57 protein-coding genes and 1 tRNA gene (2 of these 58 running past the window's edge) are annotated in these 56,145 nt (G+C 67.0%); 32 read left to right on the top strand and 26 right to left on the bottom strand.

Annotated elements, in window-relative coordinates; translation table 11 throughout:
- From HBE64_RS02505 to HBE64_RS02485, 5 genes are all read left to right on the top strand, one after another.
- Positions 1-133, top strand: partial view of a ferredoxin gene (locus tag HBE64_RS02505; protein ID WP_167097472.1) — the 3' portion only. Its footprint begins 74 nt before the window's first position; only the last 133 of its 207 coding nucleotides appear in the window; the start codon falls outside the window, past its left edge; its stop codon occupies positions 131-133.
- 2 nt (positions 134-135) lie between these two features.
- The gene (locus HBE64_RS02500; protein WP_167097470.1) at positions 136-690 is read left to right on the top strand and encodes a nuclear transport factor 2 family protein; all 555 of its coding nucleotides are present in this window, start codon (positions 136-138) and stop codon (positions 688-690) included.
- Positions 691-859: 169 nt separating this feature from the next.
- The gene (locus tag HBE64_RS02495; protein ID WP_167097468.1) at positions 860-1,990 is read left to right on the top strand and encodes an NDMA-dependent alcohol dehydrogenase; all 1,131 of its coding nucleotides are present in this window, start codon (positions 860-862) and stop codon (positions 1,988-1,990) included.
- 11 nt (positions 1,991-2,001) lie between these two features.
- Positions 2,002-2,430 (top strand): nuclear transport factor 2 family protein, encoded by a 429-nt coding sequence (locus HBE64_RS02490; protein ID WP_167097466.1) that lies wholly within the window; start codon positions 2,002-2,004, stop codon positions 2,428-2,430.
- Between the two features lie 82 nt (positions 2,431-2,512).
- A complete protein-coding gene (locus HBE64_RS02485) occupies positions 2,513-3,382 on the top strand; it encodes an SDR family NAD(P)-dependent oxidoreductase (RefSeq protein ID WP_167097464.1) in 870 nt (289 codons plus the stop codon).
- 1 nt (position 3,383) lies between these two features.
- On the opposite strand, the gene HBE64_RS02480 is transcribed toward HBE64_RS02485, so the two are convergent.
- A complete protein-coding gene (locus HBE64_RS02480) occupies positions 3,384-5,369 on the bottom strand; it encodes a glycosyltransferase family 39 protein (protein ID WP_167097462.1) in 1,986 nt (661 codons plus the stop codon).
- A complete protein-coding gene (locus HBE64_RS02475; protein ID WP_167097460.1) occupies positions 5,366-6,595 on the bottom strand; it encodes a glycosyltransferase in 1,230 nt (409 codons plus the stop codon). The genes HBE64_RS02480 and HBE64_RS02475 overlap by 4 nt, the downstream gene beginning before the upstream one ends.
- 117 nt (positions 6,596-6,712) lie before the next feature.
- On the opposite strand from HBE64_RS02475, the gene HBE64_RS02470 reads away from it, so the two are divergent.
- The gene (locus HBE64_RS02470; protein WP_167097458.1) at positions 6,713-7,117 is read left to right on the top strand and encodes an HIT family protein; all 405 of its coding nucleotides are present in this window, start codon (positions 6,713-6,715) and stop codon (positions 7,115-7,117) included.
- Between the two features lie 10 nt (positions 7,118-7,127).
- Here HBE64_RS02470 and HBE64_RS02465 read toward each other — a convergent pair whose 3' ends face one another.
- Positions 7,128-8,561 (bottom strand): cell wall metabolism sensor histidine kinase WalK, encoded by a 1,434-nt coding sequence (locus tag HBE64_RS02465; RefSeq protein ID WP_167097456.1) that lies wholly within the window; start codon positions 8,559-8,561, stop codon positions 7,128-7,130.
- Between the two features lie 38 nt (positions 8,562-8,599).
- Complete coding sequence (locus HBE64_RS02460; RefSeq protein ID WP_167097454.1) at positions 8,600-9,319, bottom strand: response regulator transcription factor; 720 nt, start codon at positions 9,317-9,319, stop codon at positions 8,600-8,602.
- 127 nt (positions 9,320-9,446) lie between these two features.
- On the opposite strand from HBE64_RS02460, the gene HBE64_RS02455 reads away from it, so the two are divergent.
- Together HBE64_RS02455 and HBE64_RS02450 are read left to right on the top strand one after the other, a co-directional pair.
- Positions 9,447-10,190, top strand: coding sequence for a hypothetical protein (locus tag HBE64_RS02455; RefSeq protein ID WP_167097452.1), 744 nt, complete (start codon positions 9,447-9,449; stop codon positions 10,188-10,190).
- A gap of 45 nt (positions 10,191-10,235) precedes the next feature.
- Positions 10,236-10,307: transfer RNA gene (locus tag HBE64_RS02450), tRNA-Thr, on the top strand.
- On the opposite strand, the gene HBE64_RS02445 is transcribed toward HBE64_RS02450, so the two are convergent.
- From HBE64_RS02445 to HBE64_RS02425, 5 genes are read right to left on the bottom strand one after another with little or no spacing between them, the layout of a single operon-like run.
- Complete coding sequence (locus HBE64_RS02445; protein WP_243841472.1) at positions 10,307-11,110, bottom strand: SDR family NAD(P)-dependent oxidoreductase; 804 nt, start codon at positions 11,108-11,110, stop codon at positions 10,307-10,309. The two genes, HBE64_RS02450 and HBE64_RS02445, sit on opposite strands and share 1 nt — an antisense overlap.
- A gap of 35 nt (positions 11,111-11,145) precedes the next feature.
- The gene (locus HBE64_RS02440) at positions 11,146-11,760 is read right to left on the bottom strand and encodes a nuclear transport factor 2 family protein (RefSeq protein ID WP_167097448.1); all 615 of its coding nucleotides are present in this window, start codon (positions 11,758-11,760) and stop codon (positions 11,146-11,148) included.
- A gap of 44 nt (positions 11,761-11,804) precedes the next feature.
- The gene (locus tag HBE64_RS02435; RefSeq protein WP_167097446.1) at positions 11,805-13,163 is read right to left on the bottom strand and encodes a hypothetical protein; all 1,359 of its coding nucleotides are present in this window, start codon (positions 13,161-13,163) and stop codon (positions 11,805-11,807) included.
- Positions 13,153-14,295 carry a sulfotransferase gene (locus HBE64_RS02430; RefSeq protein WP_167097444.1) on the bottom strand — a complete coding sequence of 381 codons (1,143 nt, stop codon included), beginning with the start codon at positions 14,293-14,295 and terminating at the stop codon, positions 13,153-13,155. The genes HBE64_RS02435 and HBE64_RS02430 overlap by 11 nt, the downstream gene beginning before the upstream one ends.
- 8 nt (positions 14,296-14,303) lie before the next feature.
- Positions 14,304-15,188, bottom strand: a complete 885-nt coding sequence (locus tag HBE64_RS02425) for a TIGR03619 family F420-dependent LLM class oxidoreductase (RefSeq protein ID WP_167097442.1) — start codon at positions 15,186-15,188, stop codon at positions 14,304-14,306.
- A 519-nt stretch (positions 15,189-15,707) separates the two neighbouring features.
- On the opposite strand from HBE64_RS02425, the gene HBE64_RS02420 reads away from it, so the two are divergent.
- The gene (locus HBE64_RS02420) at positions 15,708-17,495 is read left to right on the top strand and encodes an Ig-like domain-containing protein (protein WP_167097440.1); all 1,788 of its coding nucleotides are present in this window, start codon (positions 15,708-15,710) and stop codon (positions 17,493-17,495) included.
- Positions 17,495-18,283: an enoyl-CoA hydratase/isomerase family protein gene (locus HBE64_RS02415; protein ID WP_167097438.1), complete on the top strand. Its 789-nt coding sequence runs from the start codon at positions 17,495-17,497 to the stop codon at positions 18,281-18,283. The genes HBE64_RS02420 and HBE64_RS02415 overlap by 1 nt, the downstream gene beginning before the upstream one ends.
- A gap of 4 nt (positions 18,284-18,287) precedes the next feature.
- On the opposite strand, the gene HBE64_RS02410 is transcribed toward HBE64_RS02415, so the two are convergent.
- Together HBE64_RS02410 and HBE64_RS02405 are read right to left on the bottom strand one after the other, a co-directional pair.
- Positions 18,288-19,589, bottom strand: a complete 1,302-nt coding sequence (locus tag HBE64_RS02410) for an ammonium transporter (protein ID WP_167097436.1) — start codon at positions 19,587-19,589, stop codon at positions 18,288-18,290.
- Between the two features lie 94 nt (positions 19,590-19,683).
- The gene (locus HBE64_RS02405) at positions 19,684-20,184 is read right to left on the bottom strand and encodes a DUF427 domain-containing protein (RefSeq protein ID WP_167097434.1); all 501 of its coding nucleotides are present in this window, start codon (positions 20,182-20,184) and stop codon (positions 19,684-19,686) included.
- A gap of 26 nt (positions 20,185-20,210) precedes the next feature.
- Between HBE64_RS02405 and HBE64_RS02400 the strand changes: the two genes are divergently transcribed.
- Positions 20,211-20,627 carry a YkvA family protein gene (locus HBE64_RS02400; protein WP_243841471.1) on the top strand — a complete coding sequence of 139 codons (417 nt, stop codon included), beginning with the start codon at positions 20,211-20,213 and terminating at the stop codon, positions 20,625-20,627.
- A gap of 96 nt (positions 20,628-20,723) precedes the next feature.
- Positions 20,724-23,042: a xanthine dehydrogenase family protein molybdopterin-binding subunit gene (locus HBE64_RS02395; RefSeq protein WP_167097432.1), complete on the top strand. Its 2,319-nt coding sequence runs from the start codon at positions 20,724-20,726 to the stop codon at positions 23,040-23,042.
- Here HBE64_RS02395 and HBE64_RS02390 read toward each other — a convergent pair.
- The 3 genes from HBE64_RS02390 to HBE64_RS02380 are packed head-to-tail and all read right to left on the bottom strand — an operon-like array spanning position 23,039 to position 24,752.
- Positions 23,039-23,521 carry a (2Fe-2S)-binding protein gene (locus tag HBE64_RS02390; protein ID WP_167097430.1) on the bottom strand — a complete coding sequence of 161 codons (483 nt, stop codon included), beginning with the start codon at positions 23,519-23,521 and terminating at the stop codon, positions 23,039-23,041. The genes HBE64_RS02395 and HBE64_RS02390 overlap by 4 nt on opposite strands.
- Complete coding sequence (locus HBE64_RS02385; RefSeq protein ID WP_167097428.1) at positions 23,514-24,389, bottom strand: xanthine dehydrogenase family protein subunit M; 876 nt, start codon at positions 24,387-24,389, stop codon at positions 23,514-23,516. Before HBE64_RS02385 ends, HBE64_RS02390 begins: the two co-directional genes overlap by 8 nt.
- Before the next feature lie 57 nt (positions 24,390-24,446).
- The gene (locus tag HBE64_RS02380) at positions 24,447-24,752 is read right to left on the bottom strand and encodes a hypothetical protein (protein ID WP_167097426.1); all 306 of its coding nucleotides are present in this window, start codon (positions 24,750-24,752) and stop codon (positions 24,447-24,449) included.
- Between the two features lie 139 nt (positions 24,753-24,891).
- On the opposite strand from HBE64_RS02380, the gene HBE64_RS02375 reads away from it, so the two are divergent.
- On the top strand, positions 24,892-26,466 hold the full coding sequence (locus HBE64_RS02375) for an LCP family protein (RefSeq protein WP_167097424.1): 1,575 nt from the start codon (positions 24,892-24,894) through the stop codon (positions 26,464-26,466).
- Here HBE64_RS02375 and HBE64_RS02370 read toward each other — a convergent pair.
- Entirely contained in the window at positions 26,459-27,295 is an 837-nt protein-coding gene (locus HBE64_RS02370) for an SDR family oxidoreductase (RefSeq protein WP_208300550.1), read from the bottom strand. The genes HBE64_RS02375 and HBE64_RS02370 overlap by 8 nt on opposite strands.
- A 535-nt stretch (positions 27,296-27,830) precedes the next feature.
- Here HBE64_RS02370 and HBE64_RS02365 point away from each other — a divergent pair.
- The 5 genes from HBE64_RS02365 to HBE64_RS02345 are packed head-to-tail and all read left to right on the top strand — an operon-like array spanning position 27,831 to position 30,798.
- On the top strand, positions 27,831-28,187 hold the full coding sequence (locus tag HBE64_RS02365; RefSeq protein ID WP_167097420.1) for an intersectin-EH binding protein Ibp1: 357 nt from the start codon (positions 27,831-27,833) through the stop codon (positions 28,185-28,187).
- Between the two features lie 52 nt (positions 28,188-28,239).
- Complete coding sequence (locus HBE64_RS02360; protein WP_167097418.1) at positions 28,240-28,626, top strand: intersectin-EH binding protein Ibp1; 387 nt, start codon at positions 28,240-28,242, stop codon at positions 28,624-28,626.
- A gap of 25 nt (positions 28,627-28,651) precedes the next feature.
- Positions 28,652-29,128, top strand: coding sequence for a hypothetical protein (locus HBE64_RS02355; RefSeq protein WP_167097416.1), 477 nt, complete (start codon positions 28,652-28,654; stop codon positions 29,126-29,128).
- A gap of 32 nt (positions 29,129-29,160) precedes the next feature.
- Positions 29,161-29,325, top strand: a complete 165-nt coding sequence (locus HBE64_RS02350; protein WP_167097414.1) for a hypothetical protein — start codon at positions 29,161-29,163, stop codon at positions 29,323-29,325.
- 3 nt (positions 29,326-29,328) lie between these two features.
- Positions 29,329-30,798 carry a trehalose-6-phosphate synthase gene (locus HBE64_RS02345; protein WP_167097412.1) on the top strand — a complete coding sequence of 490 codons (1,470 nt, stop codon included), beginning with the start codon at positions 29,329-29,331 and terminating at the stop codon, positions 30,796-30,798.
- An 18-nt stretch (positions 30,799-30,816) separates the two neighbouring features.
- Here the strand turns inward: HBE64_RS02345 and HBE64_RS02340 are convergent, their stop codons facing one another.
- Both HBE64_RS02340 and HBE64_RS02335 read right to left on the bottom strand, forming a co-directional pair.
- Positions 30,817-31,731, bottom strand: coding sequence for a 3-oxoacyl-ACP reductase (locus tag HBE64_RS02340; RefSeq protein ID WP_167097410.1), 915 nt, complete (start codon positions 31,729-31,731; stop codon positions 30,817-30,819).
- A gap of 24 nt (positions 31,732-31,755) precedes the next feature.
- Positions 31,756-31,947, bottom strand: a complete 192-nt coding sequence (locus HBE64_RS02335; protein WP_059016686.1) for a ferredoxin — start codon at positions 31,945-31,947, stop codon at positions 31,756-31,758.
- A 175-nt stretch (positions 31,948-32,122) separates the two neighbouring features.
- Here HBE64_RS02335 and HBE64_RS02330 point away from each other — a divergent pair, with 175 nt between their 5' ends.
- From HBE64_RS02330 to HBE64_RS02315, 4 genes are read left to right on the top strand one after another with little or no spacing between them, the layout of a single operon-like run.
- Complete coding sequence (locus tag HBE64_RS02330; RefSeq protein WP_167097408.1) at positions 32,123-33,310, top strand: acyl-CoA dehydrogenase; 1,188 nt, start codon at positions 32,123-32,125, stop codon at positions 33,308-33,310.
- A 19-nt stretch (positions 33,311-33,329) separates the two neighbouring features.
- A complete protein-coding gene (locus HBE64_RS02325; protein WP_167097406.1) occupies positions 33,330-34,427 on the top strand; it encodes an acyl-CoA dehydrogenase family protein in 1,098 nt (365 codons plus the stop codon).
- 8 nt (positions 34,428-34,435) lie between these two features.
- Complete coding sequence (fadD17, locus tag HBE64_RS02320; RefSeq protein ID WP_167097404.1) at positions 34,436-35,959, top strand: long-chain-fatty-acid--CoA ligase FadD17; 1,524 nt, start codon at positions 34,436-34,438, stop codon at positions 35,957-35,959.
- Between the two features lie 43 nt (positions 35,960-36,002).
- On the top strand, positions 36,003-36,635 hold the full coding sequence (locus HBE64_RS02315) for a cutinase family protein (RefSeq protein ID WP_167108522.1): 633 nt from the start codon (positions 36,003-36,005) through the stop codon (positions 36,633-36,635).
- Positions 36,636-36,639: 4 nt separating this feature from the next.
- Here HBE64_RS02315 and HBE64_RS02310 read toward each other — a convergent pair whose 3' ends face one another.
- Genes HBE64_RS02310 through HBE64_RS02300 form a run of 3 tightly spaced genes read right to left on the bottom strand, consistent with a single transcriptional unit; the run spans position 36,640 to position 41,001 of the window.
- A complete protein-coding gene (locus HBE64_RS02310) occupies positions 36,640-38,196 on the bottom strand; it encodes an acetolactate synthase large subunit (RefSeq protein WP_167108519.1) in 1,557 nt (518 codons plus the stop codon).
- A 40-nt stretch (positions 38,197-38,236) separates the two neighbouring features.
- A complete protein-coding gene (locus HBE64_RS02305) occupies positions 38,237-39,358 on the bottom strand; it encodes a nitronate monooxygenase family protein (protein WP_167097402.1) in 1,122 nt (373 codons plus the stop codon).
- A complete protein-coding gene (locus tag HBE64_RS02300; RefSeq protein WP_167097400.1) occupies positions 39,358-41,001 on the bottom strand; it encodes an acyl-CoA synthetase in 1,644 nt (547 codons plus the stop codon). Before HBE64_RS02300 ends, HBE64_RS02305 begins: the two co-directional genes overlap by 1 nt.
- 68 nt (positions 41,002-41,069) lie before the next feature.
- On the opposite strand from HBE64_RS02300, the gene HBE64_RS02295 reads away from it, so the two are divergent.
- Positions 41,070-41,870: a crotonase/enoyl-CoA hydratase family protein gene (locus HBE64_RS02295; RefSeq protein WP_167097398.1), complete on the top strand. Its 801-nt coding sequence runs from the start codon at positions 41,070-41,072 to the stop codon at positions 41,868-41,870.
- Between the two features lie 71 nt (positions 41,871-41,941).
- On the opposite strand, the gene HBE64_RS02290 is transcribed toward HBE64_RS02295, so the two are convergent.
- A complete protein-coding gene (locus HBE64_RS02290) occupies positions 41,942-43,153 on the bottom strand; it encodes a cytochrome P450 (RefSeq protein ID WP_167097396.1) in 1,212 nt (403 codons plus the stop codon).
- Between the two features lie 44 nt (positions 43,154-43,197).
- Between HBE64_RS02290 and HBE64_RS02285 the strand changes: the two genes are divergently transcribed.
- Positions 43,198-43,917, top strand: coding sequence for an acetoacetate decarboxylase family protein (locus tag HBE64_RS02285; RefSeq protein WP_167097394.1), 720 nt, complete (start codon positions 43,198-43,200; stop codon positions 43,915-43,917).
- A 58-nt stretch (positions 43,918-43,975) separates the two neighbouring features.
- On the opposite strand, the gene HBE64_RS02280 is transcribed toward HBE64_RS02285, so the two are convergent.
- Positions 43,976-45,007, bottom strand: coding sequence for an LLM class F420-dependent oxidoreductase (locus tag HBE64_RS02280; RefSeq protein ID WP_167097392.1), 1,032 nt, complete (start codon positions 45,005-45,007; stop codon positions 43,976-43,978).
- A 67-nt stretch (positions 45,008-45,074) separates the two neighbouring features.
- Here HBE64_RS02280 and HBE64_RS02275 point away from each other — a divergent pair, with 67 nt between their 5' ends.
- Genes HBE64_RS02275 through HBE64_RS02255 form a run of 5 tightly spaced genes read left to right on the top strand, consistent with a single transcriptional unit; the run spans position 45,075 to position 49,623 of the window.
- Positions 45,075-46,055 carry a Zn-ribbon domain-containing OB-fold protein gene (locus tag HBE64_RS02275; protein WP_167097390.1) on the top strand — a complete coding sequence of 327 codons (981 nt, stop codon included), beginning with the start codon at positions 45,075-45,077 and terminating at the stop codon, positions 46,053-46,055.
- Between the two features lie 16 nt (positions 46,056-46,071).
- Entirely contained in the window at positions 46,072-47,157 is a 1,086-nt protein-coding gene (locus tag HBE64_RS02270) for a thiolase domain-containing protein (protein WP_167097388.1), read from the top strand.
- On the top strand, positions 47,157-48,338 hold the full coding sequence (locus tag HBE64_RS02265; RefSeq protein WP_167097386.1) for a thiolase domain-containing protein: 1,182 nt from the start codon (positions 47,157-47,159) through the stop codon (positions 48,336-48,338). The genes HBE64_RS02270 and HBE64_RS02265 overlap by 1 nt, the downstream gene beginning before the upstream one ends.
- Before the next feature lie 5 nt (positions 48,339-48,343).
- Positions 48,344-49,225 carry a TIGR03619 family F420-dependent LLM class oxidoreductase gene (locus tag HBE64_RS02260; protein ID WP_167097384.1) on the top strand — a complete coding sequence of 294 codons (882 nt, stop codon included), beginning with the start codon at positions 48,344-48,346 and terminating at the stop codon, positions 49,223-49,225.
- Between the two features lie 44 nt (positions 49,226-49,269).
- A complete protein-coding gene (locus HBE64_RS02255) occupies positions 49,270-49,623 on the top strand; it encodes a nuclear transport factor 2 family protein (RefSeq protein ID WP_167108517.1) in 354 nt (117 codons plus the stop codon).
- A gap of 81 nt (positions 49,624-49,704) precedes the next feature.
- Here HBE64_RS02255 and HBE64_RS02250 read toward each other — a convergent pair whose 3' ends face one another.
- Positions 49,705-50,229: a gamma carbonic anhydrase family protein gene (locus tag HBE64_RS02250; protein WP_167097382.1), complete on the bottom strand. Its 525-nt coding sequence runs from the start codon at positions 50,227-50,229 to the stop codon at positions 49,705-49,707.
- A 116-nt stretch (positions 50,230-50,345) separates the two neighbouring features.
- On the opposite strand from HBE64_RS02250, the gene HBE64_RS02245 reads away from it, so the two are divergent.
- Positions 50,346-51,485, top strand: coding sequence for a Rieske 2Fe-2S domain-containing protein (locus tag HBE64_RS02245; protein ID WP_243841470.1), 1,140 nt, complete (start codon positions 50,346-50,348; stop codon positions 51,483-51,485).
- On the top strand, positions 51,482-51,946 hold the full coding sequence (locus HBE64_RS02240) for a hypothetical protein (protein ID WP_167097380.1): 465 nt from the start codon (positions 51,482-51,484) through the stop codon (positions 51,944-51,946). Before HBE64_RS02245 ends, HBE64_RS02240 begins: the two co-directional genes overlap by 4 nt.
- Positions 51,947-52,022: 76 nt before the next feature.
- On the opposite strand, the gene HBE64_RS02235 is transcribed toward HBE64_RS02240, so the two are convergent.
- From HBE64_RS02235 to HBE64_RS02225, 3 genes are all read right to left on the bottom strand, one after another.
- A complete protein-coding gene (locus HBE64_RS02235; RefSeq protein ID WP_167097378.1) occupies positions 52,023-53,159 on the bottom strand; it encodes a sulfotransferase in 1,137 nt (378 codons plus the stop codon).
- A gap of 67 nt (positions 53,160-53,226) precedes the next feature.
- Positions 53,227-54,009, bottom strand: a complete 783-nt coding sequence (locus tag HBE64_RS02230; RefSeq protein ID WP_167097376.1) for an SDR family oxidoreductase — start codon at positions 54,007-54,009, stop codon at positions 53,227-53,229.
- Positions 54,010-54,012: 3 nt separating this feature from the next.
- A complete protein-coding gene (locus tag HBE64_RS02225) occupies positions 54,013-55,140 on the bottom strand; it encodes a hypothetical protein (RefSeq protein WP_167097374.1) in 1,128 nt (375 codons plus the stop codon).
- A 126-nt stretch (positions 55,141-55,266) separates the two neighbouring features.
- On the opposite strand from HBE64_RS02225, the gene HBE64_RS02220 reads away from it, so the two are divergent.
- Positions 55,267-56,145, top strand: the 5' portion of a protein-coding gene (locus tag HBE64_RS02220; RefSeq protein ID WP_167097372.1) for an IclR family transcriptional regulator. The gene runs 33 nt beyond the window's last position; only the first 879 of its 912 coding nucleotides appear in the window; the start codon lies at positions 55,267-55,269; its stop codon lies off the right edge, out of view.

Raw genomic sequence — 56,145 nt, 5'->3', positions numbered from 1 at the left:
CTACTTCCGGGTGCCCAAGCGCGGACCGGTCGAGATCCTCGACAACGAACCCCCCGACGAGGCACGCGCGCAGATCGAGCTTGCCGTCGAAATGTGTCCCACCCGAGCACTATCCATTCGAGAAAAGGACTGACAATGCCGTCGTTGCCCCGTGAGGTGCTGGAAGATTTCGTCGAGCGCTGGCTGGAGGCCAACCGGGTCGCCGAGGAGAAGGGCGACTGGACCGGGCTGGCGGACTTCTACACCGCCGACGCCACCTACGGCTGGAATATCGGCCCGAAGGAAGACGTGATGTGCGTCGGCATCGACGAGATCCGCGACATCGCACTGGGTCTGGAGATGTTCGGCCTGGACGGCTGGAGCTACCCGTACCAGAAGGTGATCATCGACGACAAGATCGGCGAGGTCGTCGGCTTCTGGAAGCAGGTCGCCACCGATGCCGACGGCAACTCCTCGGAGATCTACGGCATCGGCGGAAGCTGGTTCCGGCTCGTCGACCAGGACGGGGTTGCCAAGATCGAATGGCAGCGCGACTTCTTCGACTTCGGCCACGTGCAGAAGCTGTATTTGAAGCTGATGCAGGACGGCAAGCTGTCCAAGGGAATGTCTGAGCGAATCGAGCGCAGCCTGGCCGGCGAGAAGCTACCGGGCTACTACCCGATCGGCGAAGCTCCCGTCCCGATCTGGTAATTTTCTCGACACCTGTCAAGTATCCCGCCCCGCGGTACACCGCGGGCGTGACACAGGTCATAATGGACCGCAGAACAGGAACACGTTCTAACTTGTCCTTGATTGACCATCCGGCCACGCCGGCATCCTCGGAACTCACCGGGGATGGGTTTGCGAGTGGAGGTTCGCAGTGAAGACAAAAGGTGCACTCATCCGTGAGTTCAACCAGCCATGGGCGATCGAGGAAATCGAGATCGGGGACCCGGCTAAAGGCGAGGTCAAGATCCAGATGGAAGCCTCGGGCATGTGCCACTCCGACCACCACCTGGTGACCGGCGGCATCCCGATGTTCGGCTTCCCGGTGCTGGGCGGCCATGAGGGCGCCGGCGTCGTCGTCGAGGTCGGCGAGGGTGTCGAGGACGTCGCCGTGGGCGACCACGTGGTGCTGTCCTTCATCCCGTCCTGCGGTAAATGCCCGTCGTGTCAGGCCGGGCTGCGCAACCTCTGCGATCTGGGTGCGGGTCTGCTGGCCGGCACGGCCATCTCCGACGGCACCCACCGCATCCACACCGCCGACGGCTTGCCGGTCTTCCCGATGACGCTGCTGGGCACTTTCTCGCCCTACATGGTGGTGCACGAATCCTCGGTGGTGAAGATCGATCCGTCGATCCCCTTCGAGGTGGCCTGCCTGGTGGGCTGCGGTGTCACCACGGGCTACGGCTCGGCCACCCACACCGCGCAGATCAAGCCGGGCGAAGACGTCGCGGTCGTCGGCGTCGGCGGCGTCGGCATGTCGGCGCTGCAGGGCGCGGTCATCAGCGGTGCCCGCCACATCTTCGTCATCGACCCGGTGGAATGGAAGCGCGATCAGGCGCTGAAGTTCGGCGCCACCCACGTCTACCCCGACATCGAGTCGGCCATGGGCGGGATCGCCGAGGTCACCCAGGGCTTCATGGCCAAGAAGGTGATCGTCACCGTCGGCGAGGTGCACGGTGCCGACGTCGACAACTACATGAACATCACCGCCAAGTCCGGCACCTGCGTGATGACGGCCATCGGCAGCATGCTCGACACCAACGTCACTCTGAACCTGGCGATGCTGACCCTGATGCAGAAGAACCTGCAGGGCACAATCTTCGGGGGCGGCAACCCGCACTACGACATCCCGCAGATCCTGTCGATGTACAAGGCGGGCCGGATCAACCTCGATGACATGGTCACTCGCCAGTACCGCCTCGAGCAGATCAACGAGGGCTACCAGGACATGTTGGAGGGCCGCAACATCCGCGGCGTCATCCGCTACACCGACGAAGATCGCTGATCTGAGTCGTCATGTCGCAGAAGACAACTGACATCCCCCCGGCCCTGGCGGCATCTCAGGCCTCGTGGCGTGCGGTCATGTCGCACGACCGCGAGGGCTGGCTGGGCCTGATGGCCGACGACGTCGTGATCGAGGACCCGATCGGCCAGGCCATCACCAACCCCGACGGCCTGGGCGTTCGCGGCAAGGAGGCCGTCGCGGCGTTCTACGACACCAATATCGCGATCAACAACCTGCGGGTCACCTGCGAGGAAACCTTCCCGTCGAGTTCACCGCTGGAGGTGGCGCACATCCTGGTGCTGCGCAGCCAGTTCGAAGGCGGGCTGACCAGCACCGTACGCGGGGTGTTCACCTACCGCGTCAACGACGAAGGTCTGATCGTCAATATGCGCGGCTACTGGAACATGGACGGAATGCAGTTCGGTCAGGCGGTTCAGTGAGGCTGACCGGAGTTGGCGCGCCAGCGCCGGCGGAGGTCAGGGGAAGCTGGGACCGCCTCATTCACCCAGGCCCCCACTGACGGTGAGTGACGGGCCGCTAGCCGGCCTCGGCGTCGTCGTCGCCGGTGGGTCACGCGGGATCGGCGCCGCCGTCTCGGCCAAGCTCGCCGAGTACGGCGCCGGTGTCGTGGTCAACGGCCGCGACGCCGACGCCGTCGCCGCCACGGTGGTAGCCATCACCGAAGCCGGCGGCCGGGCCGTCGCCCATGCCGGATCGGCTGCCGACGGCTGCGTTGCAGAGCAGCTGATCGCGTTGTGCGAGAACGAGTTCGGTGCAATCGATGCTCTGGTCAACTGCGCGGGGACGGCGGAACCGCCTGGTTCGTCGATCCTCGACGTGACACCCGAGCAGTTCCGCGACCTCATCGACGTCCACCTGGGCACCGTGTTCGCCACATGCCGGGCCGCCGCCCCGAAGATGGCGGCACGTGGTCGCGGATCCATCGTCAACACCAGTTCGTTCGCTTTCCTCGGCGACTACGGCGGCACCGGCTACCCGGCGGGCAAGGGCGCGGTGAACGCGCTGACCATGGCGCTCGCCGCGGAGTTGGCCGAGCACGGGGTGCGCGCCAACGTGGTGTGCCCGGGGGCCAAGACCCGGCTGTCCACCGGAACCGAGTACGAGGAGCAGATCGCCACCCTCCGCAGACGCGGCATGCTCGACGAGGTCAGTGCACAGGGGGCGCTGGACGCCGCACCGCCGGAGTATGTGGCACCGACCTACGCCTATCTGTGCAGCCATCTGGCCGCCGCGGTGACCGGCCAGATCTTCATCGCCGCAGGCGGTTTCGTCGGCCGCTTCGACCGCCCCGCACCGAGCCTGCTGGGCTACCGCGACCATCACGACTCGCCGCCATGGTCGCTCGACGAGATCGCCGCGATGCTCACCTGACCTATCGGGTCAGGTCGTAGACCTCCACCCGCCCCACCCGCATCGGGGTGAAGTTACGCTGAACCCATTGCTGGATCAAGGCATTGGTGTCGAGATGACCCCACTTGTCCTCATGGATCGCATTGGTGACGATGAAGTAGTGGATCCGTTTGGACAGCGCCAAGCGGAGGAACTGATCCGGCGCCGGGGCCGGATCAGTGCCGTTGAATCCACCGATCGGCATCACCGGGTGTCCGGTCGCCAGCTGATAGCCTGCGGCACAGGTGGATCCGATGGTTGCCGCCACCCAGGTGTAGGCGTCGGCGTGGGCGTCGAGTAGTCCGACGAGCTGAGGATCGGGTTCACCAGAGTCCAGCAGCGAGCAACCCACCAGATGGGCGGCGTGCCCCGGAACCCCGGCGGGCAACAGAAAGCCGGGCCCCTCGGCGGCGGTGATCTGAGCGCGCGGGACGACCGCGACCCCCTTGGTCATAGCGGTCGCGAAGTGCGGTGCCGGCCCCGCGATCGGCAGAGCTCCCGAATTACCATGGGACACAGTGGTGAGGCTGTACGCGGCCGGCCCACCGAGCAGGACCATCGCGGCCAGCACAGGCATCACGTACCCCATCAGGCGCCGACTGCTCCAGGGCGCACCGGCTACCAGCCAGCAGCCGAGCACCACCCCACCGGCGACGACCACCCACCGCAGCCACGGCTGGAAGGTGACAGAGCCGGTGAGCGTCAGGTTTGCGGTGAGCACGCTCAGTGCCACAGCCACCGCCAATGTCACTCTGGCCCAGATGTTGTGGCGGTGCTGCCAGCACACCGACGTTCCGATGCCGACGATCGCCGCGATCGACGGGGCCAGCGCGACGGTGTAGTAGGGATGGAAGATTCCGGCCATGAAACTGAACACCGTCGCGGTGGTCACCAGCCACAGCGTCCAAACCACGACCTCGGCGCGGGCAAGGTCGTGCCGCGGCGCGCGGGCCCGCCAGATCAGCATCGCCACGGCGAGAACCAGCGCGGTGGGCAGCAACCAGCCGATACCGCCGATCTGGGCGGGCTCGAAGAGCCGGCCCACACCCGGTTGCCCCCACGGATGGGCCGCGGTGCGCCCGCCGGGGTGTATCGACGAGCTCACGCCGAGGGCCCCGACACTGCCGGGCTCGTCGCCGTTGAGACGGCCGAAGCCGTTGTAGCCCAACGTCAGCTCGAGGATCGAGTTGTGCTGCGTGCCGCCGATCCACGGCCGGTCACCAACCGGCCACAGCTCCACCAGCAGCACCCACCACCCCGCCGCCATGACGGCTGCCCCCAGCGCGGCAAGCAGGTGTGACCCCCGGATCGCCAGGGACCGCGGCCCGGCCCACAGGTAGCCGATGGCTAACGCCGGCAACACCAACGCGACTTCGAGTTGTTTGGTGAGGTAGCCCAGACCCACGCATCCGCCGCACAGCAGCAGCCAGCGCAGCCGGCCGTCTTCGATCGCCCGCAGCATCGCCCAGACGGCGGCGAGCATCAGCACGACGAGCAAGGCGTCGGGGTTGTTGTAGCGGAAGATCGAGACGGCCACCGGCGTCAGCGCCAGCACCAGACCGGCGGTCAGCGCTGCCGTCTCGCCGAAGCGGCGCCGGACCGTATCCCACAGCAGCGCCACCGATGCGACACCCATCAGAGCCTGCGGCAACAGGATGCTCCACGAGTTGAGCCCGAACACGCGGACCGCCAGCGAGGGCAGCCACAGCGACAGTGGCGGCTTGTCGACGGTGATCGAGTTCGCGGCGTCCGACGACCCGAACAGGAAGGCCTTCCAGGACACCGAACCTGCTTGCGCTGCAGCCGAATAGAACGCGTTTGCCCACCCGGAGCGGTCCAGCCCCCACCCGTAGAGCACCGCGGTGCCCGCCAGCAACACCACCAGCGCCCACCGCTGCCACGGAACGCGAGCCGGCTCGGCGGCTTCGGCGGTGTCGGCCAGGAGCGCCGGTTCGGCGGTGACGGTCATCGGGGTCGGCCGAACACCTGACGTAGCGCCAGGAACCGCGCGACGGTCGCAATCAGGTTGGCGACCACGAGCACCGACAGCTCGACGACTTTGTCCACGGTCGGGTCGAAGCGGTGCAGCAGGTACAGCGATCCGCTGGTGATCGCCAGCCCGAATCCGAACACCAGCAGCCCGTGCAGGTGGTGCCGGGCGGCACCGGCCCGGCCCCGGATACCGAAGGTGAAGGCCCGGTTGGCGGCGGTGTTGACCAGGGCTGTCAACAGCAGCGCCGTGAGGTTGGCGGCTTGGGCCTTGAGCTCTTCGTGCAGCGAAAGATACAGCAGCGCATAGGCGATGGTGCTGGCGATGCCGATCAGCCCGAACCGCAGGAGCTGGCCGACCATGCCTCGGGGCACCCCGGGCACCAGAGGTTCGCGGCCCAGCGCGTGCTGCAGTTCGCGCAACGGCAGCGCACCGGTGGCCAGGGCACGCCCGACCCGCCAGCAGCCGCGAAGGTCTGCGATAGCCGTGCCCACGATGTCCACCCGGGAGTCCGCGTCGTCCACCCAGTCGACGGGCACCTCGTGGATTCGCAGCCCGGCGCGCTCGGCGATCACCAGCAGTTCGGTGTCGAAGAACCAGCCGGTGTCGACCACCAGCGGCAGCAGCTGGCGCGCGACGTCGGCGCGCATGGCCTTGAAACCGCATTGGGCATCGGAGAACCGGGCGCCCAATGCCCCACGGAGCAGCAAGTTGTATCCGCGGGAGATGAACTCGCGTTTGGTGCCGCGCACCACCCGAGCCGAGGCCGCCAGCCGCGAGCCGATCGCGATGTCGGAGTGGCCGGAGACCAGCGGGGCCACCAACGGCATCAGTGCCGAGAGATCCGTCGACAGGTCGACGTCCATGTACGCCACCACATCGGCAGGCGACGATAGCCACGCTGTCGCCAGCGCACCACCGCGGCCCTTGGCATCCAGGTGCAGCACGGCGACATCGGCAAGCTCGGCGGCCAATCCGTTTGCCACCGCCAGGGTGGTGTCGGTGCTTGCGTTGTCCGCAATGACAATTCGCGCCCGGTAGGGCACATGTGCGCTCAGGTAGTCGTGCAGCCGGTGCACGCAGGCCGGCAGATCGTGTTCCTCGTTGTAGACGGGAACGACGATGTCGAGCACGTAGTGGACAGCGTCACCGCCTGCGGAGCGGGTTTGAGCAGTCGTCAACTCGCCCGGCAGGGTGTCGGCCATATCGACGATGCTGTCGCCCCTAGCTGCCACCAGACTGGGCCGCGTCTGACAGCTTGCTGTGAGCCAGCCGTGCGCTCCCCGGCAGACACCTCGGAGCCCTCTCCTATGCTGGGCGGCATGGCGTCAGTCTTCACCATGATCATCAACCGCGAGCTGCCCGGACGTTTCGTCTACGAGGACGACGACGTCGTCGCCTTCCTGACGATCGAACCGATGACCCACGGGCACACCCTGGTGGTGCCGCGCGCCGAGGTCGACCAGTGGCAGGACCTCGAGCCAGCCGTCCTCAACTCGGTGATGGCGGTTTCGCAGAAGATCGGCAAGGCTGTGTGCGCGGCCTTCGGGGCGCAGCGGGCCGGGCTGATCATCGCCGGCCTCGAGGTTCCGCACCTGCACGTGCACGTGTTTCCCGCCCACGACCTGGCCGACTTCGGGTTCGCCCACGTCGACCGCAACCCGTCGCCGGAATCGTTGGATGATGCGCAGGCCAGGATCAAAGCGGCGCTTGCCGAACTGGGCTGACGCGGGCGTCTCAGCCAATCGCGACGGGCACGTCGGCGATGCGCGGCAGGCTCACCCGGAAACAACACCCCTGGCCGGGGGCGGTGCTCACGGTGACCCGCCCGCCATGGGCGTACACCAGCGAGTCGACGATCGACAGACCCAGCCCGGTGCCACCACTGGCCCGGGCCCGCGACGAGTCGGTGCGGTAGAACCGCTCGAACACCCGCTGAGCGTCCTCGTGTGTCATGCCGGGTCCCTCGTCGGCGACCTCGATCACTGCGTCGTCGTCGGCGGTGCCGACCCGCACGGTGATCCGCGCCGACTCCGGAGTGTGCTGCAGGGCATTGGCCATCAGGTTGCCCAGCACCTGGCGCAGCCGGGCCTCGTCGCCGAGCACCTCGGGTATGCCGGGGCCGTCGAAGACCTCCATCGTGATGGTGCGCTTCGGTGCGATCGACTGCGCGTCGTGCACAGCGTCGCTGGCCAGCGCCAGCAGATCGACGCGGCGGCGCTCCAGGGGACGCTGGGCGTCCAGGCGTGCCAGCAGCAGCAGGTCGTCGACGAGCAGACCCATCCGGCGGGATTCGCTTTCGATCCGCGACATCAGCATCTCGACGTCCTTGGCCGCACCCTGGCGATACAGCTCGGCGAATCCGCGAATGGTGGTCAGCGGTGTGCGTAGTTCGTGGCTGGCGTCGGTGATGAACCGTCGCATCCGCTCCTCGGACATGCGGGCATGGTCGGCGGAGGCCACCGAGGACGCCATCGCGCTCTGGATCTGAGCTAGCATGCCGTTGAGCGCCAACGACAGCCGTCCGACTTCGGTTCGCGGATCCCGTTCGGGCACACGGCGATCCAGCTCTCCGGCGGCGATCGCGGCGGCGGTGCGCTCGACTTCCACCAGCGGGCGCAGACTGCGGTGCACCACCCAATAGCCCACCACGCCGAGGACCACCAGCACCGCCGTACCGATGGCGACCTGCGACCAGGCCAGCGAGCGCACGGTGGATTGGACGTCGGACAGGTCGATCGCGACGGTGGTCAGCTCGCCGCTGGGTCCGCGAACCGACACCGCCCGCCACTGCACCGGCGACCCTTCCAGCGAGCCGATGGTCACCGGGACGGCCCCGACGTTGTTGTCGTCGGGCAGTGCGGGTTCGGCGTCACGGTCGTTGACGGCCATCCACACGTTGCCGTCGGTGTCGACGCCGCGGACGTAGAAGTTCGACGGCGGGCGGGCCGGGTTTGGTCCTTCGTCGGGGGGCGGCATGTTGCGGCGCGGGGCCTGCGCCCAGCCGCGGGAGGCGTCGATCAGCGTCTGGTCGGCGCGGTCGATGAGGTCGTGGCGCAACGTGGAGGTGACCGCGACGCCGGAGGCCAACAATCCGAGGCCGACCAACAGCAGCATCGCCGCGACCAGGCTGACCCTCAGGGGAAGTGCTCGGCGATAGGCGGACGACATCGTTGTATTGTCGGCGCGCGGTAGCGCGCTGCGCCGGATTATCGCGGCTCCCGCAGCACATATCCCACGCCGCGAAGCGTGTGCAGCAGCCGCTTGTCGCCGGTGTCGATCTTGCGGCGCAGATACGACACGTAGGACTCGACGACGTTGACGTCGCCACCGAAGTCGTAGCGCCAGACGTGGTCGAGGATCTTCGGCTTACTCAGCACGGTGCCGGCGTTGATGACGAAGTAGCGCAGCAGGGTGAACTCGGTCGGCGACAGCGAGACAGGCTCGCCGGCCTTCCACACCTCGTGGGTGTCTTCGTCGAGTTCGATGTCGGCGAACACCAGCCGCGAGTTGCGTGGCTCCTCCACGCCCTTGCCCGCCCGGCGCAGGATGACCCGCAACCGGGCGACGACCTCTTCGAGGCTGAACGGCTTGGTGACGTAGTCGTCGCCGCCGAGGGTGAGCCCGGCGATCTTGTCCTGCAGGCTGTCGCGGGCGGTCAGGAACAGCGCGGGTGCGTCGATACCGTCGGCCCGCAGCCGCCGCAGCACGCCGAAGCCGTCCATGCCCGGCATCATCACATCGAGGATCACCGCGTCGGGGCGGACCTCCCGCGCGCGGTCCAGGGCGGCGGGCCCGTTGGAGGCGGTGTGTACCTCGAAGCCCTGAAACTTCAGGCTCACCGAGAGCAGTTCGACGATGTTCGTCTCGTCGTCGACTACGAGGACTCGTGCCTCGGGCTTGGTTTCAGGTACTGAGGGAGCGGCCATGCTGTCAATCTCCTCCTACAGTGGTGCAGTCATGCTGCCAGGCGACTGTGAGCTTCCTGTGAGTCGCATTGCTGATACTTCCGCGATACCGCCGGTAACGCCATCCGAGCGCCCATACACTTGCCGGATGGACCTGGCGAAAACGCTGGTGGGGCTGGCCACCACCCCGGTTCGGGTCGGCCTGGCCGCCGCGGAGGCCGGGCTCGACGTCGCACGGGCGGGCCTCGACCTGACCAGACGCACCCTGGGTGAGGCCGGCGTACCGGCCTCACCGAACTCGGTGGCCCAGATGTTCGGGCTCGAGGACGCGGTGGCCCGCGCCAACAAGATCGCGCAGCTGCTCGACGACGACGCTCCCCTGGGCCGCGCTCTGGCACCCGACGGTCCACTGGACCGGCTGATGCGTCCCGGCGGCCTGATCGACCGGATCACCGCCGAGGACGGCGTCCTGGACCGGCTGACTGCCGAAGGCGGCGGCCTCGAGCGGGCGCTGGCACCCGGCGGACTGGTGGATCAGCTTCTCGACGAGGACGGACTGTTCGAGCGGGTGCTGGGCGAGGAAGGTCTGGCCGACCGGCTGCTGGCCGAGGACGGGCTCATCGACAAGCTGACCGCCCGCAACGGGCCGTTGGAGCAGCTGGCTGACGTCGCTGACACCCTCAACCGGTTGACCCCCGGGCTGGAGGCGCTGACCCCCACCATCGAGACGCTGCGCGAGGCGGTGACCACGCTGAGCCTGGTGGTCAACCCGCTGAGCAACATCGCCGACCGGATCCCGATCCCGGGTCGCCGGCGTTATGCCGCGCCCCGGACGATTTCGTCAGAACGCGTCCGCAGCGACAGCTTGGTCCACGACGACGACGAGTCGTGAACCGATAGTCTGTTAGTCGGCGCGGGGCCCTGCGGGACCCGCAACGCCTCCTTAGCTCAGTGGTAGAGCAACGCTCTTGTAAAGCGTAGGTCGTCAGTTCAATCCTGACAGGGGGCTCAGACCTCCAGCAGTTCCGTGCCGTCGAGGGTGCGGACCGCGCGGCCGAGCTGCTCCAGCAGGGGCAGCGACTTGTAGACACCGCCGTTGAGCCCGTCGCGATGACTCGTACACAGTGCCAGCGCAGCCTCGGCCATCGCCTCGACGGGTTCGAGCACACCGTCGGCGGCGACCGCGTCCTGCGCGATCGTCGCCTTGACCCCTTCAGTGAGCACGGCCTTGAGTGGAGCCAGCGCATTCACCACGATCGAGTCGGCGTAGTACTCCGACGCGAGCCCCTCGCTGAGCCGGTTCAGTGCCGCCTTCGACGGCCCGTACGCAGTGCCCTGCAGGTGGTAGATGGGGTCGGGCGGCGGTGTGGCCGGGATGTCGCCCGACAGCGAGGTGATGTTGAGAATGGCGCCCCCGCCGCGCTGCTGCATGGCCGGAATCACCCGCTGGCACAGGTCGACTGGCGCGAAGAAGTTGATCGTCATGATCAGCCGCAGCCGCTTCTCCGAGATAGTGGTGAACGGCGCGAACAACGCCGTGGCCGCGTTGTTGACCAGCACGTCCACCGGCCCCAGTTCGGCGACGACGCGTTCGTGCATCGCGGCGCGTGACTCCGGCGAGGTGAGGTCCACATGGACGGCCGCAGCCCGGCCGCCGGCCGCCTCGATCTGGGCGACGGTCTGCCGAAGCGTGCCCCCGACATCGCCCTGCGCGGGCTCGTCCAGGCTGCGGGCGGCGACGGCGACAGTGGCGCCCTCGGCGGCGAGCCGCCTGGCGATGGCGGCCCCGATACCCCGGCTCGCACCGGTCACCAGGGCCACCTGCCCCGAAAGTGGTTGGGCCGGCACTACTTATCCAGTGGTTTCTGGGTGATGTAGCGACCTGCGGCGACTGGCGGCGGCCACAGCGTCGACGGCAGATCCGCGTAGTTGTAGCGGCCGGGCATGTCCATCATGGGGATACCGATGCGGTCCAGGAACTGCTTGGGCGCCTTACCTGACTTGGCGACCTGGATGAAGGTGTGAGCGGTCGACCCGAGATCGAACCAGTCACGCTGCCACTCGATGCGGATCTTGCCATCGGTCTTGTCGCGGGCCACACCGAACCAACTGCCGCCGATCCCGCGGATCTCGTACTCCTGTCCGTTCTCGTCGGGCACCCCGGACATCTGCCGCCAGAAGCCGACGATCATGGCGTTCTCCTCGTCCATGACGGTCGCCATGTAGTCGTAGTGCCATCCGTCGAGGCCCGACATCTCGGTCCCGAGCGCCCACTTGCGGATCTCATCGCGGCCGATGGCCATGAAGTGTTCGTCGGGGGTGAACATCCAGCCGTAGGTGGCGTCTTCGAGGTAGAGGTCGGCCATGCCGCCCCAGTCACCGGCACGTTCGGCTTCCCGATTGGCTTCCAGCCACTGGGCCCAGAACCCCTTGATCTCGTCGCGGGTGAATGTCTCGCTCATGACACTTCCTTTCATCTGCTGAAACTGTTGCTTTACAGTCACTTTCAGTACTGGCGGTAGCGACGCTGCACATGTTCGGCACGAATGCGGATCTGTTGGCGGCGGTCATCGGGTGACACCCGCGGCGTCGATGCGGGTAGGTGCTCGTCGAGTTCAGCGAACGACAGCTTGCGCACCGTCACGACCGGAAGCCGTTCCGTGGGAGCAGGATACGTCCAGCGCATGGTCATGAACCCGACCGGCAGCCCGGTGGTGTCCAGCCAGTTGGGCACACCGGGATCGCGGTGCGCGACGACGTAGCGGTAGTGACCGTCGTCGTCGCGGCGGGCTTGTGTTCCGTTGAGACTGCTGACGTGGTTGGCGTAGTCGTGCGACTCGCCCCAGACGTTGGCCAGATGAAATCCCATGTAGGCCGGCGGTTCGAACACCTCGGTGTCGACGAGCAGGACCTCGTCCGGTCCCAGCTCGTACATGCCGCCGGAGTAGACGTTGGTGCTCTGGCCGCCGCCGGTGGCCAGCGACGCCCCGGCCGGTGCGTTGAAGTCGTTGCGCGGCATGAACGTCCGGCCGTCACCATTGCGATCGCCGTGTGCCTCCAGCACCACGTCGTAGAACTTGTTCCAGAATCTGGTCTGGTTGTCGACGATCTCACCGACGCGGCGCATCGCCTTCGCGGCCGCGGTTGGGTCGAGCGCAGGTGGGTGCGCACCGATCTTGTCCAGGCGCGCGATCGACAACTCGGGGGCCTCTTCGCGCTCCCAGTCGTGATACAACGCTCGAACCGTCACGAACTCGGCATGGAAAGTCGCAACGCTGCGCTTGGACACCCGCTGGGTGGAGATGAAGTTTCCGCTGAAGTCCGCTGGCCGCTCGGGGGCCAGTATGATCTCGAACCGGCCGTCCTCGCCGATCGCCAGCTCCGGGGAGTCCAGCTTGCCGGTGTTGCCCCGAACGCCAGGTTGCAGCTCGGCGAGGTCGCCGCTGTCACCGGCGTAGCCGGTGTGGGCTTCGACGATGAGGTATTGCGGCGCAATGGGACCCGACGGCGCGCACGGACCACCACCCCAGTGCCGGCTGTCGGCCACCCGGCCGGTGATCCGGTAGGTGAAGCGGCCATCGATCGGGGCGGAGAGGTACATCGCGTCGGCGTTGTCGATGGTGGCCTTGTCCAGCACCTGGATGCTGCGGCGAAAGTAGGGGAACTCGGGATCGCCGAAGAATGCCCGTTCGATGGCCGAGTGGACGAAGCCGAGCAGGTAACGGTAGCCCTCGGCGAGGTCACGCGGCCCGGACTGCGGCGGGGCGTGCAACTCCGGTGACTCCAGGGCATCGCGGGCGTGGCCCAGCCGGTCGATCATGTCGTCCCATGCCGCACGCAACTCACCGCTGTGGTCAGCCGACACGGTCTTCCTCCCAACCGAAACGATCGAACAACGGGGCCAGATGGGTCCGGATGGCGTCGGCTTCGAGCCCGAACTCCTCCAGACTGTAGGTGTGGCCCGACCGGTATTCGCGGCCCTTCTCCTTCGCCAGCGCACTGGCCTGTTCGGGCACCATGTCGAGTCCGATCTCGTCGTAGACGCGCCGCATCACCCCGGCTGGATCGGTCACCAGATCGCTGTAGTTCACGATCACGCTCGGCACCTCCGGGTGAGCGTCCAGGACGTCCAGCGGATGCTGATAGTAGTGATACGACGATTCGACGAAGGACGCGAACGACGAGCGCATCTCGGCCTCCGGGCGCTTGCGCGCCGACCAGGCGAACTGCATGAGTTTGAGGAAGCTGGGAATCGTCTCATAGGGATTGCGAACCGGGACAACGAGTCTGGCGTTCGGAAAAGTGTCGATGAGGCTCTGCACCCTGCCGCAGTGGATGGGCGCCTTCGACAGATGCATGACATCGGGGCCGTTGAGCGCCAGTTGGCGGCGCACACACTCTCGATAGAACTGCATGACCCGCCGCCGCTTGCGGTCGGGCCAGCGGTCGTCGACGTAGTAGAAGTCCAGATGCTGGGCTTGTGGATACTGCAACACCCAGAACCCCGAGGCGCACGACGTCGTCAGCAGGAACTCGTCCTCCTCCGCAGCGAACAGTCCGGACTCGTGAACGGTGTTGCTCTTGGCGAACAGCCGCGCATCGATGACGTCGATGCGCTTGCGCAGGAGTCCGCCGAGGCGCCGATCCCACCGCAGGATGGCCCGCAGCACCTTCTTCTCGATGAGCGAGGGGAAGAACATCTCCCACAGCAGCACATAGGAGAAGCGGGGGTCGTTGGCCATCATGCGGTGCAGATAGGTCGTGCCGCTTCGTGCGTGACCGACGACGAAGACCGGCCTGTGAATTTCGTTGCGGCGCAGTGCCGGAAAGACGATCGGGTCGAGCGCGAACGTCACGGTGTGCAGCACTGCCAGCGCCGGTACAACGAGGCACAGCGTGCGGTACTGCTTGCGGCGGCGGCGCGCCTCGGGTTCCTGGCGGACCAGCAGGATCAGCGTCCACCAGGTGTGCCAGTCGAAATAGAAGACGTTGTTCATGGTGGCCCTCAGGAGTGGACCTTGCTGAGGACCTCGTCGGCGAATCGCCGCAACCGGACCAGCTTGTCCTCCAGCGGTTGACGGTCCTCGCCTCTGATGTAGGGGTTGCGGAAGCCGACGATCACGTCGGTGACTCCCATGTCCGCCAATCGTTTACACCCATCGACCGTGCGGGCGTCGCGGCTGGCTGCGTGAATCTCGAAGGGCTGGTGCGTCTGCCCCGCCTCGGCCCGGTAAGCCCGGAGCTTGCCGAGCATCGCCGCCAGGGCGTCGTTGGGTCCCCCGGCGTGCATCCAACCGTCGGCCTTGGTGGCAGCCCGTTTCAGCGCGGCGTCGGAATGACCGCCGATCAGCAAAGGGATCGGCGCAGTCGGCACCGGGCAGACCTTCATCGACGGAACGTCGTAGAACCGGCCGTGGTGGGAGAAGAACGCCCCGGTCTCCAGCCCGCGGAAGATGTCGATCGCCTCGTCGAGCCGAGCGCCTTTGTGGGCCGGGTCGACACCGGCCATCAGGTAGTCATCGGGGTAGGGGCTGCTGCCGATGCCGATGCCCAGGCCCAGTCGGTTCCCGGTCAGTGCGGCAACCGAGAACGCCTCCTTGGCGGCGAGTACCGGTGAGCGCACCGGGAACTTCACCACGAAGGTGTTGAACCGGATACGTGTGGTGAGCGCGCCCAGATAGCCCGCGAGCACGAAAGGTTCGATGAACTCCTTGCCCTCCAGAAAGCTGCGGTCGCCGTCGGCGGTGTACGGGTAGACCGCATCAGAGTGCTCCGGGTAGCCGATCGAGTCCGGGATCGCGAAGCCGTCATAGCCCGCCGCCTCGGCGGCCACTGCAAGTCGGGGCAGGTATTCCGTGCGGGTCATCGAATCCGAGAAGGTGAAGCGCATCAATTCCCCGCTTGCGAATGTCGGGGCAGGAAGACCGCCCGAGCAGTCGCCGTACCGATGCCCCTCCCGGCCCCGGTGACGATCATGACTTTGCCAGTGAGGCGGTCGGTCATATCAGGTCACCGCCCTGGCGATCCGTCGGCGAGCGCCTGCTTCGATCGCCGCCACAACACTGTTCCGGACACTTGTTCAGATTAGCGGTGGCCCGGCGTCTGGGCAAGAGCCCGTCCCTGGCCTACCGTTAGCACCAGTTCAGCTCACTTATCGTGGCCGGCACGGTTGGGATCGCGGCGCAGCGGACAGGCCGACTGACGCTCAAAACCACACACCTGTCCGGTCGGCACGCATCGCGGCGCCGACCCGTTCGGATATCGCGGTCGGCCGGTGGACAAACAACGTGCGCGCGCTCCGTCAGCTACCGTTATCGCCGTCTCGGGTCGGTTTGCTGGCTCGGCACCCTAAAATCGACGCCACCGCAGATATCCGTCTGCGCGGAGTCGGGGGAGGCGGGAAAAAGCAATGTCGACACCCCGAATCAGCACGCGATTCAGCGCAGCTGCGTTCGTCGTCGGTGTGTCCTTGGCCGGCCCCCAGGCACTGGGTATCGCCTGGGCAGACGGCTCCGACCAGAGTGCCAGCTCCACCGCGGACGCCCCGGCGAAGTCGGGTACCGCGTCGACCGGACGCTCAGCCCGATCGGCCCACACCGGTCCCGCGAACTCCCCGAGCGCGGCGGCGGCGACCGCGGCGGCCGGCTCCGGCAGCACCCAGTCGGCGCGCACCACCTCGACCACCGTCAGCACCCGCACCGTGCTCGGCGACCTGCCCGCCACCGGCCATACCCGGCGGGCCCCGGCCGGCGTCACGGCCGTCACCGACCCCACGGCAGACCTGCAGTCCGTGGTGGCCCGCCTGACGACCGCACCGGACAGTTCCACGGGCGTCGTCACGATCTCCTCGACCTCCTCGACTCCGTCGGCCGCGGTTGTCGCCACATCTCCGAACGACATCAGCGCCCTACGGGTGCCGACCGGCGATGCGTCGGCATCGTCGATCACCGACGTCTTCACGAAGCTGCTGAACTCGGTGAGCTCCTTCTTCGAAGGCATCGGGCTGCTGGTGCGCCGCACCTTCTTCAACCAGGCACCCACCGTCGCGCCCGTGCAGACCACCGGCCAAACCGGCGGAACAATCACCGGCAGCCTCAATGCGGTCGATCCTGAGGGCGATCCGATCGTCTACAGCGTCACCCAGAATCCCCACTACGGCAGCGTGGCAGTCGATTCCGCAGGCAACTACACCTACACACCCGGGAGCGGGTTCGACGGAGTCGACGCGTTCACCATCGCAGCCACCGACACCGGTCTTCACATCAACCTGCTGGACCCGCTGCGTTCGCCGAACACCGGCGCTCTGGTCTCAGTGACGCAGAACGACACCGCGATTCGGGTGGGCTTCAACTTCATCTTCGGTTCGGGCGCGCAGTACTGGTCCAGCGCCGCCCGCGCAGCACTGCAGTCGACGGCGATCTACCTGTCGTCCTATATCAAGGCCCCCCAGGCGGTGACCATCACCTACGACGTCACCGGCGAGTATTCGTTCTTCACCTCGACGCTGGCCTCGGCGGGAAGCGACCTCATCTCCACCGATCCCGGCTTCTACAACACCGTTGTGCAGAAGAAGATACAGACCGGCGTGGACTCCAACGGGGCAGCCGCGGACGGCCAGATCACCTGGAACTTCAACTACTCCTGGGCTTTTGGCGATTCAGTGGCGTCCGGCCAGTACGACTTCCAGTCCACTGCGTTGCACGAGCTGGTGCACACCCTGGGATTCCTGTCCGTCATCGACAGCTCCGGAAACAACACCGGCAACAACTGGACCACCTTCGACGGCTTCGTGGTGACCTCCACCGGCGCGCATCCGATCGACGGCAGCTACACATGGCTTACGAGTTACGACACCAATTTGACCGGCGGCAGCCAGGGCCTCTACTTCGGCGGCGCGAACGCGATGGCCGCCAACAACGGCCACCCGGTGCCCCTGTACACCCCCAACCCATGGGAGTCCGGTAGCTCGATGTCGCATCTGGACGACACGAAGTTCACCGGCTCGAACGCCAAACTGATGAATGCCTCGACCTCCACGGGCCTCGGCGTGCGGACGTTGAGCGCCATCGAGATCGGGATTCTCAAGGACCTCGGCTACGACATGTCCGATCCGCCCCAGAACCTGGCACTGTTCGTGATCGGTTTCGTGTTCATCCGGCGCCGCAAGCGCGCCGGCGGCTCTGTCTCGCAGCACTGATGAGCGACGCCTCGCTGGCCTACCAACGCCGGGACGCGGTCGCCATCGTGTCCATCGACGCGGCCCCGCACAACCCGATGACGCTGGCGTTCATGGACGCATTCGAGGAACTCGTCGCCGACATCGCAGCCGACCAGGGGGTGCGTGCCGTTGTCCTGACTGCCGCCGGTGAGCAGAACTTCTCGGTGGGCATGAACCTCAAGGAGCTCGTCGCCAACCTCGGTGATCCCGCACGGGTCGACATGATCCTCGACCAGCGCCTGCGCGTGCTGGCCACCGTGGAGAACATGGACAAGCCCTGGATCGCAACGCTTTTCGGTAACTGTCTCGGCGGCGGTCTGGAACTCCCCCTGGCCTGCCACTTCCGGTTCGCGGCCCAGGAGGGTGCTCGTATCGGCCTGCCCGAGTTGCACCTCGGTTCGGTGCCGGCATGGGGTGGGAGCGCACGGCTGGCTCGGCGCATCGGCCGCAACCGCGCTGTCGACCTCATCCTGCGGGCCAAGACTCTGACCGGCCCCCAGGCGCTGGAGATCGGCCTCGTCAACGAGGTGTGGCCCCTGGCGGAGCTGAAAAGCCGTGCCGTCGACCTCGCCGAGGAACTGGCCGCTATGCCGCGCACCGCGGTGGCGGCGATCCTGCGCTGCCTGGTGGCCGGCGAGGAGAAGACGCTCGAGGAGTCCCTGCGCGACGAGCGCGCCGCCTTCCATGCCACGTTGGGCACACCCGATATGGCCGAGGGCCTGCAGGCTTTCCTGGAGAAGCGCCCGCCGGTGTTCAACCGTGGCTGACTAGTCAGTCCTCGTCGGCGTTGCCGGAGCGCGGACGGTTGTCGCCGAACAGCGGTCGGCGCAGCGGCTGATGGCCGTGCACGCCTTCGGCGTACGCCGTCTCGGCATGCTGGGTGAAGTCGACACCGGCCATCTCGTCTTCGGGACTGAGCCGAAACCCCATGATCCGGTCGATCAGTTTGGCCAGCCCGAAGGACATCGCGAAGGCGTACGCCGCGACGACCACCATCGCCAGCGCCTGCTTGCCCAGCTGGGCCAGGCCGCCGCCGAAGAAGAGGCCCTGCGGACCGCCCGTCATGACCGCGGTGGCCAGGAATCCGATCAGTAGCACTCCGACCACCCCGCCGACGAAGTGCACACCGACCACGTCGAGTGAATCGTCGTAGCCGAACCGGAACTTCAGCCCGATCGCGAAGGCGCAGACGATGCCGGCCGCGACCCCGACGACGGCGGCGCCGAGGGTGTTCACCGTCCCGCAGGACGGGGTGATGGCGACCAGGCCGGCGACGACACCCGATGCGGCGCCGAAGGTCGTCGGCCTGCCGTCGCGAATCTGCTCGACCGACAACCAGCCGAGCATGCCCAGGCACCCCGCGACCAGAGTGTTGAGGAAGATCGCGGCCGCCGCGCCGTTGGCCGCCAGCGCGGACCCGGCGTTGAACCCGAACCAGCCGAACCACAGCAGCCCGACACCGAGCAACACGAACGGGAGATTGTGCGGGCGCATCGCGTCGACTTTGAACCCGATGCGCGGGCCGAGAACCAGCGCCAGCGCCAGCGCCGAAGCCCCGGAAACGATCTCGACCACCAGGCCGCCCGCGTAGTCAAGTACCCCGAGTTTGTACAGCCAGCCGCCGGGGGCCCAGACCCAATGGGCCACAACCGAATACACCAGAATCGCCCACACCGGTACGAACACCATCCAGGCGGCGAACTTGGCCCGGTCGGCTATCGCACCGCTGACCAGGGCCGCGGTGATGATCGCGAAGCTGAGTTGGAAGGTGGCGTAGAGCAATTCAGGGACTGAGCCGTGCACGGTGCCCGGGCCGATTCCGGCCATCCCGACGTGGGCGAGGTCGCCGATCACGCCGCCGAGACTGTTGCCGGAGAACGCCAGCGAATAACCCACCAGCAGCCAGGTGACCGTCACCAGTGGGATCGCGATGAAGCTCATCATGATCATGTTGAGCACACCGGTGGTACGGACCATGCCGCCGTAGAAGATGGCGAGCCCGGGTGTCATCAAGAGCACCAGTGCGGTGCTGGTCAGCAGCCAGGCGGTGGCGGCGGGATCGATCGAATCCAAGTCCGGCTCCTTCGACGGTCCCGACGAGAATGTCGGCGCGGTGTTTCTAACATGCGGCATTCACGTTTCCGGCATGTTTCGGACCGCGCGGGCGTTACCAGCCCATCGACCCCGGAACGCCCTTGAAGGGGCCGACGACCCAACTGGTGATCCAGCCTCCGTAGAAGCCGCCCGGCTGCGGTATCACCTTCTCCCCGTTGACGGTGCAGCGGTCGACCTGGGCCGCCATGACGGCGATCGCGCCCGCGATGGGTTCGAAACCCCGGGTTGGACTCGGATAGGTCCAGCCCGCCTTGGGCGCGACCGTGGTCCCACTCACCAGGTCGTAGTAGCGGGCCTGGCCCTTCCATTCACACCACGACGAACCGGGGGCCGCCTGTAACGCCCCCTCGATGAACGCCTCGGGCGGCAGGTAGTAGGTCGGCGGGTGGCTGGTCTCGAGTACTCGCCAACCGCGGTCGGTCGAGGCGATCACCTGGCCGCCGAGTTCGACGGTGATCCTGCCGTCGAACACCTCGAGCCGCGGCGGGCGGGGATAGTCCCACACCGATTCCTGCCCTGGGCCCGGTTTTTCCGGTGTCGGCCGTACGCTCATCACTCGACGATACGAGGGCGGGCGACGTGGCCGAGCAGTGGTGGATGATCCCGGCCGGGATCGCCGCGGCGCTGGTGTTCGTCTGGCTGGCGCTCGGGGTGACGCTGTGGGTCGCCAAACCCGATGACATCGGTATCCAGGACATGCTGCGTCTGCTGCCCGACGTGCTGCGCCTGCTCAAACGGCTGGCCACCGACCCGCTCCTGCCCCGGCGTATCCGCGTCGTGCTGATCGTGTTGCTCGCCCTCATCGCATCGCCGATCGACCTGATCCCCGACTTCGTCCCGGTCCTGGGCTATGCCGACGACGTCATCATCACCGCCCTGGTGTTGCGGTGGGTTTCACGTACCGCGGGAGCCGACACGCTGGCCGCGCACTGGCCCGGAACCGCCGACGGCCTGGCGGCGCTGCGCCGGCTGTGCGGGCTGACCGACCCCGCCTGACCCATCTGTGCGACCGCGAAGAGCACCGTTCGGTACGCTCTGCTGTGCGACTGCTTAGCATGGGCCGCTCGCCCCCGAGGTATTGGAGTCATCGCCATGGCCGCACCGACCGCCCGCTACGCCGGCACCCGGGTCTCGCGGGTCGAGGACAGCCGGCTGCTCACCGGGCACGGCACCTACGTCGACGACGTCATGCGACCCGGCATGTTGCACGCCTGCTTCGTGCGCAGCCCGTTCGCCCACGCCCGGATCAACAGCATCGACACCTCCGGCGCCCTGGCCCTGCCCGGCGTCCACGCCGTCTTCACCGCTGCCGACCTCAACCCCGAGGTGAAAGAGGCCTGGCACGCGGTGGCCGGCAAGGACGTTGCGGACACCCCTCGCCCACCCCTGGCCGAGGGGACGGTGAAGTTCGTCGGCGACCCGGTGGCTCTGGTTGTGGCCGAAAACCGTTATGTCGCAGAGGATGCCATCGAACTCGTCGACGTCGATTACGACCCGCTGCCAGCCATCGCCGACGTCACCCGGGCGGTCGGCTCCGAGGCCGTGGTGCACGACGAATATCCCGACAACGTCGCCGGCGGTTTGGCCGGCGCCCCACCCGACGAAGCCGTCTTCGCCGCGTCGGCCGTGGTGGTCGCCGAGCACATCTATCAGCAGACCCATGTCCCGGTGCCGATCGAGACCCGCGGCCTGGTAGTCGAATGGGTAGCTGCCGCACAGGAATTGACGGTGTGGGCGTCCACCCAGACCCCGCACGAACTGCGGGCGTTCGCGGCCCGGCTACTCGGCATCCCGGCACAGCGGGTGCGCGTCATCGCCCGCGACACCGGCGGCGGTTTCGGCCAGAAGGTGGTGCCGATGCGCGAGGACATGTGCATCCTGCTGGCCGCCCGCAAGGTGCCCGCCGCGCTGAAGTGGATCGAGGACCGCCGGGAGAACCTGATGTCGGCGGGCCAGGCCCGCCATGTCGACGGCAACGCCCGGATGGCCTTCGACGCCGACGGGTTCATCACCGCTGTCGACATCGACTTCATCCAGGATGTCGGCGCCTACCCCACGCCGTATCCGGTGTTGACCACGGCTGCCATCGGCATGTTCTTCCCCGGCCCCTACCGGGTGCCCAAGGCCAGCTTCAGCTACCAGACGGTGTTCACCAACACCAGCGGCCTGGCCGCCTACCGCGGGCCGTGGCAGTACGAAACCCTCACCCGCGAAATACTTCTCGACATCGCCGCCCGCAAGATGGGTGTCGATCCGGTCGAACTGCGCCGCAAGAACCTGCTGCGCCGTGACGAGATGCCGTACTTCAACCCCAACGGCATGCCGTACGACCACGTCGCGCCGATGGAGACATTCGAGCAAGCGGTGAAAATCCTTGACCACGAGGGATTCCGGAAGGAGCAGGCCGACGCACTGGCGGCCGGCCGCTACATCGGCCTGGGCTTCTCGGCCTACATCGAACCGACGGGTGCGGCCACCGGACACCTGGCCACCGAGGGCGCGACGATCCGGATCGAGCCGACCGGCAAGATCAACGTCTACGTCAACGGGGGCTCGAGCGGCAACAGCATCGAGACCACGGTGGTGCAACTGACCGCCGACGCACTCGGCGCGGACATCGACGACGTCGCCACCATCCAGGGCGACACCGCCGTCACCCCGTACGGCGCAGGCACGCAGGGCAGCCGCAGCGGGCCGATGACCGCCGGCGCGGTCGACGAGGCCGCGGCAATCCTGCGGCAGCGACTCGTCGCGATGGCCGCCCACATCCTGGGCGTAGACGCCGAACGCATCACGCTATCCGGTTCGCGCGCGAGCTCGGTCGACGACCCTTCCAAGAGCATCACTTTCGCCGATCTGGCCTACCGTGCCCACTACGAACCCCAGCAGTTACCGGCAGGCATGTCAGCCACCCTGGAGGCGACGACCCGCTTCACCTCGCAGACGCCGATCCACTGGGCCAACGCAACCCACGCCTGCACCTGCGAAGTGGACGTCACCACCGGGCGGGTGACGCTGACCCGCTATATCGTCAGCGAGGACGTCGGCCCGATGATCAACCCGAATGTCGTCGAAGGCCAGATCGCCGGCGGCACCGTTCAGGGCATCGGCGGCGCACTTCTCGAACACCTCGTCTACGACTACGACGGAAATCCGTTGGCCACCACGTTCGTCGACTACCTGCTGCCCACCGCGACCGACGTGCCGCCCATCGAGTACGGCCACGTGGAAGTACCCGGTCCCGGCGTCGGCGGCTACAAGGGCTGCGGCGAGGGCGGGGCCATCGGTTCGACGCCTGCGGTGATCAACGCGATCAACGACGCCCTGGCACCCCTGGGGGTCACGATCACCACGCTGCCTGCCACACCGGCCCGGATCGTCGCGCTGATCGACGAAGCCGCCCGGTCCTAGGACGTCGAGTCGGACGAATTCGCGGCCAGCCGAACGGCATTGACGATGCCCTGGTAGCCGGTGCAGCGGCAGAAATTCCCGGAGAGCCCCTCGCGGATCTCCTCGTCGCTGGGGTGCGGGTTGTCCCGCAACAGCGCCGTGATCGACATGACAAACCCGGGCGTGCAGAAGCCACACTGCAGGCCGTGGCAGTCGCGCAGCGCCGCCTGTACCGCTGAGAGCTCACCGTCAGCCCCGGCGACACCCTCGACAGTCGCGACCTCGGCGCCGTCGGCCTGGACGGCGAACACCAGACACGACCGCACCGCGGCGCCGTCGAGCAACACCGTGCACGCACCGCACACCCCGTGTTCACACCCGAGGTGAGTGCCGGTGAGTCCACACCGTTCGCGCAGGAAGTCTGCAAGTGTCATCCGCGGCTCGACGAACGCCTCGGTGGGAGTTCCGTTGACAGACAACCGAACCGGACGCTCATACATCGAGGGCCTCCTTTGCTGCCGCCTGCCACGCCTGTGCCACCATCGCCGCGCCGACCCGAAGGCGGTACTCCGCCGAGCCCTGGAGGTCGGCGGGCACATCATCGAGGCCGGCCACCGCGAGCTCACCGAGTTCCTCAGCGCTGACGTCACCGATCGGCCGGCCCGTGACCGCCGCTTCGGCCGCCGCGGCACGCCGCGGCGTCGCGCTGAGCGCGAGCAGTCCGATCGCACAGCGGCGAATCACGTCGTCACCGCCGAGCTCGACGCCCACGACCGCGCCGGCGATCGCGAAGTCTCCGTGCCGGCGCGCGAACTCCTGCACTGCGAATCCGCACCGGCCTGACCACACGGGGAAGCGCACCCCGACCAGGACTTCGTCGGGCGCCATGGTCGTCTCCCACACGCCGCTGAAGAATTCGGCGGCCCGGATGCGCCGGACACCGGACGGCGAGAGGGCCTCCATCTCGGCATCGAGGGCCAGCGCGACGGCCGGGTACTCGGCCGCCGGATCGGCGTGGGCGATCGATCCCCCCAACGTTCCCCGGCTGCGAATCTGGAAATGCCCGATCAACGGTGTGGCGCGGGTCAACAGCGGGACCGACGAACGGACCTGCTCGTCGGAGCCGACCACGGCATGCGTGGTGCCGCCGCCGATCCAAAGCTGGTTGCGGTCGCGCCGGATGCCCTTCATCTCCTCGAGCCGGGAGATGTCTATCAGGTTGTCGAAGAACGCCAGCCGCATGGCGAGCATCGGCACCAGGCTCTGGCCGCCGCCGAGCAATTTGGCGTCATCGCCGAAGTCGGCGAGCATCTGCGCGGCCTCGGCCGCACTGTCAGGACGGTGGTAGTCGAACGGTGCCGGCTTCACCGGTGCACCCCGGGGCGCGTCATGCTAAGCACACGCTCAGCATAGCGGGGTGTCAGATCAATTCGACCGCGGCGTGGGCCGGATCGGCCGGTTCGGCGGATTGTTCGAGCCGCCGCCCGGGTCGATGATGATCGAGAGGCCACCGTCGTAGCAGAACGGGTCATAGTCGCAGGGATAGGGGACGTAGGGGCCCGCGGTGGGTGGCGGCGGTTGCCCGCTGCCACGCACCTGGCCTTGGGCACACACCGTCGCCCCGCCGGAGTTGACACATTCGGCCTGGGCAGGCGCGGCGGCGACCAGTGCCGCGGTGGCCACTGCGCCGGTGAGCAACACCACTGTCAAGCGCCCTATGCCGCCTCCCATAGCTGAGCCTTCCCGTCGTCTGCACCGCGGTGATCTGGGCTGGAGCGTACTTCAGCCGCTCAACTGCGGCGGTCGTTCACGACCGCAAGCACCCGGACCGGCTGGGCCGCGTACAGCAAATGACCGCATACTGACGATCATGAATCCGACGCCCCCTGCGCCGGCGGCCGCGGCGGGCACCCGCCACGGCCGCCATCGAGGGCGACCGGAAAGAGCCCGGCGCGCGGCGCGCATCCTGTGTCGGACGCTGGCCGGGCTGGTATCGGTCGTGGTCGTCATGGCGACCGGCGTCGCCTACTCGCAGGCGCACGGGTTGCTCGGCGGCATCACCATCTCGCGGGCGCTGGGATCCGACGAGCCGAGGTCCAGCGGCGGCGCGATGAACATCCTGCTGATCGGTCTGGACTCCCGCAAAGATCAGGACGGCAATGAGCTGCCCGACGAAGTTCTCGACAAACTGCACGCCGGCGACTCCGAGGCGGGCGGCTACAACACCAACACGTTGATTCTGGTGCACATCGGTGCCGACGACAGGGTGGTGGCCTTCTCCATTCCGCGCGACGACTACGTCGCCGTCAGCGGCATCAAGGGCTACGACCACATCAAGATCAAGGAGGCCTACGGGCTGACCAAGTTCGAGACCGAGCAGAAGCTCGTCGACGAAGGTGTCAGCGATCGGGCGGAGTTGGAGAAGGCGGGCCGGGAGGCCGGCCGTAAGGCAACGCTGCGGGCGGTGCGCAACCTCACCGGTCAACCCATCGACTACTTCGCCGAGGTGAACCTCGCGGGCTTCTACGACCTCGCCGAAAGCCTCGGCGGCGTGGAAGTGTGCCTGAACCATGCTGTGCACGACGACTATTCGGGTGCGGACTTCCCGGCCGGCCGTCAGCGCCTCGATGCCGCCCAAGCGCTGGCCTTCGTCCGGCAGCGGCACGGCCTGGAGAACGGCGACCTCGACCGCACGCACCGCCAGCAGGCATTCCTGTTGTCGGTGATGCACGAACTGCAGCAGTCGGGTTCGTTCACCGACATCGAGAAGTTCCGCCGGTTGATGGATGTGGCCCGCAAGGACATCGTGCTGTCCGAGGGCTGGGGCGAGAGCCAGTTCCGCCGGATGGCCGCACTGGCGGGCGGCGACGTCGAGTTCCGGACCTTGCCCGTGGTCCGCTACGACAACATAAACGGTCAAGACGTCAACATCATCGATCCGGCCAAGATCCGCGCCGAGATCGCCAGCGCGATCGGCACCGGCACCACAACCACCACGGCCGCGACAAGCGCTGCGGCACGGCCACTTCCGCCGGTGAACCCGCTGACCGCGATCACGTTGGTCAACGCCAGTGCGACCGCCGGCCTGGCGTCGCAGGCGGCAACAGTCCTACGCAGGAAGGACTTCACCGTCGAGGAGGTCCGCGACCGGGAATCCGGTGAGCCGGTCGACACCGTCGTCACCTACGGGCCGGGAGCCCAGACCGACGCACAGTCAGTGGCCACGCTGCTGGGCATCGACAACGCGCCACAGGCCAACATCGCACTTCCCGCCGGCCACATCCGAGTCATCCTCGGCGACGGCTACGACGTGCCGACCGAGCAGCCCGCAACCGAGGCAGTCGTCGAGACCACGCCGTCGCAGGGCTGGTACGGCATGACCACGACTCCCACGCCGGACCAGGGCAGGCCGATCGACGGCGGCGGGATTCCCTGCGTCAACTAGTGACGACGCCGCGCAAGCCGTCCGCACCGAAGGCGGGCTCCAGCATGGCCGAGTAGTCCGGGCCGCGCCGCAGGCTCTGGCCGCCGTCGACCCCGATGATCTGCCCGGTGACCCACTGGGCGGCGTCGCTGAGCAGGAACAGCGCGGTGTTGGCGACATCGTCGACCTCACCGGGGCGTGGCAGCGGAGTGCACTCCGCGTAGTCCCCGCTGATCTCCGGCGAATCGAGCACCATCTGAACCAGCTCGGTGCGGATGAGTCCGGGTCGAATGCCGTTGACCCGCACCCAGGACGGGCCGAGTTCGTCGGCGGCCAGTTGCACGAGGTGATCCAGGCCCGCCTTGGTGACGCCGTAGGGCCCGAACCAGCGGTGGGTGTTGCTGGAGGCGATCGAGGAGATTGCGACGAACGAACCTCCGCCACCACGAACCAGCGCTTGGGCCGAATGCTTGAGCACGTACATCGAGCCGTTGATGTTGAGGTCGACGGTGGCGCGCCAGCCCTCGGAATCCATTTGGGTGATCGGTCCGATGGTCTGCGATCCGCCCGCGCAGTGCACGACGCCGTGCAGGCGGCCGTTCCACGCAGTGGCCGCGTCGACGACGGCGGCGACCTGGTCCTCGTTGGTGACGTCAGCCGGTTCGTACCTGACGTCGCCGGCCGGTCCGCCGGCTTTGATCTCGTCGACGGTCGCGGCCAGCCGGTCAGCACCGCGGCCGACGATGACGACGCGGGCGCCAGCCTTGGCCAGACCCTCTGCGACCCCCTTGCCGATTCCGCTACCACCACCGGTGACCAGGTAAGTCCGGTCCTCGAACGAGAGCTGCACGCCGCACTCCTCACACAAAACTGAAACAGGTTCTACGTATAGAACCATGGCGGACCGTCGGCGCAAAGGGCCGGTTCCGGTCACCGCAACGGCCACCCAGGGTGGGGCCTTCGCATGGCATCCGGTGGCCGTCATGAGCCGCGCCGAGACGGGTCACCAATGGCCACAGCGAACAGCGGGAAGCTCCGGACAGCTCGACGCCGACAGCCTCTGGAACACCGTTCGCACCTCCCATCACACCCCGAAAATGCCGTCGGGAATGGCGTCGGCTAACCGCTTCGCGGTACAAACACACGCAATTGGCACGCCGCGAAAGAACGGCGGCGGATTGCAACTCGGAGATTTCTGCGCAGTTCACGCCTACCGAGAGCGGGCTCGCAACCCCTCCTGAAAATTGCTGCGGAATTAATTGACTTCGGTGTAACACAGGCAAGGTTACGAGCGATGAAACTCCCGAAGAACTGCGGTCGGGGGAAGGCAGCCATACACTGCGTTCACACAGCCGCTCAGCAAACCGAGTAGAAAGCGCACCATCATGGCTACATTGAAGAGTTCGGCGCGACGTCTGGCCTTGGCCGGCGGTTTCGCGCTTGCAGTTGCGGCCGCGCCGGCGATGGCTGCTTTCACCATTTCATCCACCGGCGCTGCCCCGGCTGTTGCCGAATGCGCCCCCGGTGAGGTCGTGAACACCGAAGGTGTCGGCTGCCTGCCCGCACCGGCCGAGACCAACCCGGGCGAAGTCGCCTTCTCCACCCCGGGCGACCCGGCCAGCCTTCCCGAGGTTCAGGGCATCCCTTGCACAGGCGCAAACACCGGCCAGTGCATAGGATTGCAGGAAGAGCAGCAGGTTCCTGTTGTGGAGCCCCACTCGACCATCTCGTCCAGTCCGTAAGACGGAGTGCCGGCAGCGGTGCTCCGTCGTCCTTCTTCAGGAAGTGTGAAGTATGGCGAACTCCCCCTCTGTCAGCAGGCGCATCCTTCTCGCGGGAGGGTTGAGCATCGCGATCGCAGCCGCCCCGGCGGCTGCGTTCGTGGCTCTGCCGTCGCACGCCCCGGCCGGGCCTGCGCTGGCATGCCCTGCTGGCGAGGTCGAGGACATCTACATCGGTGAGTGCACCCCCGAGTTGGTGCCGAACGCTCCTGGCGGCAACTACCCGACACCCACCAACAGCGGCGGCGGCGTCTCCTTCTCGACCCCTGGCGACCCGGGCAGTTTGCCTGAAGTACAGGGCATTCCGTGCACCGGCGCCAACACCGGCCAGTGCATCGGTCTGGAGGAGAACCAGGTTCCCGACGTCCAGCCGCATTCCAGCATTTCCTCCAGCCCGTAACAGGGCGGGACCAGGAAGGGCAACGATGCCGATCCATTCCAGTCGCACAGTCAAGCTGCTGACCGCGGGCGCCTTCGCACTCGCGGTAGCACTTGCACCCGCTGCCGGGTTTATCTATGCCGCCCCGCAGGCCCTTGCCGAAGGCGCGGGCGGCGTGCCCGACCCGCAGCCGGTGCCGGTTCCGGCTCCCCAGGCCGACCAGCCGGGCAACTCGGCGGGCTGCCAGTCCGGCGAGTCCCTGGACCCCTCGACCGGCAACTGCGTGCCCACGATGACGCCGCTGGAGTCAACCCAGGGCGACCAGCCCCAACCCGACGCTGCCCCGCCGCCACAGACCGGCGCCGAGACCAGCACCGTGGTCACAGGTGATCCCGCCAACCTGGTACCCAACATCAACGGCTATCCGTGCACGGGCTATTGGGAGTCCGCGGCCTGCTACGCGGTCAGCCAGACCGAGGGGCCACCCGTCGAACCAAAATCGACGATCTCCTCCAGCCCGTAACCACAGATCAGACCTTCACCTAGAGTTGAGTTATGCCTGCTAAATCAGATCCCGCGGACATCGACGACGTGGAGCCCCTGGCCGACAGCACAGCCCGCCAGGCCCGCCGCGTCGTCGCCGCCTATGCCACTGACGCCGACGAGTGCCGCGTCTTCCTGTCGATGCTCGGTATTGGACCGTCAAAGCTCGAGGTCTAGACAGTGCCCGGAGGCAAGAAGACCGACTCCGGAAACTCTGAGTTCGTCGTCGTCGCCAACCGCCTCCCGATCGACATGGAGCGGTTGTCCGACGGCACCGTCGCATGGAAGCGCAGCCCCGGGGGCCTGGTCACCGCACTGGAGCCGCTGCTGCGCCGCCATCGCGGCGCCTGGATCGGGTGGCCGGGTGTCGTCGACGGCCCCGAGGAACCGATCGTCGAGGACGGGCTGCAGCTCTATCCGGTGCGACTGAGCGCCGAGGAGTTCGAGGAGTATTACGAAGGCTTCTCCAACGCCACCCTGTGGCCGCTGTACCACGACGTGATCGTCAAGCCGATCTATCACCGGGAGTGGTGGGATCGCTACGTCGACGTCAACCGCCGCTTCGCCGAGGCGACCTCCCGCGCGGCCGCCGAAGGCGCCACCGTCTGGGTGCAGGACTACCAACTGCAGCTGGTGCCCAAGATGCTGCGCCTGCTGCGCCCCGATCTGACCATCGGGTTTTTCCTGCACATCCCCTTCCCGCCGGTCGAGCTGTTCATGCAGATGCCCTGGCGCACCGAGATCATCGAAGGTCTGCTGGGCGCCGATCTGGTCGGTTTCCACCTGCCCGGCGGCGCGCAGAACTTCCTGTTCCTGTCGCGAAGACTGGTGGGCGCCAACACTTCCCGCGCCTCGGTCGGTGTTCGGTCCCGCTTCGGTGAGGTTCAGCTGGGTCTGCGGACGGTCAAGGTGGGCGCGTTCCCCATCTCCATCGACTCCGCCGACCTCGACCGCACCGCCCGCGGCAGGGAGATCCGCCGCCGGGCCCGCGAGATCCGTGCCGAGCTGGGCAACCCGCGCAAGATCCTGCTCGGGGTGGACCGGCTGGACTACACCAAAGGGATCGACGTCCGGCTCAGGGCGTTCTCGGACCTACTCGCCGAAGGGCGTGCCAAACGCGACGACACCGTCCTGGTGCAGCTGGCGACCCCGAGCCGGGAACGCGTCGAGAGCTACCGCATCCTGCGCAACGAGATCGAACAACAGGTCGGCCACATCAACGGCGAGTACGGCGAGGTGGGCCACCCGGTGGTGCACTACCTGCATCGCCCGGTGCCGCGCGATGAACTGATCGCGTTCTTCGTGGCGGCCGACGTCATGCTGGTCACCCCACTGCGCGACGGGATGAACCTGGTGGCCAAAGAGTATGTCGCGTGCCGCAGCGATCTGGGCGGCGCGCTGGTGCTGAGCGAATTCACCGGTGCGGCAGCCGAATTGAGGCAGGCGTATCTGACCAACCCGCACGACCTCGAAGGCGTCAAGGACACCATCGAGTCGGCTCTCAACCAGACTCCCGAAGAAGGCCGGCGGCGCATGCGTGCACTGCGGCGTCAGGTCCTGGCCCACGACGTCGATCGGTGGGCGCGGTCGTTCCTCGAAGCACTGGCCGATGCCAAGTCTGGCACCGACAGCGGCTCGGCGATCGACTAGATCGCTTGCCGCCGTTGCTCAGTCGCCCATCAGTCCCATTACGCCGAACGTGCGCTCCGGGTCGCGATCAGCGAAGTAGTCGCTCATCGACGCGCTGAGTGCGGACGGATCCCAGGCGTCGCCCTCGGCGTGGAACCGGTGCTCGGCGGTCGGTGCGGCCACCAGAGTCACAGTGGGTCCGTAGACGATGAAGATCTGCCCACTGACCTTCTGCGATGCCGGCGACGCGAGGTAACGCACCAGGGTGACCACATGGTCGGGCGACAGTGGGTCGATCTCCCCCTCGGGGGGCGCCTCACCGAACACACCGGCGGTCATCGCGGTGCGCGCCCGCGGGGCGATCGCGTTGGCCGTCACCCCGTAGCGTCCCAGCGCCCGCGAGGCGGTCAGCGTCAGCGCGGTGATGCCGGCCTTGGCGGCGCCGTAGTTCGCCTGCCCGACCGGACCGGACAGACCGGCCTCCGATGAGGTGTTGATGATGCGGCCGTAGACCGATCCGTCGTTGTCCTTGGCCTTGTTGCGCCAATACGTCGCCGCATTGCGGGTCAACAGGAAGTGGCCACGCAGGTGGACCGCGATCACCGCGTCCCAGTCCTCGTCGCTCATGTTGAACAGCATCCGGTCCCGGGTGATGCCGGCGTTGTTGACGACGATGCTCAGGCCACCCAGCCCGTCGGCGGTCTCGACCAGTTCGTCGGCCGTCGAGCGGGCGCTGATGTCACCGGCCACGGCGACACCCTTCGAACCTGCTGCGCTGATCTCGTCGAGCACGTCGGAGGCGTCGAGGGCCTTGTGCATGTCATTGACGACCACGGTCGCGCCGGCCTTCGCCAGGCCGATGGCCTCGGCCCGGCCCAGGCCCGCGGCGGCACCGGTCACCACCGCGACGCGCCCGGAGAGATCGATCGAGTCAGACCCGTCTTGTGCAGTCAACTTATGAATACCTCTAACGTTCGGTCAGTCGCGGCGGGTCAACGCTGCGCGCGGGCACTCGGCGATGGCCTGCTCGGCCAACTCCTCCTGGTCGGCAGGGATGGGGTCCTTCGTCACGTAGACGTAGTCCTCGTCATCGAGTTCGAACAGGTCCGGCGCGATTCCCACGCAGACGGCGTTACCTTCACAACGATCACGGTCGACTTCGACACGCATGACAACCTCCTTGCCGGACAGACCCCGACACCCCGGGGTACTCGCAGCACCACGATAGGCCAGATCAACTATTACCCGGCTCTTACGGGCGCTGGACCCCAAGACTAGAACGTGTTACAACGAGGTGTGTCGGCGGGTCGCCGACTGTGCCGAAAACCTAGCTGAAGGACCAGCCATGCGGATCAGTTACACCCCTGAACAAGAGGAGCTGCGCCGCGAGCTCCGGGCCTATTTCACCAAGTTGATGACCCCCGAACGGCAGGAAGCGCTGACGTCGACCGCCGGCGGCGGCGAGATCGGCACCGGCAACATCTACCGCGAAACCGTCTCCCAGATGGGCAAGGACGGCTGGCTCACGCTGAACTGGCCCAAGGAGTACGGCGGCCAGGACCGCTCGCCGATGGACTCGCTGATCTTCACCGACGAGGCCGCCATCGCAGGCGCACCGGTGCCGTTCCTGACGATCAACAGCGTGGCGCCGACCATCATGGCGTTCGGCACCGAGGAACAGAAGAAGTTCTTCCTGCCCAAGATCGCCGCCGGGGATCTGCACTTCTCGATCGGCTACTCCGAGCCGGGCGCCGGGACCGACCTGGCCGCACTGCGGACCACCGCCGTCCAGGACGGTGACGACTACGTGGTCAACGGCCAGAAGATGTGGACCAGCCTGATCCAGTACGCCGACTACGTGTGGCTGGCGGTGCGGACCAACCCCGAAGCCAAGAAACACCGCGGTATCTCGGTGCTGATCGTGCCCACCACAGCAGAGGGCTTCTCCTGGACCCCGGTCCACACCATGGCCGGCGTCGGCACCAGCGCCACCTACTACCAGGATGTCCGCGTCCCGGTGAGCAGCCGGGTCGGCGAGGAGAACGGTGGCTGGAAGCTGGTCACCAACCAGCTCAACCACGAGCGCGTCGCCCTGGTCTCATCGCAGCCGATCTTCCTCGCGCTCAACCAGGTTCGCGAATGGGCACAGAACACCAAGGACGCCCGCGGGGCGCGCCTGATCGACTCGGAGTGGGTGCAGCTGAACCTGGCGCGGGTGCACGCCAAGGCCGAGTACCTCAAGCTCATCAACTGGGAGCTGGCATCGGCCAAGGAGGGGACGCTGAACCCCGCCGACGCCTCGGCGGCCAAGGTCTTCGGCACCGAGCTGGCCACCGAGGCCTACCGGCTGCTGATGGAGATCCTCGGCCCGTCGGCGACGCTGCGCCAGGATTCGCACGGCGCGCTGCTGCGCGGCCGGGTCGAGCGGATGCACCGCGCCGCCCTGATCCTCACCTTCGGTGGCGGCACCAATGAGATCCAGCGCGACATCATCGGCATGGTGGCCCTGGGCCTGCCCCGAGTCAACCGCTGACAACCGAGAACGGACTGACATGGATTTCACCAGAACAGAAGCATCGCAAGACCTCTCGGGCCTGGTCCGCACGATCGTGGACTCGGTGTGCACCCCGCAGCACCAGCGCGAGCTCGACGGCCTCGAGCAGCGCTTGGACACCGAGCTGTGGCGCAAGCTCATCGACGCCGACATCCTGAGCACCGCCGCACCGGAGTCGGTGGGCGGCGCCGGGTTCGGCACGCTCGAGCAGACCGCCATCCTCACCGCGCTGGGCCGCCAGATTGCCGCGGTGCCCTACCTGGAGTCGGTGGTCCTGGCCGGTGGCGCACTGGCCCGCTTCGGCTCGGCCGAGTTGCAGCAGCAGTGGGCGGCACCGGCGGTCGCGGGCGAGAAGATCGTCACCGTGGCGCTCGACGGCGAGCTGGGCCAGGGTCCGGTGCAGGCGACGCCCGCGGGCAACGGGTTCCGGCTCACCGGCACCCGCATCCAGGTCCCGTTCGCACCGGTGGCCGACGCGTTCCTGGTCCCGGCCGAATCAGATTCCGGCACGAAGCTGTTCCTTGTCACCGCAGCGGATTCCGGGGTGACGGTCACGCCGCAGCTGACGACCGGCAAGAACAGTGCCGGCGAACTGGACCTGTCCGGGGTCGAGGTCGGTGCCGACAGGCTGGTCGGTGACGCCGAGGCACTGGCCTGGTTGACGACGCTGAAGACGCTGGGCTACAGCGCATTTCAGCTCGGTGTGCTGGAGCGGGCGCTGGAGCTGACGGCCGAGTACGCCCGTACCCGCGAACAGTTCGACCGCCCGATCGGCAGCTTCCAGGCGGTGTCGGCGCGGCTGGCCGACGATTACATCGACGTCAAGGGCCTTCGGCTGGCAGTCGACCAGGCCGCCTGGCGGCTGTCGGAGGACCTGCCCGCCGATCTCGAGGTTGCCACCGCGGCATTCTGGGCCGCCGAGGCCGGGCATCGTGTCGCGCACACCACCGTCCACGTGCACGGCGGCGTCGGCATCGACACCGACCACCAGGTGCACCGCTACTTCATCACGGCCAAAGAGGTCGAGTTCGCCCTGGGCGGCGCGACCGCGCAACTGCGCCAGATCGGTCGCGAGCTCGCCGAGACACCGGCCTGACCAGATCCGTGACCGGTGAGCCGACCGTCACCAGCCTGCTGGTGCCACTGGCCGACGTCGACGATCGCGGGATAAGCGCCGACGACGGCTCACACTCGGCCTGGCGCGAGCACGTTCAGGATGCCGCCGATCTGGCCGCCGCCCTGCGGGCGCGTCTCGACCCCGACAAGCCGCCGCATGTCGGTGTGCTGCTGGGCAATACACCGTTCTTCTCGCGGGTGCTCGTTGCCGCCGGACTGAGCGGGCTGGTCGCCGTCGGACTCAACCCGACCCGTCGTGGTGCGGCGCTGCGGCGCGACATCGAGCACGCCGACTGTCAGCTGGTTCTGGCCGATGACATGACCACCGGTTACGGCGAGGGCTTCGCCCCTGACGACATGGCGGTCCTCGATGTCACCTCGGCGGCGTGGGCCGACGAGCTCGCCTCCTACGGCGGCTCCCCAATCACGTTCGCAGACAGCAGTTTCGACGACCTGTTCATGCTGATCTTCACCTCCGGGACCAGCGGAGAACCCAAGGCGGTCCGGTGCACCCACGAGAAGGTGGCCGGGCCCGGGGTGATGCTCGCCGAGCGGTTCGGCTTGGGCGCGACGGACGTCTGCTACCTGTCGATGCCATTGTTCCACTCCAATGCGGTGATGGCGGGCTGGTCGCCCGCGGTGGCCGCCGGCGCGTCGATTGCGTTGCGCCGCAGGTTCTCCGCGTCGCAGTTCATCCCCGATGTCCGTCGCTACAACGCCACCTACGCCAACTACGTCGGCAAGCCGATGTCCTACATCCTGGCCACCCCGCCCAAGCCTGACGACGCCGATAATCCGCTGCGCATCGTCTACGGCAACGAGGCCGCGCCGCGCGACATCACCAGGTTCGCCACCCGGTTCGGGGTCACCGTCATCGACGGGTTCGGCTCCACCGAGGGCGGCGTGAACATCGCCCGCACTCCCGACACTCCCGAAGGCGCGCTCGGCCCGCTGCCCGACGGCCTCGGCATCGTCGACGTCGACACCGGGCAGCCCTGCCCACCCGGAGTGGTCGGGGAATTGGTGAACCTCGACGGGGCGGGCAACTTCCGCGGCTACTACAAGGATCCCGACGCCGAGTCCGAGCGGATGGCGGGCGGCGTCTACCACAGCGGTGACCTCGCATACCGGGACGAGGCCGGCTACGTCCACTTCGCCGGCCGGCTCGGCGACTGGATGCGGGTCGACGGGGAGAACCTCGGCACCGCTCCGATCGAGCGGGTGCTCATGCGCTATCCCGACGTCACCGAGGCCGCGGTCTACGCCATCCCGGACCCGGACGTCGGCGACCGGGTGATGGCGGCCCTGGTCCTGCCGGAGGCCGCGACGTTCGACCCGGTCAAGTTCCGCGAGTTCCTCGCCGCCCAACCCGACCTCGGCCCCAAGCAGTGGCCCCGGTTCGTGCGGGTCGGGATCAGCCTGCCGCGCACGGAGACGTTCAAGATCATCAAGCGGCGGCTCTCGGCGGAAGCCCTCGACTGCGACGACCCGGTGTTTGAAATCGCGCGGTGATGGCTACCGCTTCCTGGTGAAACTGCCTCACCTGGTCTTCGCCATTGCCGCTGTGGCATCAACCCTGCTCGCTGCGCCCCAGGCCCAGGCCGCCGACTGCCCGGATATCGATGTCGTCTTCGCGCGCGGTACCTGGGAGCCCCCGGGCGTCGGCCATATCGGCCAGGCCTTCGTCGACGCGGTGACCGCGGACGCCGCCGGCAAATCGGTCGATGTGTACGCGGTCAACTATCCGGCGAGCACTGACTTTCCGACTGCCGTCGACGGTGTGATGGACGCCAGCAACCACATTCGTGCGATGGCGCTGAACTGCCCGAAGACAAAGATGGTCCTCGGCGGCTACTCGCAGGGCGCGGCGGTGATGGGGTTCGTGACGGCCAACGCGATGCCCGACGGTTTCACCCCGCCGCCGGGGCTGACCGGGCCGATGCCCAACGACGTCGCCGACCACGTCGCGGCCATCGCACTGTTCGGCAAGCCGTCGCCCGGATTCCTGAACACGATCGGCGCGCCGCCGATCGCCATCGGGCCGCTGTACGCCGCCAAGACGATCGACATGTGCGTCGATGACGACCCGATCTGCTCGGGTACCGGCGGCAACGGCGCCTCACACGGCATGTACGCCGCCAACGGCATGGTCGGTCAGGCTGCCCAGTTCGCGGTCAAGCGGGTGTAGTCGGCTACCCGGCGATCGAGGGCATGACCGCCTCGATCAGGTGCGGGCCCGGCTCCCCGAAAGCCCACTGCAGCGCCTCGGTGAGTTCCTCGGCGGTGCTCACCCGCCGCGCAGGCACGCCCATCCCCGTGGCAATGTGCACGAAATCCAGTGTGGGACGGGTCAAGTCGAGCAGTGACTCGGCCTTGGGGCCGGGTAGATTCCCCGCCGCTTCGGCACCGACGCGCTGCAATTCGATGCGCAGGATGTCGTAGGCCCGGTTGGCGTAGACGACGGTCGTGACGTCGAGGTGCTCGCGGGCCTGGGTCCACAGCGCGGAGATGGTGTACATCGCCGAACCATCGGACTCCAGGCACAGCACCGGCCGGTCGGGCGCGGCGAGGGCGGCACCGATCGACACCGGCAGCGCGTAGCCGATCGCGCCACCGGTCAGGGTCAGCCAGTCGTGTGCGGGCGCTCCGGAAGTCGCCTGGGGCAGAAGGAATCCCGAGGTGTTCGACTCGTCGACGACGATCGCCCGTTCAGGCAGCAGGGCACCGAGCACATCGGCCGACGTCTGCACGGTCAGCGGACCGGTCGGCAGCACCGGGCGCGACAGCGGTGCCGTCGCGGCGACCTCGTCGGGGGCCAACCGGTCGGCCAGTTCGATCAGCGCGTCAACCGCTCCGACCGGCCCGGCCAGGGTGTGCACCTGTGCGCCCTCGGGCACCAGATCGCTGGGCTTGCCCGGGTAAGCGAAGAACGACACCGGATGCGGCGCACCGGCGAGGACGATGTGCCGGACACCGTCGAGTTGCGCGGTCGCCGCTTCGGCGAAGTAGGCCAGCCGCTCGACCGCGGGCAGCCCGGCACCGCGCTCCAGGCGGGTCGGGAACGTCTCGCAGATGACCCGGGTACCGCAGGCTTGGGCGAGCCGGACCGCAGCGGACAGGCCGGGCGCGCGGGTGGCGTCACCACCGACCAGCAGCACCGTCGGCTCACCGGAGCTCAGCACCGCAGCCACCTCGTCGAGGTCGGCCGGCACCGGGGATGGCTGCGGCACAGCGCCTTTCGCCAGTTCCGCCCCGTCGCCCCAGGAGACGTCGGCTGGCAGGATCAACGTCGAGATGTGGCGGTGGGCGCGCGCCGAGGCGATGGCCTCGGTGGCGTCGGCAGCCACGTCGGCGACGGCGCCGCTGCGCCGAAGCCAGCCCGATACGGTCCCGGCGACCGAATCGATGTCGGACTCCAGCGGCGCGTCGTACTTCTTGTGGTAGGTGGCGTGATCGCCGATGACCACCAGCATCGGCACCACCGCCCGCCGCGCGTTGTGCAGGTTGGCCAGCCCGTTGCCCAAGCCCGGTCCCAGATGCAGCAGGACTGCGGCCGGGTCACCGGAGATGCGGGCATACCCGTCGGCGGCACCGGTCGCGACACCTTCGAACAGGGTGAGCACACCGCGCATGTCGGGCACCGTGTCCAGTGCGGCCACGAAGTGCATCTCCGAGGTACCCGGGTTGGCGAAGCAGATCCGCACACCGTCGGAGACCAGTGTGGCGATCAGTGCCTGCGCGCCGTTCATGCCGTTCGTCATCGCGTACGACTGTAGACGCGGAAGGTGCTCAGCTGTCGCGAATGTCGTCCAGTGTGCGGGTCGCCGCTTCGAAGCCGGAGACCAACTCAGCGATGATGTCGGCCACCGGCCGGATCTCGTTCATCTGGCCGACGATCTGCCCGACCGGCATGGCGACAGCGGTGGGGTCGGCCGAGCCGTTCATCCGCTGATGTGCCTCGGCGACGAGAACGTTCTGCAGCGGCATCGGCAGCGGATCGGGGGCATCCTGGGCATCCCAGGCGTCGGTCCAGCGGCTCTTGAGCAGCCGGGCCGGCTTGCCCGAGTAGATCCGTCTGCGCACGGTGTCGCTCGACGTCGCCGCCAGCAGACCCTCCTGGATGACCGACGGCCCGCCGTTCTGGCGTACGCCGAGGTCGTATTCGGCGGCGGTGAGCCAGGCCGATCCCATCCACACCCCGGCGGCGCCCAGCGCCAGCGCGGCGGCCACCTGCCGTCCGGTTCCGATACCGCCGGCCGCCAGGACCGATGCGGTGTCACCGACCGCGTCGACGATCTCCGGCCACAGCACCACCGAGCCGATCTCCCCGGTGTGCCCGCCCGCTTCGTGGCCCTGCGCGATGACGATGTCGACGCCGTTGTCCACATGGCGCCGAGCGTGTTTGGCCGAACCGGCCAGCGCAGCCACCGCGACCCCGGCGCCATGCGACAGGTCGATGACGTCCTTGGGCGGCGAGCCCAGCGCGTTGGCGATCAGCTTGATCGGGTGCTTGAGGGCGACGTCGACGTGCGAGCGGGCCACCGAATGTAGCCACCCCAGCGTGCCCTCGTTGCGGGCGAGATCGGCGGGCAGTGGCGGCACCCCGAGGTCGGCAAGGGTCTTGTCGACGAATTCGCGGTGCGCCTGCGGGATGAGCTTGTCGATGTCGACGGCGGTGCCCTCGGTGGGGATCTTGGCCGGCATCACGATGTCCACGCCGTACGGCTTGCCGTCGGTGTTGGAGTCCATCCACTGCAGGGTGGCTTCGAGCTCATCGGGGTGGTTGAACCGCACGCAGCCCAGCACGCCCATGCCACCGGCGCGGGTGACCGCCGCGGCGACCTTCTCCGACGGGGTGAAGGCGAAGATCGGGTAGTCGATGCCGAACCGGTCGCACAGCTCGGTACGCATCAGCTGGTGGCTCCCGCATGCTTGGCGTGCACGTCGTCGGCCGGGCGCAGCTCAGTCTGCTCCTTGGCCCACTTGTAGTCGGGCTTGCCCGCCGGGGAACGCTTCACCTGATCGACGAGCCACAGGCTGCGCGGCACCTTGTAGCCGGCAATCTCCTTGCGCACGAACGCATCCAGTTCCGCCAGGGTCGGCCGGGAGCCCTCGCGGGGAGCCACCACAGCGGCGACGTGGTTGCCGAACCGCGGGTCGGGCACGCCGACCACCAGTGCGTCGAACACGTCCGGGTGGCCCTTGAGGGCGGCCTCGACCTCTTCGGGATAGACCTTCTCACCGCCGGTGTTGATCGACACCGAGCCGCGGCCCAGCATCGTCACCGTGCCGTCTTCTTCCACGGTGGCGAAGTCGCCGGGGATGGCGTAGCGGACGCCGTTGATGGTGCGGAACGTCTCGGCGGTCTTCTTCTCGTCCTTGTAGTAGCCGAGCGGGATATGACCGCGTTTGGCGATGATGCCGCGCACGCCGGAGCCGGGTTTGACCTCGTTGCCCTCGTCGTCGAGCACCACGGTGTTCTTGTCGATGGTGACCCGCGGCCCGCCGGCCTGGTGCACGCCCTTGGCGACCACGCTGCTGCCGCCGAAGCCGGTCTCCGAGGAGCCGATCGAGTCGGTGATGATGCGGTCGGGCAGCAGCTCGAGGAACTTCTCCTTCAGGCTCGGGGAGAACAGCGCGGCCGTGCTGGCGAGCAGGAACAGCGAGGACAGGTCGCGGTCCCCCACGCTGGTCTCCAGGACGTCCAGCAGCGGACGGCCCATCGCGTCACCGGTGAAGAACAGCAGGTTGGCCTTGTGCTTCTCGATGATGTTCCAGACTTCCTCGGCGTCGAACTCCGGCGCCAGGATGGTCGTCGAGCCGGTGAACAACGCGCCCCACGTCGCCGACTGGGTGGCGCCGTGGATCATCGGCGGGATCGGGAAGCGGATCAGCGGCGGGCCTGCGGCGGCCTGCTTCGACAGGTCGTACTCGTCCTTGATGTACTCACCGGTGGCAAAGTCGGTGCCGCCCAACAACACTCGGTAGATGTCCTCGTGGCGCCACATGACGCCCTTGGGGAAGCCGGTGGTGCCACCGGTGTAGAGCAGGTAGACGTCGTCGGCGCTGCGCTCGGGGAAGTCACGCTCAGGCGAGCCCTGCGCGATGGCCTCGAAGAACTCCACGCCGCCGTAGCGCTGGCAGTCCTTGTCGGTACCGTCCTCGACCACCAGGACCGTCTTGACGTTGGGGGTCTCGGGCAGCACATTGGCCACCCGGTCGGCGTACTGGCGTTCGTGCACCAGGGCGACCATGTCGGAGTTCTCGAACATGTACTTCAGTTCCGCCTCGACGTAGCGGAAGTTGATGTTGACCATGACCGCGCCGGCCTTGACGATGCCCAGCATCGCGATGACGATCTCGATGCGGTTGCGGCAGTACAGACCGACCTTGTCTTCCTTTTTCACGCCATGGTCGATGAGGTAGTGGGCGAATCGATTCGCCTTCTCCTCCAACTCGGCGTACGTGATCTGCTCGTCGCCACAGATGAGGGCGACGCGGTCAGGTACGGCGTCAATGGCATGCTCGGCTAGATCAGCTATGTTCAGGGCCACGGACCCAAATTAGAACCTGTTACATTTCCACACAAGTCTGTGGTCTCGACGAAGAAAGGCAGGCATCCATGAGCGAGCCCGCAAAGGGCCCCGACGCCCTCATTGAGCAGCGCGGACACACCCTGATCGTCACGCTCAACCGGCCCGAGGCGCGAAACGCGCTTTCCACCGAGATGCTCTCGATCATGGTCGAGGCGTGGGACCGCGTCGACAACGATCCCGACATCCGGGTGTGCATCCTGACCGGTGCCGGCGGCTACTTCTGCGCCGGGATGGACCTCAAGGCCGCCACCAAGGCGCCGCCGGGAGACTCGTTCAAGAGCGGCAACTACGACCCGACCCGGATCGACGGCCTGCTCAAGGGCCGCCGGCTCACCAAGCCGCTGATCGCCGCCGTCGAGGGCCCGGCGATCGCGGGCGGCACCGAGATCCTGCAGGGCACCGATATCCGCGTGGCGGGTGAGAGCGCGAAGTTCGGTATTTCCGAAGCGAAGTGGAGCCTGTACCCGATGGGCGGCTCAGCGGTGCGACTGGTTCGCCAGATTCCGTACACGATCGCCTGCGACCTGTTGCTGACCGGACGCCACATCACCGCGGCCGAGGCGCTGGAGTACGGGCTTATCGGATACGTGGTGCCGGACGGCACCGCGCTGGAGAAAGCCCTCGAGATCGCCGAGGTGATCTCCAACAACGGTCCGCTGGCGGTGCAGGCGATCCTGCGGTCGATCCACGAGACCGAAGGCCTGCACGAGAATGACGCGTTCAAGATCGACACCAAGATCGGCATCGAGGTGTTCTTGAGCGAGGACGCCAAGGAAGGGCCGCTGGCCTTCAAGGAGAAGCGCGCACCGCAGTTCAAGATGCGCTGACACGCCCCGGACTGTGGGCCCTGTGCACGGGATTCGCCCCCGAAAACTGTGCACGGGGCCCACAGTCGCGTCTAGCTCAGGACCCGCTTGGTTGGGGTGAACACCACCGGCATGGCCTCGGGGCCGCTGACGAAGTTCGCCGGCCGCAACGGCACCTGCGCACCGTCGGCCAGCCGCAGATCGGGCAGCCGCACCAGCAACTTGCGCAGCATCGTGCTGAGTTCCAGACGGGCCAGCTGGTTGCCGAGGCAGAAGTGGGTTCCGAAGCCGAATGCCAAGTGGCTGTTCGAGTTACGGTCGATGCGGAAGGTCTCCGGGTCGCCGAACACCGACTCGTCGAAGTTCGCCGACTCGAACATCAGCAGCATCTTCTCGCCCAGGCGCAACTCGGTGCCGTGGAACTCGACGTCACGCATCGCGGTCCTGGCCATGTTCTTCACCGGCGACGTCCAGCGCAGCATCTCCTCGATCGCCCCCGCCACCAAGGAGTCGTCGGCGATCAGCTGCGCCCACTGATCCTGGTTGCGCAGAAGCTGTTCCGTCCCTCCCGACAAGGTGTGGCGGGTCGTCTCGTCACCACCGATGAGGATCAGCAGTGTCTCCATGATGATTTCCTGGTCGTCCATCCGCTGGCCCTCGACCTCGGAGTTGACCAGGATCGAGAACAGGTCGTCGGTGGGCTCGGTACGCCGCTTGGCGATCGTCTCGACGGCGTAGGCGGAGTATCCGGCGAACGCGTCCATCACCGCTTGCAGCGTCTCTTCGTCGGCAGCCGAGTTCAGCCCGCACACCAGGTCGTCGGACCACTTCAACAGCGTCGCGCGTTCGGCCGGAAGCACTCCGAGCATGTCGCCGATCACCGCCATCGGCAGCGGTGCGGCGATGTCGCGGACGAAGTCGCACTCACCTTGCTCGCACACCGCGTCGATCAGCGTGTCGCACAGCACGTCGATACCGGCCAGCTTGTCCATCACCCGCTTGCGGGTGAATCCCGCGTTGACGAGCTTGCGGCGCAACAGATGTGACGGATCATCCATGTCGATCATGTACGGCATACCGGGCTGATCCGGCCGGATCCCGCCGGTATTGGAGAACGTCTCCGGGTCGCGCTCCGCGTCGATCACGGCCTGATACGTTGCCGCAGCGGCCAACCCGTTGCGGTCCCGGAACACCGGCTCGTTCGCCCGCATCCAGCGGTACACCTCGTGGGCGTTGCGGTCTGAGTAGAAGTTGCCGTTGGTGAGATCCACGTCCGGCTTGGTGCCGGCCAAAGTGCCCGTCATTTCTTACCTTCCACATTTCCGTTACTGCGGATTACAGTGACCGCATGTCTGAGTCGCAGCACACCATCGCCGGCACGGTTTTGACCATGCCCGTACGTATTCGCAAAGCCGATGTTCACAATGCGATGTTCTCGGTGCCTGCCGAGGCCGCCCAGAAGCTCATTGACTACAGCGGGCTTCAGGTCTGCCAGTTCCGCCCGGGCCGCGCGATGGTCAACTTGATGCTCGCCCGCTATATCGACGGCGACCTGGGCAAGTACCACGAGTTCGGCACGAGCGTGATGGTGAACCCACCCGGCTCGAACGCTCATGGCCTCAAGGCGCTCGGCGATGCCGCGGCGTTCATCCACCACCTGCCGGTCGACCAGTCCTTCACTTTGGAAGCGGGCCGGACGATTTGGGGCTACCCGAAGATCATGGCCGAGTTCAAGGTGCGCGACGCCAACCCGTTCTCGTTCGAGGTCAGCGAAGGCGGATCGCTGATCGCCGCAATGGAGTTCAGCCGCGGCCTGCCGATCCCGTCGTTTCGCGCACGCCCCCAGGCGCTGACGTCCTACACCTCCAACAACGGCACGTTGCGTGAGGTGCACTCGGAGATGACCAATTCCGGGCTGCGGATGCGGCCGGCAGGGGTCCGGCTCACGCTCGGTGACCACCCCTACGCCAAGGAGCTGGCGTCGCTGGGCCTGCCCAAGCGGGCCATGATGGCGACGTCGGTGGCCAACGTCGCGATGGTCTTCGGCGACGCAACGATCCTCAGTTGAGCAGCCGGTGATCATCCGGACAATCTAGGGCGCGGGGTATACACCTTGCAAGAAGTGTCTACAACAGGGCGGCGGCTTCCGTGATCTGCTCGACGCTGCGGGCGCCGATGACCATCATGGTGACGCCGGCGGCTTCCCATAGTGGGATCTGTTTGCGGACGTAGTCGATGTCGCCGACGATGGCGGAGTCGTCGACGAGTTCGTCGGGGATGGCCTTGGCGGCGTCGTCTTTGCGGTCGCTGCGAAACAGCCGGGTGACGTCGTCGACGACCTCGGCGTAGCCCATCCGCCGGTAGACATCGGCGTGGAAGTTGGTGTCCTCGGCGCCCATGCCGCCCATGTAGAGCGCCAGGTGCGGCTTCATCAGCTCCATGACCGCGGGCCGGTCGTCGGTGACGATCAGCTGCGCGGTGGCGCAGATTTCGAAGTCTTCCCGGGAGCGGCGCGCACCCGGGCGGGCGAAGCCCTCGTCGAGCCATTCGTTGTACATGCCGGCAATGCGCGGGGAGTAGAAGATCGGCAGCCAGCCGTCGCAGATCTCGGCGGCCAGCGCCACGTTCTTCGGTCCTTCGGCGCCGAGCATGATCGGGATGTCGGCACGCAGCGGGTGCACGATCGGCTTGAGCGGCTTGCCCAGTCCGGTGGTGCCCTCGCCGGTCAGCGGCAGCGGGTAGTGCGGGCCGTCGCTGGTGACGGGGCCTTGGCGCGCCCAGACCTTGCGCACGATGTCGATGTACTCGCGGGTGCGCGCCAACGGCTTGGGGAAGCGCTGCCCGTACCAGCCCTCCACGACCTGCGGTCCGGAGACGCCCAGGCCCAGGATGTGGCGGCCGCCGGAGAGGTGGTCGATGGTCAGCGAGGCCATCGCGCACGCCGTGGGCGTGCGTGCCGAGAGCTGCACGACCGAGGTGCCCAGGCGCATGCGCGTGGTCTCCCGGCCCCACCAGGCCAGCGGGGTGAACGCATCCGAGCCCCACGCCTCGGCCGTGAACACCGTGTCGAAACCGGCCTCCTCGGCAGCAGCCACGAGTTCGGCATGGTTCGTGGGGGGCTGAGCGCTCCAATACCCGAGCTGAAGTCCGAGCTTCATCGCTGACGCCTTTCTGTCCGGGACACGATCCTTGCCACGATTCTTAGAACCTGTTCTACTCGATGGTGTGACAGCCAGCCAAAGCAGCCCTGCCTTGACCGATTCGCACGAGCCGCCCCTTTCGGCGCCGCTGGAACTGTCGTTCGACTACACCCGTTCAGTCGGACCGACCCTCAGCGCCTTCTTCACCGCACTCCGCGAGCGCCGCATCGTCGGTGTCCGCGGGTCCGATGGACGGGTCCTCGTGCCTGCCGCCGAATACGACCCGGTCACCTACGAGCCACTGACGGAGATCGTACCGGTGGCGAGCGTCGGAACAGTGGTGTCCTGGACGTGGCAGCCTGAGCCGCTTGAGGGTCAGCCGCTCGACCGACCGTTCGCCTGGGCACTGATCAAACTCGACGGCGCCGACACCACGCTGCTGCACGCCGTCGACGGACAGATCAAGACCGGCGACCGTGTGCATGCGCACTGGGTCGACGAGCCGACCGGATCGATCACCGACATCGCCTACTTCGTGCCCGGCGAGCACGCCGAGGACGTCCCAGCCGTCGACGACGATCGGGACCCGGTGACGATGCTGGTGGTTCCGACCCGCATCGAGATCCAGCACACGGCCTCAGCCCCGGAAAGCGCGTACCTGCGTGCGCTGCAGAACGGCAAGTTGCTCGGCGGCCGCACCGGCGAGAACGGGAAGGTTTACTTCCCGCCGCGCGAGGCCGATCCGGCCACCGGCAAGGAGCTCGACACCTTCGCCGAACTGCCCGACAAGGGCACCGTGACGACATTCGCGATCATCAACATCCCCTTTGCCGGGCAGCGCATCAAGCCGCCCTACGTCGCGGCCTACATCCTGCTCGACGGCGCCGACATCCCCTTCCTGCACCTGGTTTCGGATATCGACGCTGCCGATGTCCGGATGGGCATGCGGGTCGAAGCGGTGTGGAAGCCCCAGGAGGACTGGGGCCTGGGCATCGACAACATCGAGTACTTCCGGCCAACCGGTGAACCGGACGCCGAATACGACACCTACAAGCACCACCTGTAAAGGGACAACGACATCCATGTCTGACCGCGATGTAGCAGTCGTCGGGTTCGCACACGCACCGCACGTGCGGCGCACCGACGGCACCACCAACGGCGTCGAAATGCTGATGCCATGTTTCGCCCAGCTCTACGACGAGCTCGGGCTCAAGCAGACCGATATCGGCTTCTGGTGCTCGGGATCCTCCGATTACCTTGCCGGGCGCGCCTTTTCGTTCATCTCGGCGATCGACTCGATCGGCGCGGTGCCGCCGATCAACGAGTCGCACGTCGAGATGGACGCAGCGTGGGCCCTCTACGAGGCCTACATCAAGCTGCTGACCGGCGAGATCGACACCGCGCTGGTGTACGGCTTCGGCAAGTCCTCGGCGGGCACCCTGCGCCGCGTGCTCGCGCTGCAGACCGACCCCTACACCGTCGCGCCGCTGTGGCCCGACTCGGTGTCGATGGCCGGACTGCAGGCGAGGTTCGGTCTCGACACCGGCAAGTGGACCGAAGAGCAGATGGCCCAGGTTGCCCTTGATGCGTTCGCCGCGGCCCCCCGTACCGACGCCGAGAAGGCTCCGACGTCCTCAGACGAGGCGATGAGCATCTCCGAGCTGCTGTCGCGCCCGTACTTCGCCGACCCGCTGCGCAAGCACGACATCGCGCCGATCACCGACGGCGCCTCGGCCATCGTGCTCGCTGTCGGCGACCGCGCGAAGGAACTGCGCGAAAGGCCGGCCTGGATCACCGGTTTCGAGCACCGCATCGAAACCCCGGTGCTCGGGGCGCGCGACCTGACCACCTCCCCGTCGACGGCGGCCTCGGCCAAGGTGGCCACCAACGGCGACGCCGGCTCGATCGAGGTCGCCGAGATCTACGCCCCGTTCAGCCACCAGCAGCTGATCCTCACCGAGGCGATCGGACTGCCGGATTCGGCCAAGATCAACCCGTCCGGCGGTGCGCTGGCAGCCAACCCGATGTTCTCGGCAGGCCTGGAGCGCATCGGCTTCGCCGCCCGCCACATTTTCGAGGGGTCCGCGCAGCGGGTGCTGGCGCACGCGACCAGCGGCCCTGCGCTGCAACAGAACCTGGTGGCCGTGCTCGAGGGGAAGGACGCCTGATGGCCGGCAAGAATCTCGCCGCGGTGCTGGGCACCGGGCAGACCAAGTACGTCGCCAAGCGCAAGGACGTGTCGATGAACGGCCTGGTGCGCGAGGCCATCGACCGGGCTCTCGCTGACTCCGGCTCGACGTTCGACGACATCGACGCCGTGGTCGTCGGCAAGGCGCCCGACTTCTTCGAGGGCGTCATGATGCCGGAGCTGTTCATGGCCGACGCCGTGGGCGCGACGGGCAAGCCGCTGATCCGGGTGCACACCGCCGGTTCGGTGGGCGGATCGACCGCGATCGTGGCCGCCAGCCTGGTGCAGTCCGGCAAGTACCGGCGCGTGCTGGCGATGGCGTGGGAGAAGCAGTCCGAGTCGAATGCCATGTGGGGCTTGTCGATTCCGGTGCCCTTCACCAAGCCGGTGGGCGCCGGGGCCGGCGGGTACTTCGCCCCGCACGTCCGCGCCTACATCAACCGGTCCGGTGCACCCAAGCACATCGGCGCGATCGTCGCGGTCAAGGACCGGCTCAACGGCGCCAAGAACCCGCTTGCGCATCTGCATCAGCCCGACATCACCGTGGAAAAGGTGATGGAGTCGCCGATGCTGTGGGATCCGATCCGCTACGACGAGACCTGCCCGTCGTCGGACGGCGCATGCGCGATCGTGATCGGTAACGAGGAGATCGCCGACAAGCGGGTGGCCGAGGGCCAGCCTGTGGCCTGGATTCACGCCACCGCACTGCGTACCGAGCCGCTGGCCTACGCCGGTCGCGACCAGGTCAGCCCGCAGGCGGGCCGCGACGCTGCGGCAGCGCTGTGGAAGGCCGCCGGCATCACGAGCCCGATCGACGAGATCGACGCCGCCGAGATCTACGTGCCGTTCTCCTGGTTCGAGCCGATGTGGCTGGAAAACCTCGGGTTTGCCGCCGAAGGCGAGGGCTGGAAGCTCACCGAGGCCGGCGAGACGGCGATCGGCGGCAAGATTCCCGTCAACGCCTCCGGCGGTGTGCTCTCGTCGAATCCGATCGGCGCCTCGGGCATGATCCGTTTCGCCGAGTCGGCGATCCAGGTGATGGGCAAGGCGGGCGACCACCAGGTCAAGAACGCCCGTAAGGCGCTGGGACATGCTTACGGTGGCGGGTCGCAGTACTACTCGATGTGGGTGGTCGGCAGCGACAAACCCGCCAAGCCGTGACCCGGATGCAGTACACCGTCAGCGTGGCGATGAGCCCGCTCGACGACCTGCTGGAGATCGCCAAAGCCGCCGAAGAGTTCGGGTTCGACAACATCGCGCTGCCGGACTCGATCTTCTACATGGAGAAGCAGTCCACCGACTACCCGTACACCCCCGACGGTTCACGAATGTGGGATCAGAACACCCCGTGGGTGGATCCGCTCATCCTCGCCGGCGCCATGGGGGCGGTGACGTCGAAGATCCGCTTCTACACCAACGTGATGAAGTTGGGTTCCCGCAACCCGCTGCTGCTGGCACGCCAGGTCGGCTCGGTGGCCAACCTGACCAAGAACCGGTTCGGGTTCGGCGTGGGAATCGGTTGGGCACCTGAAGAATTCGAGTGGTGTGGGGTGCCCTACGCCAAGCGTGGCAAGCGCATCGACGAGATGATCGAGGTCATCAAGATGGTCCTGGCCGGCGGCATGGTGGAGTTCCACGGTGAGTTCTACGACTTCGACAAGCTGCAGATGAGTCCGGCCCCGTCGAAGCCGGTGCCGTTCTACGTCGGCGGGCATACCGAGGTGGCGCTCAAACGCGCCGCTCGCGTCAGTGACGGCTGGACCAGCGCCATGATGACCTGTGACCAGCTGGCCGAGACTATCGGCACGCTCAAGAGGCTGCTGGCCGAAAACGGCCGCGCCGGTGATCCTTTCGAATACCAGGCCGTCTGCATTGACAAGTTCGGTGTCGACGGCCATCGCGACCTGGCCGCTGCGGGAGTCACCGACTACATCGGTATCCCGTGGGTGTTCGAGGGCCTCGGCTTCGACGCTCCGGTGGACAAGAAGATCGACGCGATGAAGCGGTTCGCCGAGACCTACATCGAGTCCGGCTGGCAGGACCAGTGAGCACCCCGGCGCACGAGGCGGGCCGGCGGTCCCGCGCGGCGGCCATGGCGCGGGACAAAGAGGCCTGGCTCGCCGTGTTCGCCGACGACGCGATCGTCGAGGACCCGATCGGTCCGTCGCATTTCGATCCCGAGGGCAACGGCCACCGGGGCAAAGAGGCGATCGCGAAGTTCTACGACATGGCGATCGCGCCCAGCAAGCTGTCCTTCCATTTCGAGAAGACCTATCAGTGCGGCAACGAGGAGGCCAACGTGGGCCACATCGTGATCGAGTCCGCGGGATACCGGGTGGTGGCCGAGGGGGTGTTCACCTACAAGGTGAACGACGAGGGCAAAATGGTTGCACTGCGGGCCTTTTGGGAACTCGATCAGGCGGCGAAGAGCGCGCAGAAACTCTGAGCACGGGCGGCTGGGTGGGTGGCAACTTATGTCACGCCAAACGCCGATTCGCGAGTCACAAGTGGCCACTCGGCGCTGAGGTCAGATCTCCTCGAAACCAACCAGGTAGCGCTGCGCCAGATCCTGGTAGGCCTTCGGGTTGAGGTTCACCCACACCTCGGCGCCCGTTCCGGCGATCGGCCCCTTGACCTTCGCCGGCGCACCCGTGACCAGCACCTCGTCGGGGATATGCGTGCCGCCGACCACCAGTGAGTGCGCGGCGATCATGCTGCGGGCCCCGATCACCGCGCCGTCGAGCACGGTGCAGTGATTGGCCACCAGCGCCTCCGCGCCGATGTGGGCGCCGTGGATGGTGCACATGTGCGCGATCGTCGCGCCGGGGCCGAGGTCGACCGGGATTCCCGGCGGCGCGTGCAGCACCGAACCGTCCTGCACGTTGGCCCCCTCGCGGATGACGATGGGCGCGTAGTCACCGCGCAGCACGGCGTTGAACCACACCGATGCGCCTGCTTCGACGGTCACGTCACCGATCAGGACCGCGGTGGGTGCGACGAACGCGGTTGGGTCCACCTTGGGCGATCGGCCCTCGAACGAATACATCGGCATCGTCCAGATATACCCCAAGTCATTCGGGTAATCCGCTGCTAGCTGCATTGATATTGCGGGAGCCGACCGCGAAACTGTAACGTGTTCTAGTTAGAGACAAGAAGTGGAGGCACCTGGTGACAAGCGGCGTTCGCGAGATCGACACCGGAACCCTGCCGGACCGGTATGCCAGGGGATGGCACTGCCTCGGCCCGGTCAGAGATTACCTGGACGGTAAGCCGCACGCGATTAACGCGTTCGGCACCAAACTGGTGGTCTTCGCCGACGATTCCGGAGCGGTGCACGTCCTCGACGCGTACTGCCGCCACCTCGGCGGTGACCTATCCCAGGGCACCGTGAAGGGCGACGCGATCGCCTGCCCGTTCCACGACTGGCGCTGGGGTGGCGACGGCCGCTGCCGGCTGGTGCCCTACGCCAAGCGCACCCCGCGTCTCGCCCGCACCCGCTCCTGGGAGACCGACGTGCGCAGCGGGCTGCTGTTCGTCTGGCACGACCACGAGGGCAATCCGCCGCAGCCCGAGGTCCGCATCCCGGAGATCCCCGAGTGGTCGGGTGGCGAGTGGACCGACTGGAAGTGGAACTCGATGCTGATCGAGGGCTCCAACTGCCGCGAGATCGTCGACAACGTCACCGACATGGCGCACTTCTACTACATCCACTTCGGGCTGCCGACGTACTTCAAGAACGTCTTCGAAGGTCACATCGCCTCGCAGTACCTGCACAATGTCGGGCGCCCCGACATCAACGACATGGGCACCGCATACGTAGAGTCTCATCTGGATTCGGAGGCGTCGTACTTCGGCCCGTCGTTCATGATCAACTGGCTGCACAACGTCTACGGCGGGTTCAAGGCTGAGTCGATCCTGATCAACTGCCACTACCCGGTGACGCAGGACTCGTTCATGCTGCAGTGGGGCGTGATCGTCGAGAAGCCCAAGGGCCTCGACGACAAGATGAGCGACAAGCTCTCCGACGCGATGGTCTCCGGTGTCAGTAAGGGCTTCCTGCAGGACGTGGAGATCTGGAAGCACAAGACGCGCATCGAGAATCCGTTGCTGGTCGAGGAGGACGGCGCGGTCTACCAGATGCGCCGCTGGTATCAGCAGTTCTACGTCGACGTCGCCGACATCACCCCCGACATGGTTGACCGCTTCGAACTCGAGGTCGACACCGCCCCGGCCAACGAGAAGTGGAAGGTCGAAGTCGAGGAGAACCTCAAGCGCCAGGCCGACCAAGCAGGGCAGCCGGCGACATGACCGCCGGGGACCAACCGCCTGACGTCGACGATCTGGCGCGGTCCATGATGGAGCTGCTCGGCGTGCACGAGCACGACGAGCCGCACCCCGCCGACGACGAGAGCACACCGACGTCGTGGGCGAAGGCACCTGATTTCGCCGGCGACCCGCAACGTGCGGCGGCACTCCACGAAGCGACCCGGTTAGACCGCGAGCGTTATCTGTCGGCCGGGCTGGCCGAGGTGGACTGCCGGTTCTGCCACGTCTCGGTGCGGGTGAAGAAGCTCGGCGCCGCCCACACGCTGGTGCAGTGGAACACCGAGGCCCAGCAGCGGTGCGCATACTTCGCCGAAGTCCGTGCCGCCGGCGGCAGCAGCGCGCGGACCCGCGGCTGCCAGAAGATGTCTGACAGCATCAAACACGCTGTCGCAGAAGGCTGCCTGGAGGAGTATTCCAGCGCCCCGGCCCCCGGCGACGGCTGAGCTCGGTTGCACCCAAACCAACGTTCGGGCGCGAAAGTTCGAGAAGACCGCACCATTTCGTCGATCTCGGACCTGACTACAGCCCCTTGAAGCGTTCCTTGACCTGGTCCTCGGTCAGCCCATAGTCGGCCAGCGAGTAGGTGTGCTTGGGCGCCCGCGGCCCCTGCTTGCTCTCCTCGTCGGTGGCCTGGATCGCCGCGCGCGCATCGTCGGTCATCTCGATACCGAAGTGCGAGTAGATGTTCTCGACTGTCCCGATCGGGTCGCGGATCAACGCGAAGTAGTCGACGTCGAAGAATTGCGCCTCGTCATGTTCACGGCGTACGGCGTTGAACCGCTCCAGCCCACGCGACCACGTCTCCAGCGCGTCGGCACCGATGACGTCGCCGGAGAACGTGTTCGACCAGCCTCCGGTGGTGTGCTGGGCCAGCGAACACATCGAGGCCAAGATCGTCTCGGCGGGCCGATGGCACTGCAGGATCAGCGCATCGGGGTAGGCGGCGAACACCGCGTCGAGGGCGAACAGATGACTGGGATTCTTGAGCACCCAACGCTTCTCGGGCTCATTGAGGCCGATCAACTGCAGGTTCTTGCGATGCCGAAGGTAGGGCTTGGTCCAGTCCTGCCGGGCCAGCCAGTGCGCGTAGCTCGGCACGTGGGCCAGCGTCTCGTAGGACACCGAGTGCACCGACTGCCGCAGCAGCTGCCAGCATTCCTCGACCTCGTCGGCGGTCATGTAGTGCAGGCCCGTGTAGTCGGGGTTCTCGTCGTGCGCCTTCTTGAACCGGGCGTCGAGCTCGGCGAAAACCGGGTTCTGCGGCCAGGTTTCGCGTGGCGGACGGGGCTGGGGGAACTCCGCCAGCCACAACTCCAGCCCCTGGTGACGGGGGTCTCCGCACAGCAGTCGGTGCAGGGCGGTGGTCCCGGTGCGCGGCAGGCCGGTGACGAAGATCGGCCGTTCGATCCGGACGTCCGCGTGCTGCGGATACTGCTTGAAGGCCGCCTCGGAGAGGAGCCTGGCCACCAGCGCATTGCGCACGAAGAACCGGTGCATCTTGCTGCCGAGCTCGGTGAGGTCGGCCTCGCTGCGGAACGAATCCAGCAGCACGCCCAACGCTTCTTGGTAGTTGTCGTCGTCAGTGCCGAAGTCGTCGAGCCCGGTGGCCTTGGTTGCCGAGGCGAGCAGGCTCTCGGCGCTCAGGAAATCACTCATCGTTTTTCCACCTCGATCGCTCCGGTCCTCGCTCGTGCCTCGCTGCGATCCTCACTCACTCCCACCATCAGTTGTGATACTCCCCGCAGTTGACGTCGAGGGTCTGGCCGGTGATGCCGTTGGACAGATCGCTGGCCATGAACAGGATTGCCGAGGCGACCTCGTCCTCGGTGGGCAGCCGCTTGAGATCACTGTTGACCGCGGCGGCCTTGTAGATCTCGTCCACCGTGGTGCCGTACTTGCCGGCTTGATGTTCGAAGTAGCTCTGCAATGTGCCACCCCAGATATAGCCGGGCAGAACCGAATTCACCCGAATACCCCGCTCGCCGAGCTCACTGGCCAGCGACTCCGACATGGCCAGCAACGCCGCCTTGGCCATCTTGTAGGCGCCCTGCTTGGGGTCCGAATGGCGCACGACCATCGAGTTGACGTTGACCACCGAGCCTTTGGCTTCGGTCAGCGCCGGGGTGAAGCCCTGGATCATCCGCAGCGCACCGAGCACGGTGAGCTCCAAAGTCTCGCGGATGTGCTCGAAGGTGGTGTTGGCGAACGGCTTCATCGACGGGACCTTGAACGCATTGTTGACCAGTACGTCGACTCGGCCGTAGGTGTCCAGGGTCTGCTTGACCAGGTTGTCCACCTGCTCGGGGTCGGTGATGTCGGTGCCGACCGACAACGCGCGACGGCCGAGCCCGGTGATCTCCTTGGCGACGTCGTCAAGCCTTCCGACGGTGCGCGCCGCCAGGACCAGGTCCGCGCCGGCCTCGGCACATCGGCGTGCCAGCGTGGTACCCAGCGCGGGACCCACCCCGCTGATGACCACGACTTTGTTCTCCAGCAAGCCCGCCATGACCTATCCCACCATCCTGTTACCAATGAGTTTCTGGCGCAGGGCGATTCGCTCCCGCCAGCCTTCGTCGGAGATCTTGTTGTGTTCGTAGTAGGGCAGTTTGCCCGCCACGTCGTCGAGGTCGACCAGCTCCAGGGTGGGACCGTCGGCCGCGGTCAGCTCGCGCGAAACGCGCTGCCAGCGGAACTGCAGGTAGCCCTTGTCGTGGCCGAGTGTCTCGACCCAGTTGGTCACGCCGGGGCTGCGGTCGGATACGACGATACGGATCTTGCCGTCCGGATCAGCCTGCGCCTGAGTGCCGTTGAGCGAGGTCTGGTGATTGATGTAGTCCAGCGAGATGTACCACAGGCTGCCGAGCTGGAACCCGAGGTAGGGCGCATCGGAGACCGGCAGGGTGAGGATCAGCGCCTGGTCTGACGTGATGTCGTAGTGGCCCACCGACGAATACTGGGTGGCCAGCCCGCCGGGGGTGAGCCGCGGGGCCGTCAGCGTATTGACCGGCAGGTTGTCGTAGAACCATTTCGGGAACTGCAGCCAGGTCTTGACGCGCTGAACCAGCTGCTTACCCGCGGTGGCATAACGCTTTTCGATCAGCTCTTTGGTCAGTGGCGGCGGCGCCGTGCCTGCGGTGTCGGTACGGGCGATCGCGAAGCTGCCGCGTTGGGCGGCCCAGTCGTTGTAGACCTCGCGAATCACCAGCTGCGCGTTGGTATCCGGGGTGAATCGCCACTCGAAGGTGCCGTCGGACGCGATGTCGAGCTTGCGGTCGTCGAACGCGGTCTCGCTGTCGGGGACGACTTTGTCGGTGTACTCGCCCCCGAGCAGCTGGAAGCTGACGTCGGTGGTGGTGCCGCGCGTGCCGGTCACGACGTATTCCTTGCCGGCCACCACGCGGGTGCCGAAGTACATGGTGTCGGGATTGTCCAGGCCCATCTTGGTGAACGGGCCGGTGCCGGAGTGCAGGAAGGGATGGTCGCGGTCGTAGTCGAAGGCGACGTGCGTGCAGGCCGCGATGCAGCCGGCCAGATACTGCAGACCCTCGAGGAGGTCGGCTTCGCTCTCGATGAAGTGTGCTTCCGTGACGAGGCGCTCGGCCTCGGCGATGGCCTCCGCCAGCGGTTGGGTATACATCTACTGCCCTCGCGTTTCAATATTCGACCACACCGGTACGTCTGCTGAACCGACAGTAGAACGTGTTCTAATCGGAGTCAACCTGCTTAGCGGTCCATATCTGTAACATAGAGGTACGATTCTGCAATGGTCAACGGTGAGTCGTCCGGGCGCTCCTCTCCCCCGACACAGCGCGTGGTGACGATCCTCGACTTCCTCGCCAAGCACCCGCACGATCAGTTCGGACTGTCGCAGCTGGCCCGCCGGCTCGATCTGTCGAAGCCGACCTGCCTGGGCATCGTCACCACGCTCACCGAAGCCGGCTATCTGGTGCGCGACCCCAAGGACAAGACCTACCGGCTGGGGCCCAGCCTGATCACCCTGGGCCAGATCGCGCAGGAGTCGATGCGGGTCAATCCGGCGGCCCGCGCCGAACTGGGCCGGCTGTCCCGGGCCTTCAACACCACGGCGGCACTGGCCGGCGTGGTCGACGACCGGATCACGCTGCTGGAGCTCGTGGGTCCGCCGGGTTCCGACGTCGGAGTGCGTGTCGGGCAGAGCTATCCGTTCGCCCCGCCTGTCGGCCTGATGTTCGTGCTGTGGGACGACGACGCGATGCGGGCCTGGTTGGCCAAGACACCCACCATTCCGTTGCGCACCGACAGCCGTCGGCTCGAACGCGTCATCGCCGAGTGCCGCACGTCGGGCTATCTCGTCGAGCGGCTCACCCCGGCAGGGCGGCGCCTGTACGCGCTGATGGCCGGCATGTCGAGCACGCTGCCCGACGAATTGCGGGCCCTGCTGGGCGAATTGATCTCCGACATCGGCGAGCGGGTGCACCTGCGCGGGGAGCCCGAGACGTCGGGCCCGCGCCAGCGGCACGACGTGAGCGTCATCTCCGCACCGGTCTACGACCAACACCACCGGCAAGCGATGACGGTATCCCTGCAGATCGGCCGTGCGCTGACCGACACCGAGATCACCAAACACGCGCGGGGTGTGGTCGCCGCCGCCGACGCGCTCACC

This window comes from Mycobacterium sp. DL592 (assembly GCF_011694515.1).
In the GTDB taxonomy this organism is placed as follows: domain Bacteria; phylum Actinomycetota; class Actinomycetes; order Mycobacteriales; family Mycobacteriaceae; genus Mycobacterium.
This window is presented reverse-complemented; position numbering and strand designations above follow the sequence as displayed.

Coding starts and splice junctions, on each gene's coding strand:
- HBE64_RS02325 (WP_167097406.1), top strand. CDS start 33,330: ATGGATTTCACCAGAACAGAAGCATCGCAAGACCTCTCGGGCCTGGTC.
- HBE64_RS02380 (WP_167097426.1), bottom strand. CDS start 24,752: ATGGGAGGCGGCATAGGGCGCTTGACAGTGGTGTTGCTCACCGGCGCA.
- HBE64_RS02470 (WP_167097458.1), top strand. CDS start 6,713: ATGGCGTCAGTCTTCACCATGATCATCAACCGCGAGCTGCCCGGACGT.
- HBE64_RS02500 (WP_167097470.1), top strand. CDS start 136: ATGCCGTCGTTGCCCCGTGAGGTGCTGGAAGATTTCGTCGAGCGCTGG.
- HBE64_RS02260 (WP_167097384.1), top strand. CDS start 48,344: ATGCAGTACACCGTCAGCGTGGCGATGAGCCCGCTCGACGACCTGCTG.
- HBE64_RS02425 (WP_167097442.1), bottom strand. CDS start 15,188: ATGCGCTTCACCTTCTCGGATTCGATGACCCGCACGGAATACCTGCCC.
- HBE64_RS02225 (WP_167097374.1), bottom strand. CDS start 55,140: ATGTATACCCAACCGCTGGCGGAGGCCATCGCCGAGGCCGAGCGCCTC.
- HBE64_RS02230 (WP_167097376.1), bottom strand. CDS start 54,009: ATGGCGGGCTTGCTGGAGAACAAAGTCGTGGTCATCAGCGGGGTGGGT.
- HBE64_RS02405 (WP_167097434.1), bottom strand. CDS start 20,184: ATGAGCGTACGGCCGACACCGGAAAAACCGGGCCCAGGGCAGGAATCG.
- HBE64_RS02390 (WP_167097430.1), bottom strand. CDS start 23,521: ATGTATGAGCGTCCGGTTCGGTTGTCTGTCAACGGAACTCCCACCGAG.
- HBE64_RS02270 (WP_167097388.1), top strand. CDS start 46,072: ATGTCTGACCGCGATGTAGCAGTCGTCGGGTTCGCACACGCACCGCAC.
- HBE64_RS02420 (WP_167097440.1), top strand. CDS start 15,708: ATGTCGACACCCCGAATCAGCACGCGATTCAGCGCAGCTGCGTTCGTC.
- HBE64_RS02375 (WP_167097424.1), top strand. CDS start 24,892: ATGAATCCGACGCCCCCTGCGCCGGCGGCCGCGGCGGGCACCCGCCAC.
- HBE64_RS02455 (WP_167097452.1), top strand. CDS start 9,447: ATGGACCTGGCGAAAACGCTGGTGGGGCTGGCCACCACCCCGGTTCGG.
- HBE64_RS02295 (WP_167097398.1), top strand. CDS start 41,070: ATGAGCGAGCCCGCAAAGGGCCCCGACGCCCTCATTGAGCAGCGCGGA.
- HBE64_RS02415 (WP_167097438.1), top strand. CDS start 17,495: ATGAGCGACGCCTCGCTGGCCTACCAACGCCGGGACGCGGTCGCCATC.
- HBE64_RS02475 (WP_167097460.1), bottom strand. CDS start 6,595: ATGGCCGACACCCTGCCGGGCGAGTTGACGACTGCTCAAACCCGCTCC.
- HBE64_RS02335 (WP_059016686.1), bottom strand. CDS start 31,947: ATGCGTGTCGAAGTCGACCGTGATCGTTGTGAAGGTAACGCCGTCTGC.
- HBE64_RS02290 (WP_167097396.1), bottom strand. CDS start 43,153: ATGACGGGCACTTTGGCCGGCACCAAGCCGGACGTGGATCTCACCAAC.
- HBE64_RS02360 (WP_167097418.1), top strand. CDS start 28,240: ATGGCGAACTCCCCCTCTGTCAGCAGGCGCATCCTTCTCGCGGGAGGG.
- HBE64_RS02355 (WP_167097416.1), top strand. CDS start 28,652: ATGCCGATCCATTCCAGTCGCACAGTCAAGCTGCTGACCGCGGGCGCC.
- HBE64_RS02440 (WP_167097448.1), bottom strand. CDS start 11,760: ATGAGCGAGACATTCACCCGCGACGAGATCAAGGGGTTCTGGGCCCAG.
- HBE64_RS02310 (WP_167108519.1), bottom strand. CDS start 38,196: ATGAACGGCGCGCAGGCACTGATCGCCACACTGGTCTCCGACGGTGTG.
- HBE64_RS02490 (WP_167097466.1), top strand. CDS start 2,002: ATGTCGCAGAAGACAACTGACATCCCCCCGGCCCTGGCGGCATCTCAG.
- HBE64_RS02395 (WP_167097432.1), top strand. CDS start 20,724: ATGGCCGCACCGACCGCCCGCTACGCCGGCACCCGGGTCTCGCGGGTC.
- HBE64_RS02480 (WP_167097462.1), bottom strand. CDS start 5,369: ATGACCGTCACCGCCGAACCGGCGCTCCTGGCCGACACCGCCGAAGCC.
- HBE64_RS02255 (WP_167108517.1), top strand. CDS start 49,270: ATGGCGCGGGACAAAGAGGCCTGGCTCGCCGTGTTCGCCGACGACGCG.
- HBE64_RS02240 (WP_167097380.1), top strand. CDS start 51,482: ATGACCGCCGGGGACCAACCGCCTGACGTCGACGATCTGGCGCGGTCC.
- HBE64_RS02235 (WP_167097378.1), bottom strand. CDS start 53,159: ATGAGTGATTTCCTGAGCGCCGAGAGCCTGCTCGCCTCGGCAACCAAG.
- HBE64_RS02250 (WP_167097382.1), bottom strand. CDS start 50,229: ATGCCGATGTATTCGTTCGAGGGCCGATCGCCCAAGGTGGACCCAACC.
- HBE64_RS02285 (WP_167097394.1), top strand. CDS start 43,198: ATGTCTGAGTCGCAGCACACCATCGCCGGCACGGTTTTGACCATGCCC.
- HBE64_RS02460 (WP_167097454.1), bottom strand. CDS start 9,319: ATGGCCGCTCCCTCAGTACCTGAAACCAAGCCCGAGGCACGAGTCCTC.
- HBE64_RS02330 (WP_167097408.1), top strand. CDS start 32,123: ATGCGGATCAGTTACACCCCTGAACAAGAGGAGCTGCGCCGCGAGCTC.
- HBE64_RS02365 (WP_167097420.1), top strand. CDS start 27,831: ATGGCTACATTGAAGAGTTCGGCGCGACGTCTGGCCTTGGCCGGCGGT.
- HBE64_RS02280 (WP_167097392.1), bottom strand. CDS start 45,007: ATGAAGCTCGGACTTCAGCTCGGGTATTGGAGCGCTCAGCCCCCCACG.
- HBE64_RS02305 (WP_167097402.1), bottom strand. CDS start 39,358: ATGCGTACCGAGCTGTGCGACCGGTTCGGCATCGACTACCCGATCTTC.
- HBE64_RS02430 (WP_167097444.1), bottom strand. CDS start 14,295: ATGAACAACGTCTTCTATTTCGACTGGCACACCTGGTGGACGCTGATC.
- HBE64_RS02265 (WP_167097386.1), top strand. CDS start 47,157: ATGGCCGGCAAGAATCTCGCCGCGGTGCTGGGCACCGGGCAGACCAAG.
- HBE64_RS02350 (WP_167097414.1), top strand. CDS start 29,161: ATGCCTGCTAAATCAGATCCCGCGGACATCGACGACGTGGAGCCCCTG.
- HBE64_RS02465 (WP_167097456.1), bottom strand. CDS start 8,561: ATGTCGTCCGCCTATCGCCGAGCACTTCCCCTGAGGGTCAGCCTGGTC.